This is a genomic window from Arthrobacter sp. SLBN-53 (assembly GCF_006715585.1).
GTDB classification, from domain to species: domain Bacteria; phylum Actinomycetota; class Actinomycetes; order Mycobacteriales; family Mycobacteriaceae; genus Mycobacterium; species Mycobacterium neoaurum_A.
Window position 1 is genome coordinate 511,177 of record NZ_VFNN01000001.1, and the last position, 56,623, is coordinate 567,799.

At 65.2% G+C, this 56,623-nt stretch carries 57 protein-coding genes (2 of these 57 running past the window's edge); 13 read left to right on the forward strand and 44 right to left on the reverse strand.

What is annotated here, in order from left to right; genetic code table 11:
- The 4 genes in view from FBY28_RS02510 to FBY28_RS02525 are tightly spaced (at most 18 nt apart) and all read right to left on the reverse strand, a layout consistent with a single transcriptional unit that may run on beyond the window.
- On the reverse strand, positions 1-124 hold the 5' portion of the coding sequence (locus FBY28_RS02510) for an acyl-CoA dehydrogenase family protein (RefSeq protein WP_141864049.1). 1,037 nt of this gene lie to the left of the window's left edge; the window shows 124 of its 1,161 coding nt (coding positions 1-124); the start codon lies at positions 122-124; the stop codon falls past the left edge of the window.
- Position 125: 1 nt separating this feature from the next.
- On the reverse strand, positions 126-1,337 hold the full coding sequence (locus tag FBY28_RS02515; RefSeq protein WP_141864051.1) for an enoyl-CoA hydratase-related protein: 1,212 nt from the start codon (positions 1,335-1,337) through the stop codon (positions 126-128).
- A complete protein-coding gene (locus FBY28_RS02520) occupies positions 1,327-1,779 on the reverse strand; it encodes a MaoC family dehydratase (protein WP_141864053.1) in 453 nt (150 codons plus the stop codon). Before FBY28_RS02520 ends, FBY28_RS02515 begins: the two co-directional genes overlap by 11 nt.
- Positions 1,780-1,797: 18 nt before the next feature.
- Positions 1,798-2,823, reverse strand: coding sequence for a DUF7064 domain-containing protein (locus FBY28_RS02525; RefSeq protein ID WP_286177668.1), 1,026 nt, complete (start codon positions 2,821-2,823; stop codon positions 1,798-1,800).
- 195 nt (positions 2,824-3,018) lie between these two features.
- Here FBY28_RS02525 and FBY28_RS02530 point away from each other — a divergent pair, with 195 nt between their 5' ends.
- The gene (locus FBY28_RS02530; protein ID WP_216847458.1) at positions 3,019-4,005 is read left to right on the forward strand and encodes an MBL fold metallo-hydrolase; all 987 of its coding nucleotides are present in this window, start codon (positions 3,019-3,021) and stop codon (positions 4,003-4,005) included.
- On the opposite strand, the gene FBY28_RS02535 is transcribed toward FBY28_RS02530, so the two are convergent.
- The 13 genes from FBY28_RS02535 to fabG form a co-directional block, all read right to left on the reverse strand.
- Entirely contained in the window at positions 3,972-5,726 is a 1,755-nt protein-coding gene (locus tag FBY28_RS02535; RefSeq protein WP_141864056.1) for a class I adenylate-forming enzyme family protein, read from the reverse strand. The genes FBY28_RS02530 and FBY28_RS02535 overlap by 34 nt on opposite strands.
- Complete coding sequence (locus FBY28_RS02540; RefSeq protein ID WP_141864058.1) at positions 5,723-7,363, reverse strand: class I adenylate-forming enzyme family protein; 1,641 nt, start codon at positions 7,361-7,363, stop codon at positions 5,723-5,725. The genes FBY28_RS02535 and FBY28_RS02540 overlap by 4 nt, the downstream gene beginning before the upstream one ends.
- Positions 7,364-7,370: 7 nt before the next feature.
- A complete protein-coding gene (locus tag FBY28_RS02545; RefSeq protein WP_141864060.1) occupies positions 7,371-8,231 on the reverse strand; it encodes an SDR family NAD(P)-dependent oxidoreductase in 861 nt (286 codons plus the stop codon).
- 89 nt (positions 8,232-8,320) lie between these two features.
- Positions 8,321-9,526, reverse strand: coding sequence for an acetyl-CoA acetyltransferase (locus FBY28_RS02550; RefSeq protein ID WP_141864062.1), 1,206 nt, complete (start codon positions 9,524-9,526; stop codon positions 8,321-8,323).
- Complete coding sequence (locus FBY28_RS02555; protein WP_141864065.1) at positions 9,516-10,871, reverse strand: OB-fold domain-containing protein; 1,356 nt, start codon at positions 10,869-10,871, stop codon at positions 9,516-9,518. The genes FBY28_RS02550 and FBY28_RS02555 overlap by 11 nt, the downstream gene beginning before the upstream one ends.
- Entirely contained in the window at positions 10,868-12,076 is a 1,209-nt protein-coding gene (locus tag FBY28_RS02560) for an acetyl-CoA C-acetyltransferase (protein WP_141864067.1), read from the reverse strand. The genes FBY28_RS02555 and FBY28_RS02560 overlap by 4 nt, the downstream gene beginning before the upstream one ends.
- On the reverse strand, positions 12,073-12,327 hold the full coding sequence (locus FBY28_RS02565; protein WP_019509844.1) for a hypothetical protein: 255 nt from the start codon (positions 12,325-12,327) through the stop codon (positions 12,073-12,075). The genes FBY28_RS02560 and FBY28_RS02565 overlap by 4 nt, the downstream gene beginning before the upstream one ends.
- Before the next feature lie 8 nt (positions 12,328-12,335).
- Positions 12,336-12,869 (reverse strand): aromatic-ring-hydroxylating dioxygenase subunit beta, encoded by a 534-nt coding sequence (locus tag FBY28_RS02570; RefSeq protein ID WP_216847459.1) that lies wholly within the window; start codon positions 12,867-12,869, stop codon positions 12,336-12,338.
- Between the two features lie 2 nt (positions 12,870-12,871).
- Complete coding sequence (locus FBY28_RS02575) at positions 12,872-14,152, reverse strand: aromatic ring-hydroxylating oxygenase subunit alpha (RefSeq protein ID WP_019509842.1); 1,281 nt, start codon at positions 14,150-14,152, stop codon at positions 12,872-12,874.
- Positions 14,149-14,934 carry an enoyl-CoA hydratase-related protein gene (locus FBY28_RS02580; RefSeq protein WP_141864069.1) on the reverse strand — a complete coding sequence of 262 codons (786 nt, stop codon included), beginning with the start codon at positions 14,932-14,934 and terminating at the stop codon, positions 14,149-14,151. The genes FBY28_RS02575 and FBY28_RS02580 overlap by 4 nt, the downstream gene beginning before the upstream one ends.
- A complete protein-coding gene (locus FBY28_RS02585; RefSeq protein WP_019509840.1) occupies positions 14,931-15,734 on the reverse strand; it encodes an enoyl-CoA hydratase/isomerase family protein in 804 nt (267 codons plus the stop codon). The genes FBY28_RS02580 and FBY28_RS02585 overlap by 4 nt, the downstream gene beginning before the upstream one ends.
- Positions 15,731-16,558 carry an enoyl-CoA hydratase/isomerase family protein gene (locus FBY28_RS02590; protein ID WP_216847460.1) on the reverse strand — a complete coding sequence of 276 codons (828 nt, stop codon included), beginning with the start codon at positions 16,556-16,558 and terminating at the stop codon, positions 15,731-15,733. Before FBY28_RS02590 ends, FBY28_RS02585 begins: the two co-directional genes overlap by 4 nt.
- A complete protein-coding gene (gene fabG / locus FBY28_RS02595; protein WP_141864071.1) occupies positions 16,555-17,301 on the reverse strand; it encodes a 3-oxoacyl-ACP reductase FabG in 747 nt (248 codons plus the stop codon). The genes FBY28_RS02590 and fabG overlap by 4 nt, the downstream gene beginning before the upstream one ends.
- 111 nt (positions 17,302-17,412) lie before the next feature.
- Between fabG and FBY28_RS02600 the strand changes: the two genes are divergently transcribed.
- The gene (locus FBY28_RS02600; protein ID WP_141864073.1) at positions 17,413-18,210 is read left to right on the forward strand and encodes an SDR family NAD(P)-dependent oxidoreductase; all 798 of its coding nucleotides are present in this window, start codon (positions 17,413-17,415) and stop codon (positions 18,208-18,210) included.
- 69 nt (positions 18,211-18,279) lie between these two features.
- Here FBY28_RS02600 and FBY28_RS02605 read toward each other — a convergent pair whose 3' ends face one another.
- From FBY28_RS02605 to FBY28_RS02640, 8 genes are read right to left on the reverse strand one after another with little or no spacing between them, the layout of a single operon-like run.
- Positions 18,280-19,740, reverse strand: coding sequence for an MCE family protein (locus FBY28_RS02605; protein WP_141864075.1), 1,461 nt, complete (start codon positions 19,738-19,740; stop codon positions 18,280-18,282).
- Positions 19,741-20,880: an MCE family protein gene (locus FBY28_RS02610; RefSeq protein WP_141864077.1), complete on the reverse strand. Its 1,140-nt coding sequence runs from the start codon at positions 20,878-20,880 to the stop codon at positions 19,741-19,743.
- Positions 20,877-22,196, reverse strand: a complete 1,320-nt coding sequence (locus FBY28_RS02615) for an MCE family protein (RefSeq protein ID WP_141864079.1) — start codon at positions 22,194-22,196, stop codon at positions 20,877-20,879. The genes FBY28_RS02610 and FBY28_RS02615 overlap by 4 nt, the downstream gene beginning before the upstream one ends.
- Complete coding sequence (locus tag FBY28_RS02620) at positions 22,193-23,560, reverse strand: MCE family protein (protein WP_141864081.1); 1,368 nt, start codon at positions 23,558-23,560, stop codon at positions 22,193-22,195. Before FBY28_RS02620 ends, FBY28_RS02615 begins: the two co-directional genes overlap by 4 nt.
- A complete protein-coding gene (locus FBY28_RS02625) occupies positions 23,557-24,585 on the reverse strand; it encodes an MCE family protein (protein WP_019509832.1) in 1,029 nt (342 codons plus the stop codon). The genes FBY28_RS02620 and FBY28_RS02625 overlap by 4 nt, the downstream gene beginning before the upstream one ends.
- A gap of 44 nt (positions 24,586-24,629) precedes the next feature.
- Positions 24,630-25,994 carry an MCE family protein gene (locus FBY28_RS02630; RefSeq protein ID WP_141864083.1) on the reverse strand — a complete coding sequence of 455 codons (1,365 nt, stop codon included), beginning with the start codon at positions 25,992-25,994 and terminating at the stop codon, positions 24,630-24,632.
- Positions 25,995-25,997: 3 nt separating this feature from the next.
- Positions 25,998-26,855 carry an ABC transporter permease gene (locus FBY28_RS02635; protein ID WP_019509830.1) on the reverse strand — a complete coding sequence of 286 codons (858 nt, stop codon included), beginning with the start codon at positions 26,853-26,855 and terminating at the stop codon, positions 25,998-26,000.
- Positions 26,852-27,556, reverse strand: coding sequence for an MlaE family ABC transporter permease (locus FBY28_RS02640; RefSeq protein ID WP_019509829.1), 705 nt, complete (start codon positions 27,554-27,556; stop codon positions 26,852-26,854). The genes FBY28_RS02635 and FBY28_RS02640 overlap by 4 nt, the downstream gene beginning before the upstream one ends.
- Before the next feature lie 956 nt (positions 27,557-28,512).
- On the opposite strand from FBY28_RS02640, the gene FBY28_RS02645 reads away from it, so the two are divergent.
- Entirely contained in the window at positions 28,513-28,971 is a 459-nt protein-coding gene (locus FBY28_RS02645; RefSeq protein WP_141864085.1) for a nuclear transport factor 2 family protein, read from the forward strand.
- A 7-nt stretch (positions 28,972-28,978) separates the two neighbouring features.
- Here the strand turns inward: FBY28_RS02645 and FBY28_RS02650 are convergent, their stop codons facing one another.
- The 6 genes from FBY28_RS02650 to FBY28_RS02675 form a co-directional block, all read right to left on the reverse strand.
- Complete coding sequence (locus FBY28_RS02650; protein WP_141864087.1) at positions 28,979-29,974, reverse strand: MaoC family dehydratase; 996 nt, start codon at positions 29,972-29,974, stop codon at positions 28,979-28,981.
- An 88-nt stretch (positions 29,975-30,062) separates the two neighbouring features.
- Positions 30,063-30,695 carry a TetR/AcrR family transcriptional regulator gene (locus tag FBY28_RS02655; protein ID WP_216847461.1) on the reverse strand — a complete coding sequence of 211 codons (633 nt, stop codon included), beginning with the start codon at positions 30,693-30,695 and terminating at the stop codon, positions 30,063-30,065.
- A 33-nt stretch (positions 30,696-30,728) separates the two neighbouring features.
- Entirely contained in the window at positions 30,729-31,205 is a 477-nt protein-coding gene (locus FBY28_RS02660) for a DUF5078 domain-containing protein (RefSeq protein WP_286177673.1), read from the reverse strand.
- A complete protein-coding gene (locus FBY28_RS02665; protein ID WP_174241522.1) occupies positions 31,202-31,546 on the reverse strand; it encodes a DUF732 domain-containing protein in 345 nt (114 codons plus the stop codon). The genes FBY28_RS02660 and FBY28_RS02665 overlap by 4 nt, the downstream gene beginning before the upstream one ends.
- Positions 31,547-31,554: 8 nt before the next feature.
- On the reverse strand, positions 31,555-34,434 hold the full coding sequence (locus FBY28_RS02670) for an MMPL/RND family transporter (protein WP_141864090.1): 2,880 nt from the start codon (positions 34,432-34,434) through the stop codon (positions 31,555-31,557).
- The gene (locus FBY28_RS02675; protein WP_141864092.1) at positions 34,431-34,862 is read right to left on the reverse strand and encodes an MmpS family transport accessory protein; all 432 of its coding nucleotides are present in this window, start codon (positions 34,860-34,862) and stop codon (positions 34,431-34,433) included. Before FBY28_RS02675 ends, FBY28_RS02670 begins: the two co-directional genes overlap by 4 nt.
- A 189-nt stretch (positions 34,863-35,051) precedes the next feature.
- Between FBY28_RS02675 and FBY28_RS02680 the strand changes: the two genes are divergently transcribed.
- Entirely contained in the window at positions 35,052-35,372 is a 321-nt protein-coding gene (locus FBY28_RS02680; RefSeq protein WP_141864094.1) for a hypothetical protein, read from the forward strand.
- A gap of 80 nt (positions 35,373-35,452) precedes the next feature.
- Here the strand turns inward: FBY28_RS02680 and FBY28_RS02685 are convergent, their stop codons facing one another.
- The gene (locus FBY28_RS02685) at positions 35,453-36,211 is read right to left on the reverse strand and encodes an SPW repeat domain-containing protein (protein WP_141864095.1); all 759 of its coding nucleotides are present in this window, start codon (positions 36,209-36,211) and stop codon (positions 35,453-35,455) included.
- Between the two features lie 115 nt (positions 36,212-36,326).
- On the opposite strand from FBY28_RS02685, the gene FBY28_RS02690 reads away from it, so the two are divergent.
- Positions 36,327-36,650, forward strand: coding sequence for a TIGR02391 family protein (locus FBY28_RS02690; RefSeq protein WP_160145456.1), 324 nt, complete (start codon positions 36,327-36,329; stop codon positions 36,648-36,650).
- An 83-nt stretch (positions 36,651-36,733) separates the two neighbouring features.
- Here the strand turns inward: FBY28_RS02690 and FBY28_RS02695 are convergent, their stop codons facing one another.
- The gene (locus FBY28_RS02695; protein ID WP_141864099.1) at positions 36,734-37,666 is read right to left on the reverse strand and encodes a DUF2971 domain-containing protein; all 933 of its coding nucleotides are present in this window, start codon (positions 37,664-37,666) and stop codon (positions 36,734-36,736) included.
- 1,396 nt (positions 37,667-39,062) lie between these two features.
- On the opposite strand from FBY28_RS02695, the gene FBY28_RS25705 reads away from it, so the two are divergent.
- The 4 genes from FBY28_RS25705 to FBY28_RS02710 all read left to right on the forward strand — a co-directional run bounded on the left by FBY28_RS25705 (position 39,063) and on the right by FBY28_RS02710 (position 43,528).
- A complete protein-coding gene (locus FBY28_RS25705) occupies positions 39,063-39,212 on the forward strand; it encodes a hypothetical protein (RefSeq protein ID WP_160145457.1) in 150 nt (49 codons plus the stop codon).
- A 523-nt stretch (positions 39,213-39,735) separates the two neighbouring features.
- Complete coding sequence (locus FBY28_RS02700; protein ID WP_110783354.1) at positions 39,736-40,194, forward strand: SHOCT domain-containing protein; 459 nt, start codon at positions 39,736-39,738, stop codon at positions 40,192-40,194.
- Positions 40,195-40,764: 570 nt separating this feature from the next.
- Positions 40,765-42,408 (forward strand): DUF6119 family protein, encoded by a 1,644-nt coding sequence (locus FBY28_RS02705; RefSeq protein ID WP_157837303.1) that lies wholly within the window; start codon positions 40,765-40,767, stop codon positions 42,406-42,408.
- A 313-nt stretch (positions 42,409-42,721) separates the two neighbouring features.
- Positions 42,722-43,528, forward strand: a complete 807-nt coding sequence (locus FBY28_RS02710) for a hypothetical protein (protein ID WP_216847462.1) — start codon at positions 42,722-42,724, stop codon at positions 43,526-43,528.
- A gap of 123 nt (positions 43,529-43,651) precedes the next feature.
- Here FBY28_RS02710 and FBY28_RS02715 read toward each other — a convergent pair whose 3' ends face one another.
- The 6 genes from FBY28_RS02715 to FBY28_RS02740 form a co-directional block, all read right to left on the reverse strand.
- On the reverse strand, positions 43,652-45,775 hold the full coding sequence (locus FBY28_RS02715) for a heavy metal translocating P-type ATPase (RefSeq protein ID WP_141864101.1): 2,124 nt from the start codon (positions 45,773-45,775) through the stop codon (positions 43,652-43,654).
- Positions 45,776-45,872: 97 nt separating this feature from the next.
- The gene (locus FBY28_RS02720; protein WP_141864103.1) at positions 45,873-46,202 is read right to left on the reverse strand and encodes a metal-sensitive transcriptional regulator; all 330 of its coding nucleotides are present in this window, start codon (positions 46,200-46,202) and stop codon (positions 45,873-45,875) included.
- Between the two features lie 71 nt (positions 46,203-46,273).
- Complete coding sequence (locus tag FBY28_RS02725; protein ID WP_141864105.1) at positions 46,274-46,549, reverse strand: YHS domain-containing protein; 276 nt, start codon at positions 46,547-46,549, stop codon at positions 46,274-46,276.
- A gap of 24 nt (positions 46,550-46,573) precedes the next feature.
- Positions 46,574-48,841, reverse strand: coding sequence for a heavy metal translocating P-type ATPase (locus FBY28_RS02730; RefSeq protein WP_141864106.1), 2,268 nt, complete (start codon positions 48,839-48,841; stop codon positions 46,574-46,576).
- A 41-nt stretch (positions 48,842-48,882) separates the two neighbouring features.
- On the reverse strand, positions 48,883-49,854 hold the full coding sequence (locus FBY28_RS02735) for a DUF8832 domain-containing protein (protein ID WP_141864108.1): 972 nt from the start codon (positions 49,852-49,854) through the stop codon (positions 48,883-48,885).
- A complete protein-coding gene (locus tag FBY28_RS02740) occupies positions 49,851-50,063 on the reverse strand; it encodes a heavy-metal-associated domain-containing protein (protein WP_030133932.1) in 213 nt (70 codons plus the stop codon). Before FBY28_RS02740 ends, FBY28_RS02735 begins: the two co-directional genes overlap by 4 nt.
- 155 nt (positions 50,064-50,218) lie before the next feature.
- On the opposite strand from FBY28_RS02740, the gene FBY28_RS02745 reads away from it, so the two are divergent.
- Together FBY28_RS02745 and FBY28_RS02750 are read left to right on the forward strand one after the other, a co-directional pair.
- On the forward strand, positions 50,219-51,025 hold the full coding sequence (locus FBY28_RS02745) for an alpha/beta fold hydrolase (protein ID WP_141864110.1): 807 nt from the start codon (positions 50,219-50,221) through the stop codon (positions 51,023-51,025).
- A 686-nt stretch (positions 51,026-51,711) separates the two neighbouring features.
- A complete protein-coding gene (locus FBY28_RS02750; RefSeq protein ID WP_030133930.1) occupies positions 51,712-52,023 on the forward strand; it encodes a hypothetical protein in 312 nt (103 codons plus the stop codon).
- 69 nt (positions 52,024-52,092) lie between these two features.
- Here the strand turns inward: FBY28_RS02750 and FBY28_RS02755 are convergent, their stop codons facing one another.
- Positions 52,093-52,779, reverse strand: coding sequence for a DsbA family protein (locus tag FBY28_RS02755; protein WP_042509751.1), 687 nt, complete (start codon positions 52,777-52,779; stop codon positions 52,093-52,095).
- Positions 52,780-52,803: 24 nt separating this feature from the next.
- Between FBY28_RS02755 and FBY28_RS02760 the strand changes: the two genes are divergently transcribed.
- Both FBY28_RS02760 and FBY28_RS02765 read left to right on the forward strand, forming a co-directional pair.
- Positions 52,804-53,187: an ArsR/SmtB family transcription factor gene (locus FBY28_RS02760; RefSeq protein WP_030133928.1), complete on the forward strand. Its 384-nt coding sequence runs from the start codon at positions 52,804-52,806 to the stop codon at positions 53,185-53,187.
- Positions 53,188-53,324: 137 nt separating this feature from the next.
- Positions 53,325-53,669: a DUF3703 domain-containing protein gene (locus FBY28_RS02765; RefSeq protein WP_030133927.1), complete on the forward strand. Its 345-nt coding sequence runs from the start codon at positions 53,325-53,327 to the stop codon at positions 53,667-53,669.
- A 47-nt stretch (positions 53,670-53,716) separates the two neighbouring features.
- Here the strand turns inward: FBY28_RS02765 and FBY28_RS02770 are convergent, their stop codons facing one another.
- The 4 genes in view from FBY28_RS02770 to FBY28_RS02785 are tightly spaced (at most 58 nt apart) and all read right to left on the reverse strand, a layout consistent with a single transcriptional unit that may run on beyond the window.
- Entirely contained in the window at positions 53,717-54,310 is a 594-nt protein-coding gene (locus FBY28_RS02770; RefSeq protein WP_141864112.1) for a TlpA family protein disulfide reductase, read from the reverse strand.
- A gap of 58 nt (positions 54,311-54,368) precedes the next feature.
- Entirely contained in the window at positions 54,369-54,968 is a 600-nt protein-coding gene (locus tag FBY28_RS02775; RefSeq protein WP_141864114.1) for a cadmium resistance transporter, read from the reverse strand.
- Complete coding sequence (lspA, locus tag FBY28_RS02780) at positions 54,965-55,471, reverse strand: signal peptidase II (protein WP_030133924.1); 507 nt, start codon at positions 55,469-55,471, stop codon at positions 54,965-54,967. Before lspA ends, FBY28_RS02775 begins: the two co-directional genes overlap by 4 nt.
- Positions 55,468-56,623, reverse strand: partial view of a heavy metal translocating P-type ATPase gene (locus FBY28_RS02785; protein ID WP_030133923.1) — the 3' portion only. Its footprint extends 812 nt past the window's final position; the window shows 1,156 of its 1,968 coding nt (coding positions 813-1,968); the start codon falls outside the window, past its right edge; the stop codon is at positions 55,468-55,470. Before FBY28_RS02785 ends, lspA begins: the two co-directional genes overlap by 4 nt.

The window sequence follows — 56,623 nt, forward strand, 5'->3', positions numbered from 1 at the left end:
CCCCGATGTCCTCGCCCTTGCGCCCGCGCTCCAAGAAGTATTGCGAGCCATAGCGTTCGGCGATGCCCGCGACGGTCTCCCGGATGGCGCGGTGCTCTTCGGTATCGGTGATCAAACCACTCATGTCATCGTCCTTGGAATGTCGGTGTCGTCTTGGCCGCGAACGCGGCGATGGCTGCCGCCGCGTCGTCACTGCGACCGGTGTCCTTGGTCCCCTGCAGCTCTGCGGTCAGCTGCGTCCGTAGGTCGTTGTGCCAGCTGTCGCGGAGCAACGCACGCATCGTCGCGAAGGCCACGGTCGGTCCCGCTGCCAGTTCCGTGGCGACCTGGGTTGCCCGCGAACGCAGTTCGGCGGCCGGGACGATCTCGTTGACCAGACCCCATTGCAACGCCTCCGCGGCACTGATGGGTGTGTTGCGCAGATAGGCCTGCGCGGCGCGACGCGGACCGATCAGCCGGGGCAGGTGATAGGTGCCCCCGCCGTCACCGGAGAGTCCGATCCCGGCGAAGGCGACCACGAACCTGCTGTCATCGGCGGCCAGCACGATATCGGCGGCGTAGACGAAGCCAAGACCGCCGCCCGCCACCGGACCGTGCGCGGCGGCCACGATCGGCGCCTCGATCCGGCTGAGGATGTCGAAGCCCTCGTGATAGGGCCGGATCATCTTCTCGAACAGCGTGTCGTACCCGGCACCGTTGCTCTCCAGGAAATACGAGATATCGCCACCGACCGTCAGCGCGGGCCCGTTGCCACAGATCAGGACCGCACGCACCGAGCGATCCGACTGGATGCGGCGCGCGACCTCGAGGGTTTCCTGCCCCATCCGCAAATTGATGGCGTTGCGCTGATCGGGCCGGTTCAGGCACACGGTGGCCAGCCCGTTCTCGACGCGGTAGTCGATGGTCTGCAGCGCGCCGTTGCCCTCGAGCGCGGCACGCCAGGCGGCCGTATCGGTGAGTTGGCGCAGCTCGGTGATCCGGCCGTCGTTGTCGAACGAGAGCACGTGGACGAAGGCTGCGTCAAGCTCGGCCCCGGAACGACGACCGCTGCCCCGGTAGGTACCGATGACCGTCAGCCCACCGTCCTTGTTCAGCCGGTGATCCTCGGCAACGGCCCGCGCCCGGAAGTGCGCACCGATGCGCCACCAGACCTGTGCACGCATGGCCTCGGCACCGTGATGGGTGCCACCCATCTCCAGCGGCATCCCTTCGGTGACGTGTCCGACGAACTCCGGCGACAGCAGCCGGTCGACGGTCTCGGCGTCGCCCCTGGCGAGCGCATCGTAGAGCGCCTCGGCAGCGGCGATACGGGAATCCTGTGCGGTATCAACCGACATAGCGCACGATCGATTCGATCACCGCGGCCGGCTTGCCCGCTCCGTCCACCTCGACAGTGGTGACCAGGGTGGCCTGCACGGCGCCGTCGAGCTTGTCCACACCCGTGATCACCGAAGAAGCCCGTACCTTGGCGCCGACCGGCACCGGGGTGATGAACCGCACCTTGTTGAACCCGTAGTTGATGGCCATCGCGACGTTGTCCACGCGGTAGAGCCCGTGCATGAACTTCGGCAGCAGCGACAGGGTCAGCAATCCGTGCGCGATGGTGCCGCCGAACGGACCGGTGGCCGCCCGCTCGGGGTCGACGTGGATCCACTGGTGGTCATCGGTGGCCTGGGCGAAGTTGTTCACCCGCTCCTGGTCGACGACCAGCCACTCGGTGGGACCCAATTCGGTGCCCGCCGCGTTTTCGAACTCCGCGAGATTGCCAAAAGTCTTCATCGTGAACCCATTCCTTCCCTAGACCCGGATTCCCACCGGTTGGCCCGCTTTGATCTGATCGAGGTACTCGGCCATCCCGTGGATGGGCGCGGCAGGCGCGTCGCCATCGGTGACCGACCAGCGGATGGCGGCCTCCACGATGCGGGTACTGACCTCGCCGTCGGCGCTGCGATGTCGCAGCGGCACGATGGACAGGGCGTCGCCCTCGAAACGCCAGCTCCGGCCACCCGCGGCAATGCTCAGCTGGATGTGTTCCTGAAAGCCGTTGTCATCGCGCTGCGTGGTGATCTCCACCTCCTCACAGGAGTGCACCTCGGCGCCGTCGAAGACGAAGCCGCCGACTCGTGACGAGCCGTCCGGATCACCGAAATATGCTGCCATGAAGCCGAATCGGTCTGCACTCCCGTGTAGCCAGCGATAGAACCATGGCGCCTGCCAAGACCGCGGTCCCCAGGAGTGATCCCGCAGGCCGTGCCCACGGACCGGCCAACGCTGGCTCCCGATCACCACCTCTCCGGTGACCACGGCAAGCTGTTCGTAGTGATGGGGAGCAAAAGACTGCCCCTGCGCCTCGAACGTCTGCTCGTGGGCCGGCGCCATCGCCTTGAACTGCAGGGTGATTCGGCAGTCGGCCCGCGGGCTGGAGTTCAATGCCGTCGACGGGTCGCTCATCGTTGCCGGATCCGTCACCAGCCGGATGTCACCGTCGAAGCGCACACGCACATCCTGCAGCGGTGTGACCACCTCGACGGCCAGCCCACCGGCGTTCATCGCCTCGTTCGAGATGACCTGCGGGCGCGCGTAACCGAACGCGAGCCGACCGTCGGGGAGGTACAGGCAGATCGTCCGTTCACCACGGCCCTCGTTGGGCCTGTTCGCCAACCGCAGGAATCCGGCGATGCCGGATTGGGGATCGTGAAACTCGAAGTACATCGATTCGTTGAAGTTCGGGTCGTCGGTGACCGCGTGGGTGTAGTCGTCGTCCAGAGTCAGCATGGCTTCGGCCGCGGCAGCCGAGTTGGCGCCGCTCGCCCCCCTTCGCATGGCGGGTGAAAACTTTTTCGAATCGTGCTCACGGCCCACAAATGGGTCACGAGCACGTCTGTTCACGACGCTAACATATTTTTCTAGTTTCTGTTAGATTTTTTCCGACGACGGGAGTTACCAGAGATGAGCAGCATGCCGATATCTGACAGCACACCAGCCGCCGCTGCAGCACCCCCGGTGATCGGAATACCGATGCACATCAGTCCGACCGTCGTGTGCATCGCGTTACCGCTGCCCCTGCCCGACCTCCAGGTGGTCAACAGCTACGTCGTTCTCGGTGGCGACGGACTCACCCTCGTCGACCCCGGCTGGGCCTACCCTCCGGCCGAGGCCGCGCTCACCGAGGCCCTGCACCAGCTCGGATACGCCGTGACCGATGTCCGCCGGATCGTCGTCACCCATCAGCACTGGGACCACTATTCGCTCGGGGTCCGCTGGCGTAACCGGTATGGCATGGAACTGCTGCTCGGCTCCGGTGAGCGGTACAGTCTGCAGGCCTTCGCACGGCAGCCCGACAGCGTGCATCCCGCCCAGGTCGGCATGCTTGCCCGGGCCGGGGCGCCGGACCTGGCCCGCCAGATCGCCGGCCTCACGTGGGAGCCCTATGAGCTCGGTGTCGCCTTCGACGCGCCGGATCGCTGGCTGCACGACAGCGAGGTCCTGACCGGCCGCGACGTCACGCTGGTGGTCCGGGAAACTCCCGGACACACGCGCGGACATGTGGTGTTCGAGGATGCCGAACAACAGCTGGTGTTCTCCGGTGATCACCTCCTGCCACGGATCACCCCCTCGATCGCTTTCGAGCGTGACCCCGAACCGTTGCCGCTGCGGTCCTACCTCGACTCGCTGACGTTGATGCTGGACCTGCCCGACGCGCGCATGCTGCCCGCCCACGGTCACACCGCCGGCCGGACCCGGGCGCGCGCCCAGGAGCTGATCGACCACCATCGGCAACGTCTGGACCAGGTATCCGAACTCGTCTGTGCGGGGTACTGCACGGGCCTGGAGGTCGCCGAGCAGATGCGGTGGACCCGGCACGAACGGCGGCTGGCGGAGTTGGACGTCGTGCACCGAATGACCGCCGTGCTGGAGGTCATGGCACACCTCGACCTGCTGGCCGTCCGGGACGAGCTGAACGCACGCGATCAGGACGGAGTTCGATCTTTCTCACTGCCGTGATCTTCGGCGCCGGTGCGCGCCAAGATCTCTTGGACCAGTCGGAACTTCTGAATCTTGCCCGTCGGCGTCGTCGGTAGCTCGTCGGCGGAACAGAACACGACGCGCTTGGGCACCTTGAAGCGCGCCAGCGAGCTCCGGCACAGCTGGAGGACGTCCTGCTCGGTGAGCTCGTGACCGGGTGCGGTGACGACGACGGCGCACCCGATCTCACCCCACCGATCATCGGTGAGACCGATGGCGAAGGCCTGGCTGATTCCGGGATGCGCCGCCAGCACGTCCTCGATCTCCCTGGGCATCACCAATTCGCCACCGCTCTTGTACAGCTCCTTGCTGCGACCGGTGACCCGCAGATAGCCGTCGGGGCGGATATGGCCGAGATCGCCGGAATGCAGCCACCCCGAACGCAGTGTCGCGGCGGTCTCCACCGGACGATTCCAGTACTCGAGCATCACCGTCGGTCCCGCCGAGAGCAGCTCTCCGTCGACGCCGGCCGGCATATCGCGCCCGGTATCCGGATCGACGACCCGATACATGACGAGTTCGGCGGACCCGGAAAGCCCAGCGGCTCCGGCCATCTTCGGCCTGCCGACGGTTTCCGAGGTCAACACCAGATCGTCCTCGGGCCGGGTGAGCGTCATGGCGCCGCCGCATTCGGTCATCCCGTAGCCGGTGACGATCTCGTCGATACCGAACAATTCGCGGACGCGGTGCCACAGCCAGATCGGCGCCGGGGCGGATCCGCACAGCAGTGCGCGCAGCGATGACAGGTCGAAGCTCTGGCGCACAGGACTTTCCACCATCGCCACCGCCATTGTGGGAACGCACAGCATGTCGGTGGCTCGATGCCGCTCGATCCCGGCGAAGTAGCCTTCGGCGGTGAACGACGGCAGCAGGATGACCGCCCCGCCGACGAACATGGCCGACAACAGGCCCTCGACGTAACCGAACATGTGATAGCAGGGCAGCGAGTAGAGAATCCGACGGCCGTCCTCATAGGCGCGGGTCAACGCCGACGCGTACGCGGTGCGCAGGACGGCGTCATGGGATACCACCACTCCCTTGGGTGACCCCGTGGTGCCCGACGTGTAGAGCATGTCACCGGGATCGCCAGGTGCCACCTCCGGAGTCGACGCCGACTGCGCCGCCCGGGCGCATGCGGCCAGATCCGCGACCGTCATCGCCGTGCGACGAACGAGACCACCGGTGTCGAGCACCACCACCTGGCGCAGCGCCGGCACCGTGTCGCGGCGATCGGCGCGCACGGCGAAGCCGGGCCCGTCCCATCCCGGGACGATGCCGTCGAGCATCTCCTGGTAGTCCAGTGCACCGAACTGCGTCATGGTGACCAGCACCCGACAGCCGGAATCGGCAAGGACGAAACCGAGTTCGGATTGCCGGTAGAGATAGTTGAACGGCACCGCGATGGCGCCGGCTCGGGCGATCGCGAATTTCACCGTGACGAATTCCGGGAAGTTGGCCATCACCATCCCGACCCGATCGCCGACGCCCACACCGAGGGCCATCAGCCCCGCCGCCAGCGCACGGGACTGTTCGGCGACATCGCGATAGGTCAGCGTGACCGAATCGGTGAGGACGAACGGCCGATCCGGATACCGGTCGGCGCAACGATCCAGCCATTGGGCCAGCGTGACGGGTTGCCACACCGGGAACCGCTCGGCCAGTGCGGTGCGACGCCGGCCTATCGCGACGGTAGCGCTCACAACTCGGCCAGTTCATCGGCGAGCATGGCCTCACGCAGCGCGAAGCGCTGCACCTTGCCCGTCGGCGTGATGGGAAACTCGCTGGTCACAAACCAGCGTGCGGGAATCTTGTAGGCGGGCATACGAGCCCGTGCGTGCGCAATCAGCGCCTCGCGCAGACCTTCCGGCTCGGCGGTGTCGATCCGGCAGGCCACCGCCACGACCTCACCGAGCCGTTCGTCGGGAAGCGCCACCGCCACGACATCGAGCACATCGTCGTGCTCGGCGATCACCGTTTCGACCTCAGCGGGTGAGATGTTCTCGCCACCGCGAATGATCAGTTCCTTGAGCCTGCCCGTGACCCGCAGGTAGCCGCGGTCGTCCATTGAGCCCAGATCTCCGGTGCGCACGAACCCATCCGGGTCCAGTGCGCGCGCCGTCGCCGCCGGGTCGTGCAGGTACTCGATGAACTGCTGGTAACCGCGCGCGCAGATCTCGCCGACCTCGCCGGTGTTCAGCGTGGCACCGGTGTCCGGATCGATCACCTTGCAGTCCACATGCGGAAGTTGCCGACCCACGGTGGTCAACTTGTCCTCGCGGGTGTCCCCCGGACGCGTCAGTGACAGCACCGGGGCGAGTTCGGTCTGACCGTAGAGGTTGTAGACCTCGGCACCGAACACCGCGGCGGCACCGTCGATCAGCTCGCCGGATACCACCGCCGCTCCCCCCATGATGACCCGAAGCGCCGGTGCCGGTGCGCTGCCCGCGCGCTGCGCGGCCAGCAGTGCCAACAGCACCGCCGGCACGTAGAAGAGCACCGTCACGTGCTCGCGGGCCAACGCTGCCAGCGCGTCGGCCGGGTCGAAGCGTTCGCACAGCACCGCGGTGCCGCCCAGCCAGGCCGGCCCCAGGGTGGCGATCACACACCCGGCCGTATGGAACAGCGGTAACGGGTTGAAACACACCGAACCCGCCTCGACACCGCAGGCCTGCATGGTCAACCGGGCGACGTTGACCAGTGCCCGGTGGGTCAGCAGCACCCCCTTCGGCCGACCGGTGGTGCCCGAGGTGTACTGCAGCATCACCGCGGAGTCCGCACGAGCTGTACTGTCCGCCAGTTCGCCGACCGGTGCCGACAACCACTGTCCCCATTGCGACAACGAGATACGGCGAATCCCCGGAATGTCGGCGCACACACGCTGCGCCACCGCGGCCAGATCGTAGTCCCGGCTGCGGTCGGCATGGATCAGCACCCGCGCGCGGCTGTGCCGCAGCACATAGTCCAGATCAGCGTCGCGCAGTACCGGGTTGACCGCAACCAGGATCACGTCGGCGAGCGCGGCACCGTACTGAACAATGGTCCATTCCACCGTGTTCGGCGCCCAGAGCGCGACATAGTCACCCGGGTCGACAAGCGCGCGTAGCGCCGCCGCCACCTGGCGCGCCTCTCGCAGCAGATCGCCATAGCTGAGCCGGACGGTGTCATCGCGGCCCTGCCGGGTGCCCACCAGCGCCTCGGCGTGGGGGTACTCACCGGCGCGCACGGTCAACAACTCGCCCACCGTCAGGTCGACCAACGGAGCGTCACGGTCACCGGCCCGAAAGGCCGGTGACCGACCGCTCAGGGCCTCGGGGGTGACACCGGATGGCTCGGCCATGTGTCGATCAGACGGGGTTGCTACCGAGCGTGGCCTCGGACATGTCGCTGATCTGCGACCACTGCGCGGCGATCTCGGCCAGGCTGGGCGGTGCGGAGAAGGTGACTCCGGGATTCTGGAACTGCGCCACCCGCTGAACCAGGCCGCCGCCGACCACGAACACCGAACCGGTATCGGTGTTCTCCTGCGAGACCAGGTAGCCGACCGCGGGAGCCACCAACTCGGGATTCAGCTTGTCCAGAAGCTCCTGTGGCGCAATGTCCTCGGTCATCCGGGTGGCGGCCAACGGCGCGATCGCATTGGCCGTGATCGAGTATTTGGCGCCCTCGATGGCCAGCGTGTTGATGAGTCCGACCAGGCCGGCCTTGGCGGCACCGTAGTTGGCCTGACCGAAGTTCCCGTACAGGCCACTGGTCGAGGTTGCCACCACGATGCGGCCGAACTGCTGCTCGCGGAAATGCGGCCAGGCGGCCCGGATGACGTTGAATCCACCGTAGAGATGCACCTTTTGGACCGCATCCCAGCTTTCACCGGACATCTTGTGGAACGCGCCGTCACGCAGGATGCCTGCGTTGCTGATTACGCCGTGCACGGCGCCGAACTCGTTCAACGCCGTCTCGATGATCGCCGCGGCGCCCTGCTCGTCGGCGACCGAGTCGTAGTTGGCCACCGCTCGACCACCGGCGGCGCGAATCTCGGAGACCACGGTGTCGGCGGCCGCGGTGCCGGCGCCTGAGCCGTCGCGGGCGCCGCCGAGGTCGTTGACCACCACCAGTGCGCCGTTGGCGGCCAGGAATCGGGCATAGGAACGCCCCAACCCGCCACCGGCGCCCGTGACGACGACAACCTTGTCTTCAACACCCGACACGTGAACTCCTCCAGTATGTTTGATTTTCTCGAATCTACGTTAAAAATTGACCGAGGGTCAAGGTGTCACAGGCACCGAGGTCGTCGCGCTCAGCTCCGGTGGCGCCCGGGCCGGTCCGACACGATGGACACGAACGACACACAACCGCCGGGTCGGCCCCCCAGATTATGGGTCAGGGCGGTGTGCGGATCGTCGAGTTGGCGCCGGCCCGCCTCACCGCGGAACTGCAGCCACGCCTCGTAGAGCATGCGTAGTCCACTGGCGCCCACCGGATGCCCGAACGACTTCAGTCCACCGTCGGGGTTGACCGGCAATCGGCCGTCGGCGTCGAAATCACCGCCGAGCGCGTCCTTCCACGCGTGACCGGTCTCGGAGAAGCCGAGATCCTCCATCAACACCAGCTCGGTCGGGGTGAAGCAGTCGTGCACCTCGGCCAGCGACAACTGTTGTGCAGGTCGGTCGATACCGGCTTGCGCATAGGCGTCCTTGGCCGCCTTCACCACCTCGGGAAATGTGGTGTAGTCATAGGCCGGATCCACATAGCCCCGCACCGATCCCGCCACCAGGGACAACCCCTCGATGTACATCGGCCGGTCGGTGAATTCGTGCGCGCGATCCGCAGGCACCAACAGCGCACACGCGGCACCGTCGGATACGCCCGAGCAATCGAACACGCCGAGCCGGCCCGCCACCTTCGGCGCATTCTCGATGGTCTCGCGCGCAACCGGGGACCGGAACTGTGCCTTGGGATTACGAGTACCGTTGTCGTGGTTCTTCCAGGCGACGTGGGTCATGGCGGCACGCATCTCGTCGGGATGCACACCGTAGCGATCGCAGTAGGCGGGGTCGAGCAGCGAAAAGGCCGCCGGCGCCGTCATCGAGATCTCCGGCGCCGTGCCGTCACCGGGCGGATCTTGGCGCAGGAGACCGGAATATCCCGAATCCTTGAGCTTTTCGACGCCCACCGCCATCACGATGTCGTAGGCACCCGCGGCGACGGCGTAGGCGGCGTTGCGAAAGGCCTCCGAGCCGGTGGCACAGAAGTTCTCCACCCTGGTCACGGGCTTGTCGTCACTGCCGATCGCCCGACTCAGCGTCAACCCGCCGAGGCCGGAACTCAACGTGCCGAGCCAGTAGGCGTCCACATCCTCGCGCGCCACGCCGGGCAGACCCGCCAGGCATTCCTGGTAGGCCTCCAGGATCAGGTCCTCGGTGGAACAGTCCCAGCGCTCACCGAAGCTGCTGCACCCCATGGCCACCACCGCAACCTTGCCGGAGATCCCGTTACTGGGCATCGACCTGCACCGCCTTCCAGAAGTAATCGTGTACTCCACCGGCGGTGAACAGCCTGCGGAAGGTGAACCGCACCCGCGTGCCGACGGCCAACTCATCGGGACGCGCATCGGCGACCTCCAGCGTGCAGCGGCCGCCGCCGTCGATGTCGATGACGGCCTGGACCATCGGAGGCGACGGCGAGAACGCCAGCCGGTCCGCCGTGTAGGTCACCACGGTCCCGGCCAGATCACGGACGGCGACCTCGGCCATCTCATCGGTGGCCTGACACTGCCGGCACACCCGCTGCGGCGGAAGGTGAACGAAACCGCATTCTTTGCAGCATGATCCGATGAGTCCGAACTTCCATTGCCGAGCCCGGCCGGCGGGCGGTGCCGCCGGGCGATCCGGTTCCGGCCGACGCGGGGCCTCCCGCTCGACCAGACCGCGCCACGACAGGTAGGTCAGGTACTCGACGGCCGAACCGGCTGCGCGCTGCACACTCAGCGGTCGCGACTGGCGGTGCCGGCCGAGTGCGGCGGTGGCCGCGAACACCACGACATCACACCCGTCGGCGGCGGAGACGACCATGATGGTGTCCCCCGCCTCGGCGATGTCGAGTACCCCGGCCAGGGCGATGAACGGGTCGGCGGCACCACTGTGTCCGATCGGCGAGCTCGACACCGACTTCTGGCCCTTGACCAACGTGGCGGCCCGCTTGAGGACCGCGGTGTTCGGGCAGGTGAGGACCACGTGGTCGACATCGGCACACCCCGCGGCCGCCAGGGCCGCACCCGCGGTGTCGCGGATCAACTCGGCGTAGAGCTCGGCGCCGAACCGCTCCTCCCAGAGCTGACCGGTGACCTCGTCGGGGCTGCGCCACCGATCCAGGAATTCCGCTGTGCTCGAACGGATCGCCAACACCTCGGCAATCGGGTCGTCCGCACCGAACCACAGGGCCGCGGCACCGTCTCCGCCGGACTTCTCGTCGGCCGAGCCCGGCTTGCCCACCCGGACGTCGGCGGCGACCACCAGGCCACCCGCACGGGCCGCCGCGCGCAGACCGGCCATCGCGCTGCGCGCGGTCCCACACATGTCGGCGGTGAACACCTCGGCGGGAAGGCCCAGTGCCGCATGGACGGCGGTGGCGTTGGTCTTGTCTGCGTAGGCGGGGGTGCTGGTGGCCAGGTACAGCGCGTCCGGCACGACGTCGGCGGGCAACGCCCGAGCGGCGGCGGCGACGGCCATGGTCGTCGAATCCTCGTCGTAGGACGCCACGACGCGGTCACCACGGCGCAGTCCGATGGACGAACCCGCCAGCCGATGGTGCGGAAGGTAGCTCGCGTACCCGCACAGCCCGATCGTCACGAGACACCCTCGAACACCGCCGCCAGGCCCTGGCCGCCACCGATACACATCGTCTCCAACCCGAGCCCTCCCCCGCGCCTGCCAAGTTCATGCAGCATCGTGGTCATGATCCGGACCCCGGTGGCTCCGATCGGATGACCGAGCGATATCCCGGAACCGTTGACGTTCAAGCGATCCTCGACATCGGCCGGGCTCACTCCCCAACCGGCCAGCACCGCGAGCACCTGCACGGCGAAGGCCTCGTTGATCTCGATCAAGGCCAGATCGTCGAAGGACAGACCAGTCCTGGCGAACAGCTTCTCGGTGGCGCCTACCGGCCCGATCCCCATCCGGGAGGGCTCACACCCCACGGCGGCCCAGCCACGCAGATATCCCAGCGGCTGCAGCCCGAGTTCGTCGAGCCGGTCCTCGGCGACGACCAGACAGGCCGCGGCGGCATCGTTCTGCTGACTGGAATTGCCTGCGGTGACGGTGCCACCAGGGGTGATTGTGCGCAGCCGGGCGAGGGTTTCGGCCGTGGTATCGGGTCGGATGCCCTCGTCCGCGGCGAAGAGCTGCGGCTCACCGCGGCGGGCAGGCACCTCGATCGCGACCGTCTCCGCGTCGAACAACCCGTCCTTGTGGGCCGCGGCGGCGCGCTGATGGCTGCGGGCGGCGAACGCGTCGGCCTGCTCGCGGGTGATCCGGTAATCCGTGGCGAGGTTCTCCGCGGTCTCGATCATCCCGCTGATGGCGCCGAATCGCCATTCCGGCTGCGAACGTTCACGACCGCGGTCGAGGCGGTCGTAGAGCATCTGGTTGCCTGCGCGCGATCCCCAGCGTGCCGACGTGGTGTAGTGCTCGATATTGCTCATCGATTCGACCCCACCGGCGAGCACCACGTCCGCGGCACCGGTCTGCACCGTCATCGCGGCGGTGATGACCGCCTGCAGCCCACCGCCACAGCGCCGGTCGATCTGCAGGCCGGACACCCCGATCGGAAGGCCGGCGTGCAACGCCGCCCACCGGCCGATACACGGTGCCTCGGAGTTGGCATAGGACTGCGCGAACACGACATCCTCGATGCGTTCGGGATCGACCGCACTGCGTTCCACGACGGCCTTGATCACCTGCGCGGCAAGGTCTTCGGCTCGCATCGGGCGCAGACTCCCCCCGAAGGTGCCGACCGGGGTCCGCACCGGGGCGACGATGGCGGCGCGCCTCACTGGTCACCGCGCCAACGGTCGGCGGACGGATCCAGCAGGCTGTTGAGCCGCTCGTCGGGCAACCAGACGATGGTCTCCAGTTCCAGGGCATCCAGGAAACGCACCCGGCCGGTGCGCAGGTCCTGCACCCGCAGCCGCGGCGAGTTGGCGGTGTCGTCGATACTGACCGCGACCTGTGCGAACTCGCTTCCGACCACCGCACCGGCACCCTCGACGTGCACGGGTGCCGTCGGATCGAACTCAATACTCATGCTGTTCCTCAGATCAGAAAGCTCAGGGTGGGGATCGGCTTGTCGGCGTCGACGAGCTGGACCAGCTTGTAGGACAACTTCAGTTCCGCGCCGTCACGGCGCAGCCGATAGGTGGTCCGGCCGCCCCAGATGTGATTACCGCGCGGCCGGGACTCCACGACCAGGAAGTTGGCACCGACCTCGAGATCGACACCGCCGTGCGCATTGGCCCGGCCACCGAGCAGTTCGATGTTGGAGATCAGGCGACGCAGATGCGACGGTGGCGCCTGGGCATAGCGGCGCCCGGTGCGAACCTGCTTGAGCCGGGTCGAGATCCGGCTGCGATTGTCGAAGATGATCGACATCTGCCGGGACGGGTCGCTGGCCACGGTATCGGCGGGCACCCAGTACAGCGCGTCGTCGGTCCACAGGGCTTCCCACGCGTCGTAGTCGTTCTCGTCGGCGTGCCGGGCCTCGCGGTAGATGAACTGCTCGACCGCGGCACGGTCGAAGCCGTCGGGCACCGCCAGCAAGTCCTTGCCCTGATTCACGGACGTCGTCACGGCTAGTTCCTCTCCATCAACGTCTTGTAATGCGACCAGAAACCGCGCATACCGGTTTCGTCGGTGTTGGTGCCGATGGTGAAGCCGTTCTCGTCGACCCGCTCCCGGTTCATTCCCCGCCGCACGTCGAGCCACTCCGGACTCAGCGCCGCGATGCCCTCCTGATTGCGTTCGTACATCTCGGTATCGTCGGCCAGCAGCATGCCTGCCGGTCCGACAGATCCGATGCACTGGGACACCATGCGCCGGTTCAGTTCCGGTGCGCCGGCCAACTGGACCGCGGTGGCGTACTGGACACATTCGTCGACGGAGACGGGCTGGATGTTGAACACCTGGATCTCAGCGATGAACAGGTTCGGGAAGATCATCACGTGCGGCGCGCCCTCGATCAGGATCCGTTCGGCATCCGCACCGTGGGTGGCCCGCATCGCCGCGACGTAGTCGGGCACCCGTGACTCGGTGGTGCCGAACCACCGCATGGGCTGGGCATACTTGCGGAACTCCGGGCGCAGGTCGTTCTCGCTGTGCCCGTTGCCGAGATCGCGTGTCACCGCGGTCGACGAATCGCTGTAGAGCGGACCGATGGTGCTGCCGGTCACCCCGAAGATGGACCCGTGCACGAACTGCGGGTGATAGCCGTCGGTTTCGTTCTCGGCGAGCAACTTCCAGTTGGCACGCGCCTTGTGCTGCAGCCAGCCGGCGGTCAGCTCGACGCGGCCCTGTGGAGACAACCGGGTCAGCCGGTCGATCTCACCGGCGGCGGCTCCGAGGTGTTCGATCAGGGACGGGCCGTCGGGCGCGAAGCTGCCGAAGACGAAGCCGCCGTAGGAGTCCACCCGGGGGACCCGGCCCATCGCCAGGTCGAGCTTGCGGCCACCGTAGCCCTTGAAGAACGGGAATCCGATCAGGTCGCCGTCATTGCGGAAGGTCCAGCCGTGGTACGGGCACCGGAAGGTGCTCGAGTTGCCCTTGGCGTCGTCACATACCTGGTTGCCGCGGTGCGCACACCGGTTGAGCAGCAGATGGATCTGGCCATCGCGGTCGCGGGTCATGATGACGTCCTGCGGACCGAGCTTCTTGCGCACATAGTCGTTGGGCTGTGCCACTTCGCTCTCGTGACCGACGAAAACCCATGTCCGATACCAGATCTTCTCCAACTCCTCGGCGAAGATCGACGGATCGGTGTAGAGGCTGCCGTGCACCTTCTCCGGCCGGATCAGGCGCTCGTACCGGCTGGCTGTCCCCGCGCCGGCGTCGACGACAGATGTCGTGGGAGGTGTCATTGGTGGGCTCCTTGCCGAGATCCGAACGATGGGCGTCGCTTCTGTGCGAACGCGGCGATACCTTCTGCGAAGTCCGCACTGCCGAAAAGCCTTGCCTGGTGCGCGGCCTCATGGTCGAGGACCTCGACAGGCGGCAGGGTGGGCGCAACGGCCAACAGTTCCTTGATCACACCGTAGGCCTGCGCGGGACCGGCGGCCAGCCGTTGCGCGTCTGCGCGCGCTGCGGCCAGCGCCGCGCCGGGATCGGCGAGGGCATCGACCAGGCCCCAATGCAGTGCGGTATCGGCGGTGAAAGGCTCGGGCATCAGCAGCATTTGCCGAGCCCGGGCGACACCGACCCGTCGCGGTAACGAGGCATAGGCGCCCATGTCACCGGCCAACCCGACATTGGTGAAGGTGGTGGCAAATCGCGCATCACGGGCGGCGATCACCCGGTCGCATGCGGCCGCCAGCGCCGCACCGGCACCGAAGGCGGCACCCTCCACCGCGGCGATGACGGGTTTCGGGGTGTTCCAGATCGCCCGGATGACACGCTGGGCCATCTGAGCCCGCTCCATGGCCTCGGTCTCGGACATGAGCTTCATCGTGGAGATGTCACCGCCGGAGCAGAACGTGCTGCCCGCACCGGTCAACACGATCACCCGCACCTGCGGGTCGGCATCGGCGGCCTCCAGCGCGTCGGCGAGCTCCAGTCGCAACGGGATGTCGATGGCATTGCGCACCTCGGGCCTGTTGAGGGTCAGGACGCGCACGGCGCCGTCGTCTTCGACGAGGACGTTCATCGTCCGACGAACTTCGGTGTGCGGCGCTCGATGACGGCGCGTAGCCCCTCGAGAGCGTCCGCGGTCCCTGACAACTCGGACACGGTGCGTGATTCCTCGGGAAGACGCTCCTCGATGGAGGCGCCCACCCCCGACCACACGAGGCGCTTGGTGGCAGAGAGCGCGAGGGTGGGCATCGCGGCCAGCTCGGCGGCGATCGCATCGGTGCGGGTGACCAACTCGTCGTCGGCAACCACCTCGGTGATCAGACCGATATCGGCGGCTTCCTGGGCGCTCAGCGTCGGATTGGTCAACAGGATGCGCAGGGCCTGGCGCAACCCGACCAGTTGGGCCAGCGTCACCGACGAACCGCCGTCGGGGGCCATACCGACCCGCACCGCACCGGAGAAGAACTTCGCCGAGCGAGCGGCGACAACGATATCGGATGCGCACACCAGCCCGAGGCCGCCACCTCCGGCGGCGAATCCCTGTACCGCGGTGACCACCGGTACCCGGAGTTGGAACAGGGCGGCGGTGGCCAGCTGCAACCAGGCCGTCGCCTCGCGCAGGTAATCCGGCAGCGCCTCCCCCTTGGACTCGAAGGTGTGCACGTCACCGCCGGCGCAGAAGTTGCGTCCCGCACCCGAGAGCAGCACCACCTTGACGGCCGGATCGGCGTGGCAGGCCAGCACCTCGGCGTGCAGCGCCTTGAGTGTGTCGACGTTCAGGCCGTTGGCGATGTGCGGGCTGTTGAGTTGTAGCCGGGCGATACCGTCGGCGCCCACCTCCCGCAACACCGGGGCAGTACTGGTCTCGCTCATGTGGTCTCCCTGTTCTTGAACGCCGACACACCGGCCTGTCCGGCCGATCCGCTCAGTCGTGCGACGACGGCATCGGTTTCGTGGCGATTGGCGGTGGCGAGATCGGTGTCCAACCCCGCCACGACGAGCTCCTTGATGGCGGTCAGGGCCGAGCGGTCCCGGCCCGCGAGCCGGGCGGCGAAGGCCTGCACCGAATCGTGGAACACCTCGGGTGCGAAGGCCCGGTAGGCGAGCCCGATCCGCACCGCATCGATCCCGCTGAACTTGTCACCGGAGAGCAGCAATCCCAGGGCCTGCTGGCGACCGAGAATGCGCGGCAGCCGTGCGGTGCTGCCCCCGCCGGGGATCATGCCGAAGTTGACGTGGTTGTCCGCAATCCGCGCCTGCTCGCAGACCAGCACGATATCGGCGGCCTGCATCAGTTCGAATCCGCCGGCCATCGCGACACCGTCCACCGCGGCCACCACCGGGACCGGCAGTCCGGCGATGACATCGCAGGCATCCTTGAACGTGGTGAACAGCGTGCGCAACGCATCGGGCCCGTCTGCCCGAAGCCGCTGCACCTCGTCGAAATCGCCTCCGGCGCAGAAATTTCCACCCGAACCACGAATGATCACGGCATGCACGTCCGTGCGCTGCCCCAGACCGGTCAATGCGGCGCCCAGCGCCCGCGCCAAGGCCACGTTGACGGCGTTCATCCGGTCGGGGCGGTTCAGCGTGATCCAGCCGATGTGCTCGCGGACCTCGACGAGCACCTCGGCATCGTTCACTTCGGAATCGTTGACTCCGGGATCGTCTACTTCGGCAGCACCGTATGCGTTCACATGTATCTCCCGCCGCCGACCTCGATCACCGTGCCGGTGATGTAGCTGGACAGGCTCGAGCCGAGGAAGACCACCGCCCCGGCCACCTCACCGGGTTCGCCGGCCCGTTTCATCGGGACGTCGGCCTCGCGCTGGGCGAACACCTCCGGCGGCATGGCCGCGGTCATGGGCGTACGGATGAGCCCGGGTTGGATGGCGTTGACCCGCACGTTGTGGTGGGCAACTTCCTTTGCCGCGGCTTTGGTCAGACCGACGATGCCCGCCTTCGCGGCGCTGTAGTTGGTCTGACCGGGATTTCCCGATTTCCCGGACAGCGAGGAGATGTTGACGATGCTGCCGGACTTCTGTTCCCGCATCACCGCCGAGGCTTCCCGGATACCGAGCCAGGTGCCGCGCAGGTGCACGGTGATGACGGCGTCGAAGTCGGACACCTGCATCTTCTTCAGCGAGGCGTCACGGGTTATCCCGGCGTTGTTGACGAAGATGTCGAGTCGGCCGTGGTGGTCGACCGTGCCGGACACCAGGTCGCGCACGGCATCCTCGGAGGTGACATCGCAGGCGACGCCGCGGCAGTCGCCGACAGGTCCGGCCACCGCGGTGGCCGCCCGCGCGGCCGCGGTCTCGTCGAGGTCGGCGAACACCACCCGGGCACCGTGCTCGTACAACGTTCGCCCGATCTCCAACCCGATACCCTGCGCGGCACCGGTCACCACGGCGACCTTGTCCTGGAGCAGTCTTTCCACCCGGAATCTCCCATCGCACGAGGCATAGACAAATCTAACCGAAATTTCTAATCTAGGTTAAATCAATTGGTCGGACGGTTTCAACCATGGGGCCACCGAGAAGGGATCGACATGGATCTGGGACTGTCGGGGGCTCGCGTCGTCATCACCGGAGGCGCGTCCAACATCGGGCGCGGCATCGTGCATGAATTCGCCGCCGAAGGTGCACGCATCGTGCTCAACGACATCGACGCGCCGCAGGCCGACAAGGTCCGGGCCGAAGCGCTGGAGCGCGGTGCCGCCGAAGTAGAGCTCGCCATCGAAGACCTGACAGTCGACGGTGCCGCCGAACGCACCGTCGAAGCGGCGGTCTCGCAGTGGGGCGGCGTCGACGTCCTGGTCAACAATGCCGGGTGGAGTGTGCCCGGCTTCGTCGCCAGCGATACCGACCGGCAAAAATGGCAGCGCACCATCGAGATCAACTTCTTCAGCGCCGTGGCCGCCACCCAGGCCGCCATCGCGGCCATGAAGGATGCCGGAGGCGGTTCGATCGTCTTCATCTCCAGCGACGCCGCCTTCGGCCAGATCCGCCAAGGCATCTACGGCGCGTCGAAAGCGGCCATGGTCGCCTTCGCGCGCACCACGGCGCGTGAACACGGCCGCCACGGAATCAGGTCGAACATCGTGTGTCCGGGCCTGGTGATGCCGGAGGGCCCCGAGGCGGTCGGGGCCGCCAGCCTCTGGGCGGTCGGCCAGGACGAGGTGTTCAACCCCAAGCAGATCGACTTCATGCTCAAGGACACCCCGATGCGTCGACTGACCACCGCCGAAGATGTCGCGCGCGCGGTGTTGTGGTTCGCCTCCCCTACTGCTGCCCGGCAGGTCACGGGCCAGATGATCTCCGTCAGCGGCGGATACACGATGCCGTGAGCACGCGTGTGGGCGATGCTAGGTGCCGCTGAACTCAGCGGCACCTAGCATCGCCCTCGCCGGTACGGATCACCGTGCCGGTGGCACCAACATCGACTGCCACGACTGCGGCTTCCCGCCGCCCGCCAGATTGGCCTGGGTGTAGCGCTTACCGTCCGGCCCGAGATAGCTGCCCGTCGCCGGGTCGTACTCGGCGACCGCGATGGGCGGCGCCACCGTCGGCGGCGCGGCCGCGGGAGCAGCCGGCGGCGCGCTCTCACCGGGCCGAATCTGCGGAATCGGCTGGCCGGACAACGTGGCGTTGGGATCGCCCTTCCAGTTGAACCCGTCGTTGAGAGGAACGTAGTTCTCGTCGCTCTCGCACATCTTGACCGTCGGCGCCCGCTTCCCCGGCCGTGTCGCACACGGCAGGTTGCGCGCACCGCGCACGTTGAACATGGAGTCCTGCGGGATGCGGCAGTACAGGTCCCCCGCGGGGCGGTCCGGGTAGTCGGTCAGGCTCGTCGGCCGTGCCTGATTCGGTGGTAGGTAACCGGTCAGGCATGGTGGTGGGAGGTTGAGGTTGAGGTTGAAGCTCAGAAACGCGCCCTTGTAATCGGGTTTGGTATCGCGATTGGTGACACCCGCGCCCTGCACCACTTCCACCGCCGACGGTGCCAGCACCAGCAGCTGCTCGAGATGCGGCTGATAGGTGACCGCCACATCGCCGAGGGTGACCAGGTTCGCCAACACCACCGGCAGGGTCGGCTGGACCCGGTCGAACAGCTGCCGGACCTCGTCGGCGGCGCGCGGACCCACGTCGAGGATGCCGGTGACCGACTTGTCCTCACGCTTGAGCTGTTCGGTCACCGAGGCCATGTTGGAGGCCCACGCCTCGATCGAATCGGCGGTGGCCGATTGGGAGTCCAGGATGGGTTTGGAGTTGTCGATCAGGTTCGTCAGTGCGTCGAGATTCTCACGCGCGTCGATGGCCAGCGTGGTCGAGCCCTTGACCAGGCGGGCCAGATCTGGACCCAAACCACCTACCGCCGTGGCTGATTCGTCGACCACCGTCTGAAGGTTGTCGCCGGGGATGACCTCCAACCCCTTGTTCGTCGCCGCAAGCAGATCACTGATGTCCGGTGGTACCGAGGTGCGGTCCAGCGGTATCACCGCCCCCTCGGCGAGGCGGCCGCTGTCACTGTCGGGGATCAGTGAGACGTATTGCTCGCCGATGGAGGAGGCACTGTGAACCTCTGCCGTGACGTCGGAAGGGATCTCGACGTCGGACTTGAGCGACAGCTCGGCCACCACACCGGACCGGGTGAGATCCACCCGCGCCACTCTGCCCACGTTCGTTCCGCGGTAGGTGACGTTGGCGTTCTCGTAGAGTCCCGCGGCAACCGGCAACTGGACGGTCACCTTGTAGTGGTTGTACCCGAACAACAGGTTCGGTAGGCCCATGTAGTTGAAGATCATCACGGCACCACCGACGAGGGTGATCACCGCGAAGAACGCGAGCTGGGTGATGACTCTTCTGCTGAGTACCATCTAGGGCCCCTGATTCAGGTGGTACGGGATGATCAACGGATTGACCGCGGTGTACGGGCTGGGCAGCTGACCGATCGTGCGACCCCACTGCATCTCCAGCTCGGTGAGTTCACCCTCGAATCGGGTGCCGGTGAAGAATGACGAGTCGATACGACTCAGCGTCAGATCGATGATCGCGGTCAGGTTCGCGTAATCGCCGCGGAACCATTTGTCCAGCGTCTCCTGGGCGAACGGATACACCGAGAAGAAGCTCAACGACCGAGTGAGCGCGGGCCCGGAATCGGCTAGTGATTTCACCACCGGGGCAAGATCTTTGAGCTCTGCCACCAGAGCCTCTTTGGTTTGGTTGCTCGAATCCGCGGCAAGGGCGCTGAACTTGCCGAGCTGATCGAGTGCCTCGGTGAGGGTCTCCCGCTCATCCCGCAGGACGCTGAGCGCCTCGGGGATGGTGTCCAGTGCCCGGTCGACGACCGGATCCTGTGCGGCGAAGTCGCCGACAAGGTTGTTCAGACTGTCGGTGGCGCTGATGATCTCGTCGGTTTGGCGGTCGGTATTGGCGATGAACCTGTCCACCTCGGTGATGAGACTGCGCAGGTCGTTCTCACGCCCGGCGAAGGCGGTGCTCAACGCCGTGGTGATGTCCTGGATCTGACCGACGCCGCCACCGTTGAGTAACAGCGACACCGCCGCCAGTGTCTGCTCGGTCGACGGATACGCGCCACCGGAGGCCAGTTGGATCACCGAGCCGTCGTGCAGTCGCCCCTCGGGGGCCTCGTTGACCGGTGGAGCGAGCTCGATGTGCAGTGACCCCAACAGGCTGGTCTGCCCGATGGTCGCCGTCGCATTGGCCGGTAGCACGACATTGCCGTCGAGTGCCATGGTCAGCACCGCATGCCAATCCTGGCGCTCGATCTTGGTCACCGTGCCGACGTTGACGTCACCGACGCGCACCCGCGAGTTCTGCTGGACGTTGTTCACATCCGGCAGCTCCGCACGGATGGTGAACGATCCGGGGCCGTCACCGGCGGTGCCGGGCATCGGCAATGAGTTCAGACCGCGCCAGTCGCTGCAACCGGTCAGCAATGCCATGGCGGTCACCGCGCAACCGACCAACACCAGGGCACCTCGGCGGCCGGTCATGAACCTGCTCCCGGTGGCAGCATCATCCCGGTGAGGCCCGCTGTGGGATCGGTCTGCTGGGCCTCGGCGGGCAGCGGCGGTGCCGCATTCGCAGCCGGTGCGGGCGCACCTGCGGCCGGCGCCGGAGCTGGCGCGGGAGCCGGTGGCACGTAATCGGGTCGCATCCAATCCTCGCTGTAGGTCACCTCATTGGGCCGTGCGACCGCTCCGACGAGCGGATTGCCGCCGATCGGGAAGAAGTTCATCTGGCGGTTCTTCACGATCGGTGCCAGGTACTGCACGCACAGCTTCGAGGACTGCTCGGCACCCAACCGGGAGGCCGCCTGGATGGCTCCGCACAGGAAGCTGATCGGATCGCTGAAGTTGTTGGTCGACAGGGCGCCGCTGAGCGTGCCCTGGGCCGGTTGGTAGATGTTGATGAAGTTCTGCAGCACCGTCGGCGACATGTGCAGCAGTTGTTTGATGTCGTCGACGCTGTCGGTCAGCGCCTGCGACACCGAGGCCAGCTTGTCCGAGGTGGTACCCAAGGTCTCCTTGTTGGCGGCCACGAATGTCGCCACCGTTTTGGATACCTCGCTGACACTGGCTGCCGCAGAGCTGATCTCGTCGGGATCATCGGCCAGGGCCCATGTCACCGAGGCGAGATTGCCGTTGAGCTGCGACATCACATCCGAGCTGTCCTGCAGAGCCGACACCAGCAGCGACAGATTGCGCAGGGTGCTGAACAGGTCGGTGCTGTGGTCACCCAGCGCCGAAGTCGCCTTGGACAGTTTGATCAACGTGTCACGGATGTTCTTGCCCTGTCCCCGCAGGTTGTCGGCGGCGGTGTTGACCAGCGAACCCAGCGTGCTCACTCCCCCGGGTTCGGTGGGCTGCAGCATCTCGGTGAATCGCTGCAGCTGGACCCGCACCTCGTCCCACTCGACCGGCACCGCGGTGCGCTCCATGGGGATCACGGCGTCCGCGGGCAGGGTGGGACCGCCGGTGTAGGCGGGTGTCAGCTGGATGGCGCGAGCGGTCACCAGCGACGGCGCCAGGATGACCGCCTTGACGTCGGCAGGCACCGCGTACGTGTCGTCGATCCAGAAGCTCACCTTGGCACGGTCGGGTTCGGCATCGATGCGCTCGATCTCGCCGACCGGCACGCCGAGGATACGGATCTCGTCACCGACGAACAGACCGTTGGTGTTGTCGAAATACGCGGTGAATGCGGTCCTGGCGATGTTGGTGGTCGTCCGCACGATCGCGACGACCCCGACGGTCAATACCGCGGCCAGCAGCAGCGCCAACCAGATTCGAATACGCGGCCGCGTCACTGTCCGTTACCTCCTGGCTCAGCCGGGGAACCGTCGGGTGCGACCTCGCCGGGTGCGCGCTCCAGAACGGGCGATGGGGTCGGTTCGGGAACAGACTGTTGGGCCGCCGGACCCGGCGCAGGCGGGCCGGGAGGCGGCCCACCGGGTGCCGGTTGCGGTCCGGGATCCCGGTAGGGATAGCAGCCCGGCCCGGGTAGCGGGATACCCGGTGGCCCGCATTGGCTGTCACCGGGATTGCCGGTGATGGCATCGGGAATCGTCAGGCGCGGCTCGCCACCCTGACCGGTGCGCGGGAACGGCACGGGCAATGCGGGCAGGCCGGGCTGGCCGACCTGTGGATCCGTGCGCTGCGACGGTGCGAGCACGTTCGGATCCAGGCCGAGGTCGGAGAAAGCGGCATTGATGAACGGTTGAAGATACTGACCGGGAAGAAGATTGGACAAGTAGGCCTTGAAGAAGGGCCCCGAGGACACCGACTCACCCAGCGAGAAGACGTAGGTGGTCAGACCCTTGATGGATTGCTGGACTTCCGATTTCCGGTTCTCCACGATCGCCAGCGCACCATTGAGCTTGTCCAGCGCCGGCTTGAGCGTGTCGGTGTTGTCGGCGACGAAGCCGTTGATCTGCGCCGACAGCGCCGTGATGTTGTTCGAGATCTGGTCGAGTGCGGCACTCTGTTCGCCGAGAGCAACCAGCAGCTCGTTCGAGTCGCGGACGAGCTGGACGATCTTGTCGCTGCGCTCGCCGAGGACGGTGGTGGCCTTGTTCGCGTTGGCCAGCAACCGGCGAAGTTGTTCGTCGCGGCGGTTGAGGGTGTCGGAGAACCGCGCGACACCGTCGACGGCGACCCGCAGATCATCCGGGGTGTCCCGGAAGGTCTCGGCCAGGGTGGACAACGAGGTCGAGAGCTGATCGGTGTTCAGCCCGCTGATCTGAGCGGTGATGTCCCCGATCGCGTCGGGCAGCTGATAGGCCGATGTGGTGCGCTCCAACGGGATGACACCGTCCTGGTCACCGTCCCCGCGCGGGGTGATGTCGAGAATCTTGGACCCCAACAGACTCTTGGTCTTGACCGCGGCTTCGGTGCGATCACCGAGCTGCACGTCGTCGTCCACGCTGAACCGCACGAGCACGCGCGGCCCGTCCAGCGAGATACTCTGCACCTTGCCGACCTGAAAGCCCGAAACCTGCACTGCAGCACCACTTGTCAAGCCACCGGCCTCGGCGAAGTATGCCCCGTAGGTCTTCTGTGCGGACACCAGCGGCAGCTTGTCGTAGTTGAGCACCCCGAGGCTGATCGCGCCCACCGTCACGACGCCGATCAACCCGATGACCGCGGGGTTGCGCTCTTGGAAGGGTTTCATTTCGGCGTGCACCTACCGGTGTCCTGGCCTGCCAGTTTCACATACACCGGTTGACCGCCCTTACCGTTGAGTTTCAGCACGAGATCGCAGATGTAGAAGGAGAAGTAGTCGCCGTTGAGCCCCTGCCGACCCAGGATCCGGTAGGACTGCGGCAGCGTGGCGAGCAGATTGTCCACGTAGTCGTGGTCGGCGACGACGATGCCTGCGGCGCGGTCGGTCTGCGCGACCGTCTCCTTCAGCGGCGGCCGGGCCTGTGCGAGTAGATCGGCGATACTGGCCGCGGACTCGTTGGTATAGGCCACCGCGGCACTCAGGTCGCCCTTGCGTTCTTTGAGGGTGTGCACGATCTCCGACAATGAGTCGACGGCGGTACCGAACTTGTCCTTCTGGTCGCCGAGCGAACCGAGCACGGTGTTGAGATTGGTGATGACCTGGCCGACGAGCTCATCGCGGTCGGCGAGGGTGTTGGTCAACGCGGCGGTGTTGGAGAGGAACGAGGCGACCGTCGCGCCTTGGCCCTGCAGCGCCGAGAGCAGTTGACCGCTCAGCGCGTTCACCTGGTCGGGATCCAACGCCCGGAACAGTGGCCGGAAGCCACCGATGAGTGCGTCCAAGTCCAGAGCGGGCGTGGTGCGCGAAACGGGAATGGTGGCACCGGGGGCCAGTCGCTGCACCGCGCCGGCTCCTTCCTCCAGCGCGAGATACCGGCCGCCGATGACATTGTCGTAGCGGATGGCCGCCCGGCTGCCTTCGGTCAGCACCACCGAGTCGTCGGCGCTGAACTCCACGGTGACGGTGCTGTCGCCGTTGAGCCGGATGTCACCAACCTTGCCCACTTCGACACCGGCGATCCGGACGAAGTTGCCGGTTTCCAGTCCCGTCACGTTGGTGAACACCGCACGGAATGAGCGGGCTTCGCCGAATCTGAATTGGGCGAAAACGGTGAGCAGCGCGAACATTCCGAACAGCGCGACCACGATGAACACGGCAAGCCGCCAGGCGGCGCCTGACAAGTTGTCCTTCATCTCGTCTGCCTCTCGATACTAGGTCGTGTCAAGGTCGGGCTGGTTCACGGCGCCGGCGGCTGGCCGGTGATCCCCGGCGGAATCGGCGCCGGCGGCACGCCGGGATACAGCGGGGTTCCGCCGGGTCCGTACTGCGGTGCCCCGTAGGGCGGAGCACCGGGATATGGAATCGGCCCCGGTGCCGGGCCGCCCGGGTAGCGGATGCTGGGTGGTTCCGGAACGGCGCGGGTCACCGGGAAGTAGTTGGCCCAGCCGGGGAATCCGATGCCGGGGTTTGGCCTGTTGTCCAGGCCGGTACCCCACCCGGTGTTGGCGATCAGGGTGCGCACAGGCCAGTTCTTGGCCACATCGGGTAGCGAGCCGCAGCCGGGCTTACCGCCAGGCCCACCCTTGGCGCCATTGATCGGCAGATTCTGCGGATACCGATAGGGATCGTCTCCCAACAACAGCGCCGCGTCCACGATCAGCGATTTGCCGTTCGCGCCGCCGGTGTAATCGGCCTGCCCGAGATCGATGGCCTTCTTGCCACCGACGAGAAGGCAGGTCAGCGACGGGTTGTACTTGTTGAACAGCGCCGCCGTCGGCCGCAGCGTGTTGATGGCCCGCACCAGACTGTCCTTGTTCGGCCCCAACACCGCCGTTCCGCTCTGGGACAGCCCGATCACGTTGAGCAGCAACGAATCCAGTTCACGAGCTCGGTCGACCACGGTATCGCTCGTCGTGCTCGCGGCATCGAGTACGCGCAGGATGTCCGGTGCCGCCGCGGCGTAGGCGTCGTTGAAGTTCTTGAACGCCCGCCAGTCCTCCCCGATGGTCTCGGTGCGCTGGTTGAGCGCGATCAGCACCTCGTTCGCCGCCGTCGTCGCCTCCCCCATGCGGGGCCCTTGGCCGCGCACACCCTCGGCGATCGCCGAGAAGACCGTGTTCAGCTTGGCGGGATCGATCTTGTGGATGACACCGACGAGGTTCTGGAAGACGGTGTTCACCTCGGTGCTGACGTTCTGTGACTGCAGGACGGCGCCCGCGGCGAGTACCTGTCCGGAGGGGTCCTTCGGGTAGATCAGGTCTACGTACTTGGCGCCGAACACCGTGGTCGAGGCGATCCTGGCCTGCACGTTGGAAGGCAAATAGGCAATCTTGTCGGGATCGAGCTCCAGTTTCAGGCTGACCGGATCGCTGCCGCCGGTGACCGCACCCACGTGGCCGACCTGCACCCCACGCAGCTTGACCTTGGCGCCGACCTCCATGACCAGACCGGCGCGATCGGAGCTCAGCGTCACCGGCACATAGCTTTTGAACGAACCGGTGAACAGGAAGCCGGTGAGGGCCACCGCTGCGATGACGAACACGATGAGAAACGCCGTCCACCAGTCAGGGTGGATGAGAGGTTCGCCCGCCTTACGCGCCATCGCTCAGCCCGCCAGGTTGAAGTTGCCGGACTGTCCGTAGATGGACAGCGTGACCAAGAGCGTGACGCACACGGCGACCACCAGGGATGTGCGCGTTGCGCGTCCGACCGCCTCACCCACTCCGGCGGGCCCACCGCCTGCGGTGAAGCCGTAGTAGGTGTGCACCAACATGATGACCACCGCGGTCACCACCGCTTGGACGAACGACCAGATGAGGTCGGTGGGGATGAGGAATGTCCGGAAGTAGTGGTCGTACACGCCGGTGGACTGGCCATAGATGACCGTCGTCCCGAACCGTGCTGCCAGGAAGGACATGATGACCGCGACGCAGTACAGCGGGATGACCACGATGACGCCGGCCAACACGCGGCTGGATGCCAGGTAGGCCAGCGAGCGGACACCCATGACCTCCAGGGCGTCGATCTCTTCGTTGATACGCATCGCGCCGAGCTGGGCGGTGGCGCCGGCACCGATGGTGGCCGCCATGGCGATCGCCGCGGTGAGCGGCGCGATCAGCCGCACATTGAAGTAGGCGGAGGCGAACCCGGTGAGTGCCTCGACTCCGACCTGGGCGAACTGGTTGTAGCCCTGCACGGCGACCAGCGCACCGGTGGAGATGGTCAGGAATCCGACGATGACGACCGTGCCGCCGATCACCGCGAGGGCTCCGGTGCCCAGACTCATCGCGGCAATCAACCGCACCAGCTCGGTCTTGTAATGCACGAGGACATCGACCGCGGAGGCCAGCGTCCGACCGTAGAACTGCGTCTGCTCACCGATGCGGGTCCACCCGGCATGCCAGTTCTTCGTTGACCGAGCGAGTCGGGGAAACTGCTGCCGCACGGACATTTTGATGCTCATAGATTCACCTTGATTCCCACTGCGGTCATGAAGATGTTGATGAGGAAGAGCGCCAGGAAGGAGAACACCACGGTCTCGTTGACGGCGTTGCCGACACCGGCTGGGCCGCCGCTGACCGTGGTGCCCATATAGCAGGCGATCAGTCCCGCCGTCATACCGAACAGGGTTGCCTTGATCAGCGACACCACCACGTCGCCCACGCCGGTGACCAGTGTCAGGCCGGCGACAAAGGCTCCCGGAGTGACGTTTTGGAAGAACACCGAGAAAACGAAGCCACCCGCCAGGCCCACCAGGATCACCAGCGAGGCCAGCAGCAGGGCGACCACCGTCGCGGCCAGAACTCGCGGAACCACGAGCGCCTGAATGGGGTTGATGCCCATGACGCGCTGTGCATCGAGTTCTTCTCTGATGGTGCGGGCTCCGAGGTCTGCACACATCGCGGTCGCCCCCGCGCCTGCCACAACCAGCACGGTGACGATCGGACCGATCTGGGTGACCGCTCCCAACGCGGCACCGGTCCCGGAGAAGTCCGCTGCACCGAACTCGGCAAGCAGAACGTTGAAGGTGAACACCGTCAACACCGTGAAGGGAATCGACAGCATCAGCGTGGGCAACAACGACACTCGCGCCACGAACCAGGTCTGCAGCACGAACTCACGCCAGGCGAACGGTGGGCTGAAGACGGCCAGAGCCGTGTCCATCGAGAAAGCGAAGAACCCTCCGATCCCGCGCAGGGGTCGAGACGATGCCAGCGTCTTGAGTATCAAGATCGCGCTCCGGTCCGCGCAACACGCAGCACGTCGCCTGCCGGTTGCACACCGGCTACCCACGCATGGCCGATCGCGGCTGCGCAATTCGAGTCAAGGTGTCGCCACATAGCTGTCGTCCTCTGTTGTGGCAGGCAGTACCGCCGGCACTCCGATATGAGCAGGGTCACAGAACGCGCTAGACACTACGTCTAAACGTTCCGCCTAGTCAATCTGTCGAATAGGGCCGCCGAAAATTTGCCAGCATCCCCAGACGCCGATGTCACGCACACATCGCCGAACACGCGCCCACACTCCGCGCCGTGACGCGGCCCACAAATTTAATCATGATTAAGCACAGCGATCAACACCCCTTGCGGATGCCGGGAAACAATGTGTCGCAAACCCGCAGTGCATCGGTGACGTGGGAATTTTGACGTTATCGTAAAACCGAGCCCACGCTGCAGATCTTCGAATCAACAGTAGATTCTGTCGCGGATCCGTCGTCACCGGGTCACGTCGATCAATCGACCACGAGACACGAGGCAAGGCCCGCAGTCCTTGCGCAGAGTTGCTGGGCGGCCTCAGCGCAGAAGAAGTCGACTCCCATGGTCGGTGCGATCGAGAGCTGGGCGAACCCCTCCCACCCGACACCCGATCTCGGAGAAGCTTGCGGCATCAACCACGGCAAGCCGGGACCGCCTGACCTGACCGCCGAATCCGCACCCATCCGCCGGCTTCACAACCATCTCAATTTTTGAATATGCGATAAATTTTAGATGCACTCGGGTACTGTCGGTTCCGCCGGTGCGGCCGGAGCTGATGACCGGATGAACCTGACCTCATCCGACGATGCCCACGGGCACACCGACCGCAGCACACCCCGCCGACCTTCGAATTGGTGATAAGAGATGACAGCAGCACTGCCACACCCCACCGACGCCGACTACGCCGAAGCGTATGGCCGCGCCTGGACCCAGGATCCCGAGCTGCTGTGCACCTTCTTCGCCGCCGACGGCACCTACACCGATGTCGCGATGCGCGGCACCTATCAGGGCCGCACCGGCATCCAACGTTTCCATCGCTGGATGCTGACATTCTCCCCCGATTCGTTGATCGTCTTCACCGAACCCGCCGTGGCCGACGGTCGCGCCTACTTCGAATGGACCTGGAGTGGATCCATCACCGGGCCTCTTCGCTTGCCGAGCGGCGGTTCGATCGATGCAGCAGGTAAGCAGTTTTCGGCGACCGGCATCGCCGCGTGCCGCTATGACGATCAGGGCCTGCTGACCAGCCACCGCGACTTCTGGGATGTCGGCCTGCTCGTCGACCAGCTCGGCGACACCCTGGTTCCCCGCGGCGCCCAGTAGGCGCCGGTCAGAACATCAAAGCGCTGAATCGCCAGTCCAACACCTGGCGGTCATCGGCGCCCTCGGCGCCCACCGCGAACACCAGCGACCGCAGATCCAGCACGCCACCGCCGGCCGGCAGCGGCGATACCCGTTCGATATGCAGATCGCTGTACACGGTGTCGCCCTCGTACACCGGGCCGGTGTGGTCGCAGGACTGCCAGCCCGTGACGGTTGCCAGGTTGGGCATGACCCGGGTGGCCTGGGCGAGGGCGAGCCCGATGGTATGCCCGCCGTACACCAGACGCCGTCCCCCGACTCGCCAATCATGATGCGTGGCAGCGATGTTGAGGCTCAGTCGGGCGAGCTCGGGGGCCGAGCTCACGACATCGGCCGAACTGCGGTAGCGGCCGCCGGCCAGCTCCGAGTCGAAGTGCGGGCCGGGCACGCGCGCACGGAAGGCCGCACCGTCCCATGATCCGGCAGGATCGGTGGCCACCTCGTCGGCGCCGATAGTCGTCAGGTCATCGTGATGTCCGGTGTCGACAACCCCGGGTGCCATCGGGAGCATCGCGCACCGATGGAAATCCAGGACCAGCCGGCCATGCTGGTCGGTCGTCGTCATCCGCAGTGCGGCAAGGCCGGTGGGCGGCCGGCCGTCACGGACGGCATTCTGACGAAGCCCCACCACCCGGGTCGTGGTGGACAACGTATCCCCCAGCTTGGGGTAGCTGTGGAACACCAATCCGCGGTAGAAGAGGTTGGCCTTGACGCGACCGGTCACCAGCGTGCTCTGTCCTATGGCGACATCGGTGACCAAGCCGGGGTGCGCCGGCAGCCCGGGTGTTCCGGTCACCGCTTCGGCCAGCTCGACGTCGAGGGCCAGCCGCAGCCGGTCCCCCAGGATCGCCTGGTGCAGCGCGGCCGCACCTTCGGTCAGGGTCATCCTGGGCGCACTGTCGAAGACCTGCCCGACGGTGAGCTCGTCGAAGTACGGCCCCACAACTGAATTCGGTGTCGGCATCGCATCCCTTTCAGATCCACGTCGATACTGGGCCGGCATTCGTGACCGTGGCCGCGCATTTTGAAGTTAGACTAAAATATTGCGGCTATCAATTCGCGACATTGTCGCCTTCGGTGCCATCGGGAGCGTCGCCACGGACCGCCGGCAGGACCAAGCTGTCGACGACCTGGCGCACGAAGCCGGAATCGACGCTCTGGCCGCCGACCACCCGCAGTAACCCCATCGCCACCAGCACGTCGGCCACCAGCGACCAGTCCCGATCCGCGATATCACCGCGTTCGACGGCATGCTGCAGAATCGCGGCCACCACGCGTCGTCCCCGGCGCAGCATCAGGTCGTCCAGTGCGGCCGCCAACTCTGGGTCACGGCTGGACTCCAGCGCCACTCGCAGCACCAGATCGTTGGAGATCAGCTCGTCGTCGTTGCGGGCAACCCGATCGACGATCACGTCGAAGTCACCTTCCAAGCTGCCGGTATCGGGGATATCGTCGGCCAGCAGATCGGGCCGCCAGTAGACAAGCGCATCGGTGATAAGCGCCGCTTTCGACGCCCACCGCCGATAGATCGCGGCCTTACCGACGCCCGCACGGGCGGCGATGTCGTTCATGTTGGTGTCGTTGTAGCCGTTCTCGGTCAGCGCGGCCAACGCGGCATTGAGGATCGCGGGGTCGCGGGACCGGTCGAGTCGACCGGTGGTGCGCTGGCGAAGCTTGGGCTCCATGCCTGCCATTGTCACCGATTCCCCGACCGGCACCTACCGCGGCACCGGCCAGTTCCACACCGACATGTCCGCGGCCGGGTAGCCCGCACACACGTCGGTGGCCTTGGCGACCACGCCCTTGTTGTTGAAGAAGATCTTGGCCCAGTTACCCCACCGGGTGGCGACCTGCTCGTAGTAGATGTTGGTGGCGGTGTCTTCGGAGTATTGCCGCCGCGCCGCCGCATCCAGGGAGTAGAACCAGTGGATCCGGTCCACGGCCATCTGCTGAATCTCCGGCGGACGGTTCGCCTTGTCGATCATGTAACGCTCGAAGTAGATCGGGGAGGTATCGCGCGCGGCCGCCAGATACTGCTCGGCGTCGCAGTGCGTTTCGATCTGCCGATGTGGGATCGGGTAGTCGTCCGTCGCGTCGGCGGACGCCTGCGGCGGCGCGAGCACGCCTGCGGTGCAGGCCGCCGCGGTGATCATCACACCGGCACGCACCATCAGTCGAAATGTGGGGATGTTCATCTGTGATCACCGCTCATCTCCGCCAGTGCGGCATTGTGCTGCGGACAATAGAGGGATAAGGCCGTGCCGAGGAACTGCCATACCTGGCCGGTGTTCACGGTGCGCGCGAGGTTGCGGGCCAGGAATACCGCCGACTCCGAGACACCTGCGTCCACGCCGGTGCTCAGGCGTCGACAGGCGATCTTCGCCAGCCAGGCGTTGTAGTCACGCTGTCCATAGATGCCGAACCCGTGCAGGGTGTTCGCGAAGTCGGTGTCGACATCGGCATGAGCCGGCGTTGCCCAGCCGATACTCATCACGGTGAGCACCGCTGAAACCGCTGCCCCACATCGATTCTTCATGGTCCGCTTCATGCGCCGACCTGCGGGATGGGTGCGGTGTGCGGCTCCTCGGGTTCGGGTCCGGCCGTGGGTTTGGGTGGGTGGGTGATCTTGTAGGTGTTCAACGGCCACCAGAACCAGCGCCCGAGCGCGGAGGCGATGGACGGCGTCATGAAGGCACGCACGATCAGGGTGTCGACGATGAGTCCGATCCCGATGGTCATTCCGAGTTGCCCGACCACCCGCAGATCACTGACGATCATCGAGGCCATCGTGAAGGCGAAGACCAGCCCGGCGGCGGTGACGACCCGACCGGTCGCCCCCATGCCGCGGATCATCCCGGTGTGCAGACCGGCGTGGATCTCCTCCTTGAGCCGCGACACCACCAGAAGGTTGTAGTCCGAACCCACCGCCAACAGGATGACCATGGACAGCGGGATCACGATCCATTGCACACCGAGGCCGAGAACCTCCTGCCACAGCAGCACGGACAGCCCGCACGCCGTTCCGAGCGAGGCGGCGACGGTCCCCACGATCACCAGGGCCGCGACCACGCTGCGCGTGATGATCAGCATGATCGCGAAGATCAGGATCATCGAGGCGATGATCGCGATCATCACGTCGGTCTTCACACCGCTCTGCATGTCGTTGTACAGCGATGCGGTGCCTGCCAATGACACCTTCGCGTTGGCAAGTGGGGTGCCCTTCACCGCGTCGGCCACCACGTCCTTCATATCCCGGACATGCTCGATGCCTTCGACGGAGGCCGGGTCACCCTGGTGGGTGATGATGAACCGCACCGCCTTGCCATCCGGGGAGACGAACATGTCCAGGCCGCGCTTGAAGTCCGGATTTTGGAAGACGTCCGGCGGCAGGTAGAAGAAGTCGTCGTTCTTCGCCTGGTCGAAGTAGAGGCCGATCTCGGTGGCACCACGGGCGAGTTCCTGTTGCTGGGCCTGGGTGCCTGCCATCACGCTGTGGGTGGCGAGCATGAAGTCCCGCATCGTGCGCATCGAGTCGATGGTGGGCAGCAGTGTTGCCTGCATCTGGGGCATCAGGGTGTCGAGCTTGTCCAGATCTGTGCTCAGACCACCGATCTGGTCGGCGAGCTTGTCGATACCGTCCAACGAATCGAAGATCGACCGCAACGCATGGCAGATCGGGATGTCATAGCAGTGCGGTTCCCAGTAGAAGTAGTTGCGCAACGGACGGAAGAAGTCGTCGAAATCGGCGATGTGGTCCCGTAATTCATTGGTGGTGGCCACCATGTCGTGGGTCTTCTGCACCATGCTGTGGGTGGTGTCGGTGAGATCGGTCATGATGGCGTACATGCGTTCCATGTTGGCGATCGTGGAGCTCAGCTCGTCCGCTTGCTCCAACATCTGAGCCGAGTTGTCGTTGTTGAACTTCGCGGCCTGCAGTGTCCCGGCGTTCTGGGCACCCAGCATGAACGGGATGGAACTGTGCTCGATCGGCGCGCCGAGCGGGCGGGTGATGGTCTGGACGCGCTCGATACCGCGCATGTGCACCACGTTCTTGGCGACCCTGTCGATCACCAGCATGTCCGCGGGATTCCGCAGGTCGTGATCGGCTTCCAGCATGAGCAGTTCGGGGTTCATCCGCGCCTGGGAGAAGTGCCGGTCGGCGACGGCCATGGCCAGGTTGGCCGGCATGTCTTCCGGGGTGAACTTCTGGTCGTTGTACTGCGGGACGTAGGTGGTCAGGCTGACGAAACCCAGGACAGCGATGAGCGTGGTGACCACGATGATCGGTCCGGGCCAGCGTACGACCGCGGTGCCGACCTTGCGCCAGCCCCTGGCGGACAGTTGCCGTTTGGGTTCCAGCAGGCCGAATCTGGAGGCGACGGTCAGTACCGCGGGGGCGAGCGTGAGAGCGGCGAAGATGATCACCAGGATCGACAACGCACACGGAATCGCCATCGTCCGGAAGTACGGCAGGGTGGTCATGGTGAGGCAGAGGCAGGCACCGGCGATGGTGAGCCCAGAACCCAGGATCACATGCGAGACACCGTGATAGGAGACGTAGTAGGCGTCCTCGGGACTGCGGCCTTTGGATCGTTCCTCGTGGTAGCGGCCCCACAGGAAGATCACATAGTCGGTACCGGCCGCCAGGGCCAGCATGGTCACCATACTGACCGCATACGGTGTCAGGCCGATCAGGTTCAGGTATCCGGCAGCCGCGGTAACCCCCTGTGCGGCAGAGAGTTCGAGTCCGATGATGACCATCGAGATCAGCATCGTGACGATCGAGCGGTAGATGACGAGCAGCATCGCGATGATCACGGCGACCGAGACCAGCTCCATCACCGCCATGCTCTGGTGACCGGCAATGCTGGTGTCGGCGTTGAGCACCGTGTTACCGGCAACGTGGGCCTTGATGCCCGGCGGAGCGGGGACCGAATCCACGATCTGACGCACCGCTGCAACAGATTCGTGACTGAGGCTGGTGCCTTGGGAGCCGTTGAGGAATATCTGAACATAGGCGGACTTTCCGTCCACACTCTGCGATCCGGCGGCGGTCAGCGGGTCGCTCCAGAAGTCCTGCACGTTCTGGACATGCTCGTGGTCGGCCTTGAGCTTGGCGATGATGTCGTTGTAGTACGTGTGGGCGCTGTCCCCCAGCTTGTCGTCGCCCTCCAAGACGACCATTGCCGTGGAATCGGAGTCGTACTGTTGGAACACCTTGCCGATGTTGAGCATCGCTTGATACGACGGTGCGTTGGTCGGGCTCAGCGGTACCGATCGGGTAGCCGACACGTCGTCGAGCGAGGGCACGAATATGCCGAGGAGCACCGCGATGGCCACCCAGCCCAGGATGATCGGTAGTGCCAGCACCCGAATGAGACGAGCGATGGCGGGACGGTGTGGTGCTGAATGCGTTGTGCTCATACGGATTTCACCAAGCAGTAGATGAACGGTTTGATGGAGTCCGAGCTGGCGCGGTCATCGCGTACGTCGCCGTCGACGGTGACGCGGCAGGCGAGATCGCTGGTTGCGGTGTCCCCTTGGGCCATGATGTTGGCCGACATCGAGGGCAGCGTCGTGATGATCGTGTGCGACCAGGGCAGCGGCGCATTCTCGACCAGGTTCGGTTGACCGTTCTCGTCGAGATAGTTCACGGTCACCGAACCCCCCGAACCGGTGACCTCGTAGGTGATGTGCTTCGGGTTGAAGTTCGCGGTGATACCCGAGCCTTCACCTGCCACCGGGGCGGGTGCGATGGCCGAATCACGGATCCGCCCGATGACGAAAACGCCCAATGCGACGACGACAACCAGCAGCAGAGGTATCCATGACCTCTTGAGCAACCGGACCACCGAATCTCCCTATGCCGAGCTCCATCTGACGGGCCGCGCTGCCCAGATCCTTCAGCGGAACTTGAGTTCCGCGCAAAGGACGAGGAGGACTCTAGCGCATGTTTAGTTACTTCGCCTAACAAGATTCGTGGAGGGCGGTCGAGTAGTTCTACCGATCCGTCGTCACGGCCGGCAGACCACGATGAGCCCATGACAATGGATCGAACTCACGGGCGCGACCTCGCCGTCCTGCTGTCACTCACGGCGGTCGTTGCCATGGGGCTCGCGTATCTGCTGATATTCATCGTGCTTCGGGACCCCGGCATGACCGACAAACTCATGAACGGCGCCACACCGGCCGGCACAGATGTCGGCGGTATTCGCGTGACGGCCGTAGGTGCGGTGCTCGCCGCACTCGGTGCATGGGTTGCCGCCGTCGCGAGCCGAAACCTCATTCCCGTGATACTGGTGATGCTGGCATCGATGCCACTGGCACCGTTGGGTGTGTTCGTGCTGGCGCTGGCGTTCTGAGTCGGTCGGGTCGAGATGACAGGATTTGAACCCGTCGCCACGTGAGTTTGCTCGCGTGGTCGTGTGTGCGCTCACGCGGCTCAGCGGAATTGTTCGCGGTACCGCTTGATCGAGTCGTCGCGGACGGCGGCTGCGAAGTCGAGGCGCTCATCTTGCAGGTAGCCCACCACGCCGAGCGCGGTGGCAAGGGCACCCGCCACGAAGGCTGTCCATGCGAGGTTGTCCCTGGCGAATCCAACCACCCAGGGCGACAGGAACAGTGCGAATCCCGCGATGGCAAGTGTGAGGAAGTTGTGCGTGGGCTCCGAAGCCAGCAGCGACCAGACGGCGACTATAGAGATCAATCCGCCCAGGCCGATAACGACTGCGGTTGCGGCCGGCGTCGAGTTGAAGGCAATACCCAGAACCACGCCGGCCAGGCCGGTGACCAGCGCCAGCCGCCCAATCCAGTAGCTCCAGCGGTGTCGCAGACGCTGACTGTCTCCCAACTCGGTCATGCCGTACTCGGTCGACGTCCGGTCACGGGTCCAGGCGAAGCCACCGAGAGTCATGGCGAGACCACCAGCCAACCAGCACGTCCAGGATGCTCCACGGTCATAGCTGTAGGCGTTACCGACGAACGGAACCGTGAACATCGCCAGGCCGACCATGACCAGGCCCCAGTGATCTGGGGCCTGGTCATGGGCGAAGATCGACAGCGCCCCGAAGAAGACGATGAACGCACCGAAGCCGAACGCGAATCCCTGCCCATACCTTGTGGAGCTGAGCGCCAACGCCGATACGACGGCGCACACACCGATGGCTACTGCGAGCCAACCGATCCAAAGTCTTGACCTCATACACAACAAGCAACTCCGTTGCCACCCCGACAGCTAGGGCATTTGGACCTCACTTTCACTTCATGTTCGCGCGCAAACGCATCCACCGCGTCGTCAGCCGACTTCGTACCGGCCGTTGACGGCCGATCTGCTCCAGTTCACTGATCGCCGGGACATCGACGACACATCGCAATGGCAACAAGCATTCTCGAAGGACGATCCCGAGCCGGGGAAACCGCGCCGCCGATGGCCAGGCGACCAAACCGACAAGACTGTGGTGTCGACGAACAACGGCCTCCGTCAGTTCGCGCCCGGCGCGCAAATGACGATCCGCAACCCAGCCACCCACGGGACGGGCGAGATGACACCGCAGGGGGCCATCGAACGCCTATCCGTTCTCAGCCTGCTCGCGCGGTGGGTCGACGAATGCAACCTCATCGAAGCGCCCGACTCTCCCTGACCACCGCCCCGTTTGCCCTCGGCATCGTCGGCACCGAGCTCGCCGCGCTAGCGCTTGGGCGGAATGTCGCTCAAAGTGCAGGGTCACCGTAGTGGGGTGTTCGAGGCACGCACAACGTCGGGGTCATGCCCCCTTTCCTCCAGAAGCTCGCGGGCGAGAATGACCTGATTCTCCTGATCTTTACCGGGGCCGACGACAAGATCCGCGATCGTGCGATGTGAGCAGATGTCATTGTCGCCTTGAAGGTTGATCACCATTTCAACGTAATGAGCTGGGCCAAAACGGGTTTCGCGAAGATCCGCAGGGTACTGGACTTCGCTTGGCGAGAACAGTCGCCATTCCCGCTCGGGCGCGAAACCGTCGTGCTTGATTGTCGCAACGACGCGGAACAGGCCAACTGCGAGGTGAAAGCGGTCTGGCCGTCCGTCACGGATAAGTACACCGCCGCCACGCCTCTCGACTAGCGCTGTGACTGCGCCGTCCACTCGCGCCTCTGCATCTTTGATCCCGTAGGCGACGGGCTGCAACGCTGTCTGAGACTCCCAAGGTGGCGCACCGGGAGCTGGGTGCGGATGAAAGGTCCACGTATGACCGGCGACGGCCTCCCAATCGAAACCGATGGCGAACCCGCCTGTTCCACCTGCATAGCCGTACCACTGATTGAGCGCATCGCCGTTGTCGCAAAAACATGCTGCAAAGCAACGCATCCCACCGCTCACGACTGCATCGGGACTGAACCACGGCACCAGGTCACCGAATGCTGCACGCATGTCTGCGGGGATTTCGGGGTCGTCGGCGGCGCGGGCTAAGCGGGCACCCATGATCTCGGCACCGAACCTCAACTCTTGCGTATCGTTCATGAATCGAACATCGTTCGCCAGCATTTTCGCCGCTATCCGAAATGCGTTGCCGCTCGTCTCAATCGGCCACGAAGGCGGGTTAAGAATCCCCCGCAGACCATCCACGCCGGTGTAGTGATACAGGACATCGGGTTCGATCCAACCCGCGTTAGTCACGCGGACGATCTAACTGCGGTCGGAGCAATTCTGCGAGTTGCAACAACACGTCATTTGGGAGAACAAGCGTCAGGTCTGTTTCCGTGCCACCCAATCGTCGAACCCTCAGTGGAAGCATCGTTCCTTCCGGGCAATCCGAGTCGTGAACTAATTCTGCAGGTGGTTCCAGCACGAGGTACTCGTTTAGGTCTAGTAGTTGCTTGCCCATCACGAGGGCGGGGGGCGCCATGCCAATAGCGGACGGCTCTGAGCCCTGCCGTCGAAAATCGGCACCGGCCTCCAGCTGGCCGTAGTGCCCGTCGCACACCCCCCCAGAACGCAAACAACCTCGTGGACTCGTTGCCGCACGTCAGAACGCAGCAGTGTGCCATCCACAGATGATCTCAGGCTGCGGGCACGTGTCGGTTGCCGACGCGCCGTGGGTTGGGCAGGGGCCGAGGGCCGGATTGTTGGGCCGCGCAACAAAAAGATCGACTACCGCGGGGCAAGTCACCACTCCCCTGCCCAACATTCTGGGGGCGGGGGTGCCCGCCCTGCTGACCTGCGGCTGCGGCCGGCGCATTGGTATGTGTGGCCCGGTGCGGGCTGGTCGGTGTCGACGGCGGGGTTGGCTGCGGTCTGTCCGGTTCGGTGCGGTTTGGGCGGCGCTGGGCGGGCGATCGGTGCGGCCGATGGGTTGGCGGGGTAGTCGGGGTCTCGGGTAGCCCGGCGGGTTGGTGCGGCCGATTGCGATATGGCGGTCAAGCCATTTTCGACGTCACCCGCGGCCCGTAGGAACGCCATCCGGGCGGCGAGACCGGCATAGCGGGTCCGGCGACGCCTGGGGGTGTGCGACCGCAACACACATGGATTCCCCTGGCGGGTCTATCGGGGGCTTAGTAAAAACAATTCGGCTGTTCTGTGTCGCTGCTCGCGTCGCTGGCGTGGCCGACCTCGGACAACGCGATTGCCGTTTCGTCGGCCACCACGATGCTGCTCATGTCAGGATCCTTTCTAGGGATACGGAGGTGGCGGCATACGGGTGAGGCCTAGGCGTTGTCGTGGGATGCCGTCGACCTCGACTCCGCCGTGCTGCGGGTGTCGGCGACAATCAACGGCGTCGGGCGTCGCCTACTCATCACCGAACCAAGACGGCCCCGACCCCGGTGCACGGTACCGCTCAACCCGGCGGTCGTGGGAATGCTGCGTCGACACCGGACCTCCGGCCTCGGAGCGGTTGCGGACGGGCGATCAATGGCAGAACTCTGGTTGGTATTCACCACGGAACTCGGCGCGCGGTGGACCCGCAGAACCTGCTGCGGGTGATCGAGGTGGCGTCGCGGGCTGCGTCGGTCGAGGGAGTCAGTGTCCACACCCTGCGGCACTCGGCGGCGGTGGCGTGTGGTTGGAGTCTGGCGTGCACATCAAAGCGGTAGCTGAACTTCCCGGGCATTCGTCGATCGCCATCACCGGTGACGTGTACGGCCACACATCCGAGGACACCGCGCGGGCCGCGATCGACTCACTCCTCGGACGCCTCGGTTTGGCGGACGCGAGCGGACAGTGACGAACCTGTGCGAGTTGGCGTACCGAACGGGGAAGGCACCTCCCGGAATTACCGGAGAGTGCCTTTCACCTGCGTAAATCTTGGTCGGGCTGACAGGATTTGAACCTGCGACCACTTGACCCCCAGGGAGCTCAATGCCGTCTCGTCGTGTCTCAGCGCGTCTCATCTGTGCAGTTCAGAGGCCATTTGGCGTCTCAAGCGTCTCGCCGCGTCCGGGCTGTTTGAACACGTCTTGGGACACTCTTGGGACACTCTTGGGACACTGTGCAGGTTTCCCTAGGACCAGACGCGGTGCCCGGAGCTGGACCGAAGTTACAAATCGGAGCGGAATCTCTGTTATCAGCCCGCCAGTTTCCGAATGTTTGCCGTAGCCGTCTGGGCCGCGCCTCCCGCGTTGATCGATGGCACAAAGCCACTGAGGCCGATCATCACGGGCGCGGCCCGCCAGAGGGTGAGCAATCTGCACTTCCCTGTCATGGGTCGTCGATATCATTGCCGGCTATTGACTTAGGATGGGGACAGCGTGGCGCGAGAAGTGGGCAACTCGATCGGGCTCGGGTTCGGCAATGGAAGCGTGATCGACTACGGCGATAGCGTCGAGTACCGCCAGACCGGAAAATTGATCCCGGCCTTCCGGGTGACAGTCGCAGACATCACCGGTTTCTCAGTCCGCAAAGTGACACGCGACGACAAGAAGCGACTCGACGCGTCAGCGCTGCAACAGGTGTTTGTCGTGCAGGGCTCAGGAACGACCCTCGCAGAGGTCGCGGTAAACCACGGGACCGCCGCCAAGATTGAACAGGTGCTGCGCGCCCACCCGAGATTTGGGACCAACGTCCATCAATCGACGCCCGGCGCCAGTTCCACCGCTACGCCCACCACATCGTGGGTGGACGAGCTCGCCAAACTCGCAGCTTTGCGAGACACAGGAGTGTTGACCTCCGAAGAGTTCGAAATCGCCAAGCGCAAACTCATTAGCTGAGCTGCAGTCGGGCACACGAGCGACAGAGCTCAATCTGCGCGTCAGCAGCACTCGACTAACGACTTCGGGTGTTCAGCGCTCGTCCGAACAGCGGCCCGGGCCGGCAGTCGCGATGCGCCATGGCCGCCCGCGACAGCTCGCCCGTTTATTAGGTCAACGTGGTGAAAAGCACAACTATTGTCGCTTCTTTTGGTGCCGACTAGAAATGCTGCGCCACTGACCCCTGCGTCGCCATTAGTTTCCATAAAGTTCCGGTCAATGGCATTTCCGTCCTGGATTGAAGTTGCGGTAAACGCACGAGTGTGCAGCTTCGAGTCCAGTTGCGGCTTCGGACTATGTGCACTGCCAGGCGATCAAGGATGGATCTTTGCTCGAGCGGTGTAGGGGCTGACCTGAACGACGAATTCACCAACGCGCTGTCGGCGATGCGCACTCAGTTGGACGAGCAGATCTGGTAGACCGCTGTTTAATTGGCAACTTTGCAAATTGCTCGATCTTCGAACATCAAGATCCGCGGCGCCGCCACCCTCGGTCAGGCTCGCCGTGCGTCTTAACCAGAAAGGAACCTCCGTGGCTGGCAAGGCATCAGCGACGTCAACTACCTTGTACCGGCTGACTGCGGTTCCCAAACTCAAGGACGCGATACGCGATAAATACCTCGACGATGATGCCAAGTTCACAGAAGTGGACTGCACGGTCGGCGATCGTGCAGCCCTGTTGGTTCATGGACATATGAAGACCGATCGCGCCCGTTGGGCAGATCGACTCGGATCCCTGATCAATGTTCCATTCGATGCCGCCAACCAGAACGCGGCCGCAGTGCTTGTCATTAGAGGCGAGGGCGCCACGGCGTGGGCAGTCACCTACGGGATGGGGTTCCATCTTCTCGAGCAAGCACGCGTTGATCCCGGTTTTGGCCAGCGGATTGCAATCCGGGTTGCCCACCCGGACAGCTTGAACTCACTTACTAGTAAGACTATGGACAGTCGCGCAAAAGTGGACCGATCGTCAATCCCGTCCGGATCGCAGCTGAGTGGCTTCGGACTTGGGGATTTCGGGGAGCTCGTGACACGGATAGTAGCTACCGCCGAAATCACAGGTCTCACCGTCGGCAAGACGTTCACCCTGCGCGGTGCCGACGCGCTAAACCTGCCGCTGGCCCATACGCCTGAGAGCTTTCTAGCCGATCTATCCGCGCTCGAGGAAACTCTTCGAAAACCTCCGCTTCAGGAACTTCAGATTCTCGAGCAACTCGTCGCTTTCAAGAAGGACAGCCCCGAAGCGATCAGACTCGACGGTCTGCTGGCGATAGCTTTGCTCGACAGTGCCGACACCAAGGTCAGCGTGGCGTGGCCACATGAAGCCATCAACGAAAATGGAACACCCGAAGCATACAAATTGAAAGGTCGCCGAGGCCCAAAGGCCCCGCAGGACGGCGTGCCCACAATTGAGACCATTCGTCAGGCGGTCGACCCGGCCGATCCCTTGGGATCGCTTACACGCCAACGGATCCAGCTATTCAGTGACCCCGCGGCCCAAAACCCGATCAGCTCTGACATTGCAGTCCGCAAGTGGGTAGCGTACGAGACCCTCTTGGATGGCCGTCGATACTTTCTACACGACGGTATGTGGTACCTCATGGACGACAAGTACGCTTCGCAACTGCAGGACCGGGTACGCGAAATATTCAGCACTACTTGGGGATTGACCCTTCCAGCTTGGCAGATTGAGAACGGCAAGAAGGTCGATGAGGAAGATTACAACAAGGAGGCGGCGCGACAAATTGGCGGAGTTGTCCTAGACCGTCGACTAATCAGGACCACCCAGAACCGGCGGGGATTCGAAACTTGCGACATCCTCGCCCCCGACGGTGCACTGGTGCACGTGAAGAAGTCCGATGCCTCGGCGCCGCTGAGCCACCTATTTGCGCAGGGCCATAACTCAGCCCACTCGCTCACTCATGACAACGAGGCGCGGGAGAAGTTTCGCGAGCTCATCCAAAAGCAGGGCGGCAACACGGATTTGCTTAGAGAAAAGCCCTCGGCGGTAGTGTTCGCCATCGCAAAGGCTGCGGGTGAGCAATTCGATCCCGAATCATTGTTCAGCTTCAGCCAGGTCACCCTGGTTAGGACGGTCGACGACCTTCGTGCCAGAGGTATTGAAGTGATCGTTTTCCCCATCGAGAGCGCCGACGGCTCAAACCTTGAGAAGTGACGGTGACTGGCGCAAGCGATGAACGTAGTCGACACGCCGCATGGGGCAGATACGAGACACTGGCTCGGCATGATGCACCGTGCACGACCCTGATATAGATCTTCGGGCTTTCGCCGATAACGCCTCGCTGGAAAACGCCCGATCGATAAACAACGATGAGCGAAAAGGGGACTGCCCCGGGGCAGTCCCCTCAGAAGCTGACATCGACCTCATCTACGTAGAAGGACCGTAGTTGATGACGAATGAATCTCGGTCGGGTTGAGATGTGATGTCATGCAACCGCTGTCGCGGATGGCGCTGTCATCCTAATTCGGTGGCGCCAAAGACAGCGAAGAAAACCGACAGCCGGTTGGCGGCTCGGCTAGCCGCGCTCGCTTCGCTGGGCGCTTCGGTTATCCACTTCGCCGTCGTACCCACCCACTGGCAGGAGTGGATGCCCGCTGGCGTGTTTTTCACATCGATCGCCCTCTCCCAACTGCTGTGGGCGCGGCTGGTTCTCACACGAACCACGACTCCTGTGCTTGCTGCCGGCACCATGCTCAACCTTGGAGCCATTGCGCTGTGGGCCATGTCCAGGACCGCGGGAGCCCCGTTCGGCCCCCACGCCGGGGAAGCGGAACTGATCCAAGCCGCGGACCTGTGCGCACTGTTGCTTCAAATTTACGTCGTGATGGGCGCCAGCTGGGTGTGGTACCGCGGCCTGCAAGGAGAGCCGGTACCGTTGTTCGGCAGCGCAGTAGTGCTCATGGGCGCAGTCGGTGTCGTGGCGCTGGCGTCCACGGTGGGTGTTGCTTCAGGTCTGCAGCACGGCCATCATGGGCCAGCGAGCGCAGACGGTGGTCACCACGGGGCGACCCCCGAGGATGCGCATAGCGATCACCACGGCGCTGACGTTAAGCCCGAGGAGCACGATGACCCTGGGACGACCGGCGAGCATGTCCATAGCCCTGACAGCAACCACGAACCGGCCACCCCGGCGCCGGTGAACGAGCCTGCCGGCGAATCGGCCACACCACCCGAAGTTCCGACGCCGACCGAAGTTCCCGCCTCACCCGATGTTCCAGCCCCAGCCGCGGTCCCGCTGCATGACGACCACAGCGATCACGATCACGGTGAGTAAACAGCTGATCTCGGCGCTGATGTGGCCCGGTAGGCAGATGTCCTCGTCGCTGCCGCCGCCGACCGATCCTCGAAAGTGCCGTGGACCGGATAGGCCGCGCGTGCCAACGCGCCGCCTGCCGTGTCAGCGATCCAGGACTGCGCGTGTGCTGGCCGCAGGGCTCAGGTCGAGGCGGCGCAACAGTTGCGCGTTAAGCGCCACGACGATCGTCGACAACGACATCAAGATCGCGCCGACTGACATCGGCAGCACAAACCCGATCGGTGCGAGCACACCGGCAGCCAAGGGCACTGCGATGAGGTTGTAGCCCGCCCCCCACCACAGGTTCTGCTTCATCTTTCGGTAGCTGGCACGCGACAGTTCGATCACCGACAACACCGAGCGCGGGTCCGAACTGGCCAGTATCACGCCGGCAGAGGCGATGGCCACGTCGGTGCCGGCGCCGATCGCGATGCCAACGTCGGCTTGCGCCAACGCGGGGGCATCGTTGACACCATCGCCCACCATGGCGACCTTCTTGCCCTCCTGTTGCAGCGCAGCAACTTTCGACGCCTTGTCTTCCGGGCGTACTCCGGCGAACACCCGATCTATGCCAAGTTCGTGACCTACCGCCTGCGCGACCGCTTCGGCGTCACCGGTAATCATGACCACCTCGACGCCGAGCTTGTGCAAGGCATCGACCGCTTCGCGGGACTCGGGGCGAATCTCATCGGCCAGGCGGAGGCCGCCGAGCACAGTGCCGTCGCGGACGACGTGCAGGATGATCGCGCCCTCGTCGCGCCACGAGGTCGCCGCGTGAACTTCCTGTCCGCCGATCTCGTCGAGCAGGCGCGGGCCGCCCACCCGGATCTCGTGGCCCTCCACCGTCGCGGTCACACCCACCGCCGGGGAAGATGAGAAGCCACTGGCGCGCGGCACAGTGAGTGCGCGCTCCTCGGCGGCTTTCACGATTGCCCGCGCGAGGGGGTGTTCACTGTCGGCCTCGGCGGCAGCGGCCAAGGCGAGCACGGTGTTGTCGTCGAGGTCGCCGCTGGCCTCGATCGCGGTCACGGTCGGTTCACCCTTGGTCAGGGTGCCCGTTTTGTCGAAGAGCACGGCGTTAACGGTGCGCATGCCTTCGAGGGCGAGGCGATCCTTGATCAGAACGCCGCCCCGCGCGGCGCGCTCGGTCGCGATCGACACCACCAGTGGTATCGCCAATCCCAACGCATGCGGGCAAGCGATGACGAGCACGGTGATCGCCCGGACAACGGAGGCATCAGGGTCTCCGACAATCGACCACGCCACGGCGGTGATGGCGGCCGTCCCCAAGGCGAACCAGAACAGCCAGCCCGCCGCTCGGTCGGCGAGGCGCTGGGCTCGCGAGGACGAGTTCTGCGCTTCGGTGACCAGGCGCTGGATTCCCGCCAGGGCGGTGTCATCGCCGGTGGCGGTAATTTCGACCCGCAACCCGGAATCGGTGGCCACGGTTCCGGCCGTCACCGCATCTCCGACGCCGCGGGCCACCGGCCGCGATTCACCGGTCACCATCGACTCGTCCATGTCCGCGCGTCCGTCGACGATCTTGCCGTCGGCGGGGACGCTGCCACCGGGTCGCACAACCACCAGATCCCCCACCCGCAGGTCGGCGGGTGAGACGGTGACGATGCGCTCGCCGTCGACCTTCTCGGCCTCGTCGGGAAGCAGGGCGGCCAGGGAATCCAGTGCGGAGGTGGTCTGCGCCAGGGAGCGCATCTCGACCCAGTGGCCGAGCAGCATGATGACGATCAGCAGCGCCAGTTCCCACCAGAACTCCAGTTCGTGGTGGAGCACACCCAGGCTCGCGCCCCAGGAGGCGAAGAATGCGACGGTGATGGCCAGACCGATGAGCAGCATCATTCCCGGTTTGCGGGAACGGATTTCGCTGACGGCGCCGGTGAGGAAGGGGCGACCGCCAACGACGTACATGACCGTGCCCAGCAGTGGTGCGATCCAGCGGCCGCCGGGGACGTCGGGCACTGCGTAGCCGAGCAGCATGGCGAACATGGTCGAGAACGCGATGACTGGGATGGCGATGATCAAGTTGATCCAGAACAGCTTCCGGAACACGGCAACATGATCGGCGCCGTGGCCGGCGTGACCCCCGTGGTCGCCATGGTGGTCGTGGCGGACGTTGGTGTCGTGAGCAGGGTGCTCGCCGTGATCGTCGTGGTTGGCGTGAACGCCGTTGTGCGATGCCGGTAACGCGTGCTCGTCGTGGCTGGTCATGTTGCGCTCTCCTTGAGGAGTCTCACGTGTCTGTTCGCGCCAGGGTGTGCAGCGGCGACGATCCCAGGCGGCCGCGTCGCTGCACCGCCGGTGCGGGTCATGACCGCACGAGTCGGGCGATGGCTTCGGATGCTTCGGTGAGTTTGGCGTCGGCGGCTGGCCCCCCGGCGGCAGCGGCGTCTCGAACGCAGTGTCGTAGATGGTCGTCGAGCAGGGCCAGCGCGACGCTCTGCAGGGCTTTGGTCAACGCGTCAGCCTGGGTGAGGATGTCGATGCAATAGCGTTCCTCCTCGATCATCCGGCTGATGCCGCGGGCTTGGCCCTCAATGCGTTTCAAGCGTTTGAGGTACTTGTCTTTGTCGGTGATGTAGCCGTGGTGCACCGAACCCGATGCCGGGCAGTCATCAGCGTCATCGACGTGCGTCATGGCAGATCCTTCGTTCCGGTGAGCGTGGGCACCGCCGCCGGGCTCTCGGCGGCCGGTGTGTGAGATGTCAGTCACGCCGCGCTGGCGTACTTGTCGGGGTCACGATCGAACCGCGGTCCACATCCTTTACAGCACAACCAGTACCGTCGGCCGCGGTAGTCGCGGAACAGGCCCGCGGCTTCGGCGGCCGTCTTGTCCACTGGCGTGCCGGGCATCACCGGGCATGTTGCCCGGTCCGTTGCGGGGTCGAGGAGGTTCGTGGCCGCAGGATTGATGATCGTCGTGTCGAGGTCTGGTGTTGAGCCGCTGCAGCAGCAGCTCGACGTCAGGTTCTTTTTGTCGGACATGGGTTCTCCTTGATGCGGTAAGGGTTAGTGAGTGGGGGCCGAGGATGTGGATGTGAAGCCGCGCAGTCGGAGGCTGTTGCCTACGACGAAGATGCTGGAGAATGCCATGGCCGCGCCGGCGAGCATGGGGTTGAGCATGCCCAGTGCTGCTACCGGTATGGCGGCGACGTTGTAGGCGAACGCCCAGAACAGGTTCGTCTTGATCGTCGATAATGTTTTGCGGGATAGCCGGATCGCGTCGACGGCGCTGCGCAGGTCGCCGCGTACCAGGGTGATGTCGGAGGCTTCGATCGCGACATCGGTTCCAGTACCCATGGCCAGGCCGAGGTCGGCTTGGGCGAGGGCGGGCGCATCGTTGACGCCATCGCCGACCATCGCCACCGTTTTGCCCTCGGCTTGCAGCCGGGCGATGACGTCGACTTTGTCTTTGGGCATGACCTCGGCGATCACGGTGTCGATGCCGACCTCGGCGGCGATCTGGCGGGCGACGGCTTCGTTGTCCCCGGTGAGCAGCACAGGCGTCAGACCGAGTTCCCGCATCTGTGAGATCGCCTGAGCGCTCGTCGGTTTCACGGTGTCTGCGACGACGAGTACTCCGCGAGCCTGACCGTCCCAGCCGACGGCGACCACCGTCTTGCCCTGCGCTTCGGCCGAGCTTTTTGCCTGCACCAACTCTGGGCTCAGGTGTTGGGACCAGTCGGCGAGCAGTGATTCGCGCCCCACGACGACGGCGTGGCCGTCGACGACGCCCTGCACACCCTTGCCTTCGACGTTGGCGAAATCCTCGGGGGTGGGTAGCGTCCCGAGTTCTTCGGCGGCGGCGGTGGCGATGGCTTGGGCGATCGGGTGCTCTGAGGCGTTCTCCAATGCGCCGGCCAGCCGGAGCAGGTCCACGCGTTCGGTTCCCTGGACGGTAACGACGTCGACCAGGGTCATCTTGCCGGTGGTGACGGTGCCGGTCTTGTCCAGCACCACGGTGTCGACCTTGCGGGTGGACTCCAGCACCTCCGGGCCCTTGATCAACACGCCCATTTGCGCGCCGCGACCGGTGCCCACCAGAAGTGCCGTCGGCGTAGCCAAACCGAGCGCGCAGGGGCAGGCGATTACCAGGACCGCCACCGCGGCCGTGAAGGCGGCCGCGACTGGGAAGCCCGCGCCCAGCCATGCGCCGAGTGTGATCACCGCGATCGCGAGGACGATCGGCACGAAGACGCCGGAGATGCGGTCGGCCAGACGCTGGACCTGGGCTTTGCCGGTTTGTGCGTTCTCCACCAGTTGGGCCATCTGCGCCAGCTGGGTGTCAGAACCGACGCGGGTGGCGCGCACCACCAGCCGCCCGCCGGCGTTGACGGTTGCACCGACCACGGTGTCCCCTGGGCCGACCTCCACGGGGACCGATTCGCCGGTCAGCATCGAGGCATCGACCGCTGATGTCCCCGTCGCCACCACCCCGTCGGTGGCGATCTTCTCTCCCGGGCGCACGACGAACTCGTCGCCCACCATCAGGTCCTCGACGGCGATCTTCGTTTCCGCGCCGTCGCGCAGAACGGACACCTTCTTAGCGCCCATCTCCAGGAGGGCGCGCAACGCCGCGCCGGCTTGCCGTTTGGACCGTTTCTCGAAGTAGCGCCCGGCAAGGATGAATGTTGTTACGCCAGCGGCGACTTCGAGGTAGATGTTGGCGGCGCCGTGAGACGGTGCGAGTGTCAGTTCGAAGGGATGCTTCATTCCTGGGGTGCCGGCGGTCCCGAAGAACAGCGCGTATAGCGACCATAGGAAGGCCGACAAGGTGCCCAGGGAGATGAGCGTGTCCATCGTTGCCGTGGCGTGGCGCAGGTTGGCCCAGGCTGCGCGGTGAAACGGCCACGCCGCCCAGACGATCACCGGCGCAGCCAGCACCAGCGAGGCCCACTGCCAGTAGGTGAACTGCAGCGTGGGGATCATCGCCATCGCGATGACCGGCACCGATAGCAGCACCGAACCGGTCAGCCGGTGGCGCAGGGACACCCTTTCGGGGTCGTCGGTCTCGCCTGTCTCTCCGGGCGGGGCGGGCTTCTCCGGTGTGGGTAGCGCGGCGCTGTAGCCGGCGTTTTCCACCTCGGCGAGCAGCTGCGCGGGATCGTATCCGTCGGGCACCGTGACGGTGGCCTTCTCGGTCGCGTAGTTGACCGTGGCCGCGACGCCGTCGATCTTGTTGAGCTTGCGTTCGATGCGGTTGGCGCATGAGGCGCAGGTCATTCCTCCGATGCGTAATTCAATGCTCGGGCCGGACACGGGTGTCGATGTCGTCATGTGTTGCCTCTGTCTTTCAGTTTCTAGGCGGACGGAGGTCGTCAGTGCCCGCCGGCATGGCCGGTGTCGCCAGGCGATTCTGGTGAGGGCTGATTGGTGTCGCCGCGTGCGGCGTCGACGACGAAGGTGGCGGTGTGCACGGTGTCGTCGACCTTGAAGTCGAGGTAGAGCAGGTAGCGACCGGCGGTGGGTGCGGTCGCGGCGAACGACACCGCAGGCCCACCGGTGCGGTCCCCCTGGGGCTCAGCGCCCTCAGGGTGCACGTGCAGGTACGCCAGGTCGCCCTCACGCAGCGCGACGAGGTGACCGTATGCCCCCAGGTAGGGCTGCAATGTGCTCACCGGCTCGCCGTCACGGGAGACCTTCGCTGTGACCTGTGTCGAGACGCCCGCGGTAAGCGCACCGTCGAGTTCCACGGTGTACCCGGCAATTTCGTCCACCATGCGTGCGGCCACCGGCATCGACGGGGAGAACTCGCCAGCCACGTCGACTGTGCGGGTGAGCGTGAGTTTGGTACTGCCAGCCTGGGCAGGTTGAAAGTCCGCGAACACCCGGTAGGTCCCGGCGGACTTCCAGACCCAGGGCGTCGACCATATGCCGGTTGCCTGATCTAGGACCGGGTGTACGTGCGCGAAATGCTCACCATCAGAACGGACGACGATGAGATGCAGCTGCTTGTCGTGCACCGTCGCGTAGTCCAGAAGCGGCGCACCGCTGGGATCAGCAATGGTGAAGCTCAAACTGCCACGATCGTTGGGTGCGCCGGGTGCCCGCACCGCGCTGAGCGCGTATCCGTCTTGGGCGAGCGACAACCCCGGCGGATCAGCGGACAAAGGAGATACCGGCAACGCCTGCTCGATCGGCGCGCTGTGATCAACCGCGGGCTCAGCGCCAACGTGCTGAGTGGCCGTCACCGCGGTGTCGGGGTCGACCGCCGCGGCGGTGACGTACGCAGCCGTGAACGCCACCGCCAGTCCCGCACCGAAAGCGGCCAACCGTCCCGCAGCGTTCATGCGACACGCACCGCCGAATAACCGGCCTCGTCGACCGCATGCAGGATCTGGGCGTCATCGACGGGACCGCTGGAAGTCACGATCAGAGTGCCCGTCGAAGCGCTCACCTCGACGTCTTGAACCCCGGCGACCTCGCTGACTTCTTCTCGCACCGACAGCTCACAGTGCCCGCAGGTCATTCCCGTGACGGCGTACGTGATCGTGCTCATGACCGAACTCCCATCTTCAACGCGTGATACCCCTACCCGGTATGCGTACACCAACCTATACCCCTAGAGGGTATGTTGCAAGGGCGGGTTCCTCGGACCCTTGGCGATGCCGCGTCGACGCCGGTCGAGGAATCCGCGACGAAGGGAGAGAACCGATGGGGGTGCGAACGTTGCACGCCGGGGATGACGGCTGGCCGCTCATGGGCGAGGTCGTCGGCCGCGGCGAGCTGATCGTCATGCTGCACGGCGGTGGGCCCGACCACTACAGCATGCGGCCGCTTGCCAATAGACTTGCTGGCCGGTATCGCGTTGCGCTGCCGGATATTCGAGGATATGGAGCATCGCGATGCCCCGACCCGACGTTGCACCGCTGGGATCAGTACGTCACCGACGCCATTGAGATCATGCACGCGCTCGACGCCACGTCCGCCCACTTTGTCGGCGCCGGCCTCGGCGGCACGATTGCCTTGCGGACATGTCTGGAACACCGCCATGTCGCCCGGTCCGCAGTCATCATCAGTGCTGAAGCTATCGAGGACGACGAGGACAAGGCTGCCGACACAGAGCTGATGGACCGTTTCGCCAACCGCGCCCGCTCCCGCGGTTTACAGGCCGCCTGGGAGCTGTTTGTCCCTCATCTTCAGCCGCTCATTGCCAACCTCGTCACCGAGGCCATTCCGCGCGCTGACGCTCAAAGTGCCGCTGTCGCAGCGACAATCGGTCATGACCGCGCTTTCGCGACTGTCGAGGAACTCCGGCGCATCAACACGCCGACGCTCATCATCGCCGGCGACTACTCACGCCACCCTACGCAACTCGCGCGCACCCTCGCCGACGCCCTTCCGCACGGAGAGCTTGCCGAGGTCGCGATGTCCGACCTGCTCGCCAACGCTGAAGACCTGGCGCGCGCCTTCGGCCCGGCAATCGAACAATTCCTCGCCACGTCGGACCGGGACATTTAAGGCCATCAAATAGCGGCGCAGCCCGTCAGGGACACCGAGGTGGCCGCGGTCCGCAGGCCCTTAGCTGCAGCAGGATTTCCCCGTATCGGCCTTGATAGGGCGGCGCCCGCCGGCGATTTGGCTAAACGTGCACAGGGCCACGCACTTGGCGATCGACCGTATGGTTGAACTCTGGGTGAGCCGCCGGAGTTTCTCTTGTGCCGTCATGAACGATAGGCCTCCCAGTCGACGAGGTACCCGCCGTGGATACAACCGCAAAGTACCCCTCGGGGGTATCCCCGCACAATGTGCGACATGTCAGACGTTTGTCGCCAACCTCTGCCATTCGGCGCCTACGCGCTTATTGCCAGCCCTATCTTCGCAGGCCCCGTCAGCGGTACAGATCAACGCCGGCAGTCGCGGCAACGTTACTTGCGCGTCGAGCACCTGGCCAGTGGCGCAAACTCGGACGTAGCCGAGGATCGCCGTCCTGCAATGACTTCTCACTGCTTACCGCCATCGAGGATCTGAGACACGCCGTGTGGGACAAGAAATGAGACATCGCGACTTGGCGCTATGCGGCCGGCAACGTGGGCAGCCCAGGGCGGTCTCATTTCTTTAAAAACGAGACAGCAGGGGAGATCGTGCGGAGACGTCCGTACTTGAAGGTGAAGCGCTTGCCGGCTCTTTACGCGCACAATCGGCATATGAGAGTGGAAATTGTCTATTTCGACGGGTGCCCGAATTGGCAGGAAGCCGGTGCTCGTGTGGGCGCGGCAGCAGCCGGATTGGCCGACGTCGAGATCACGTATCGGCGGGTCACTACGGACGAAGAGGCAGCCGCCTTGCCGTTCGCGGGCTCTCCCACCATCCTCATCGACGGCACAGACGCTTTTGACGATGCGGTACCGGTGACGGAGTTGGCGTGCCGGGTGTATCAGACCGATACCGGACTGATGGGGTTGCCAACGGTCACCCAGCTGAACGAAGCGTTGCGGCGCCGACAGTCGCGCAGCTAACCGATGCGTGGGCACTAATGTGAGACAGCAAACGGATCGCCGCGTTGGTTCTAACGAGACAAGGGCGCCTTATCCGCGCTCCAGAGCTTGGTCGAGTGCCGTAGTCAGGTCGTCGTAGCTGCGCGGCTGGATCCGCTCGTTGTTGATGAAGAAGGTGGGTGTTCCCTGTACACCGAGTGCGGTGCCGTCGGCGATGTCGAGTTGGATGCGTTGCAGGGTTGCGGGGTCGTTGTAGGTGGCGTCGAAGGCCTCCATCTCCAAGCCCAGCTGTTGGGCAAAGCCCCGGAAGACGTCGTCGGCGGGAACTTGTTGCTCGCCCCACTCTGCTTGTGTCTCATACATTTTGCGGTACATGGCTTCGAGTTGACCTTGTTGGGCGGCGGCTTCCACCGCGCGTGCGGCGCGTTCGGCGTTGAAGTGCGAGCGCAGCGGAAAGTAGCGCAGCACGAAGTTCACCCGGTCGCCGTACTCGGCGCGGAGCTGCTCGATGGCGGGATAGAGTGCCCGGCAGCCTTCGCATTCGAAGTCGAGAAACTCGACGAAGTAGACCTCGCTGTCGGGAACCGAGTTGAGCCGGTGGCTGTTTTCCCGGACCGTCTGCCCGGCTGACCCGTCGTCGACTGCGATGTCGGGAGCTGAGCCGGTATCGCGCACGGAGAGAAACACGACGGTCCCCACGGTCGCGACCGCGATGACCAAGAGCGTGAGGAGCACGCGGGTACTGGCCAGGATCGAGCCGGGGCCTTTCATCTTCATATCAACGTACTTTAGTATATCGATATGGCCGAGCCGGTGGACACCTGCGACCTGCTGTGTTTGGACCTCCCGCATGCAGAGTCCATCCGGGCCGCGGTGCCCGACAACGCCACCGTGCAGGCCGCAGCCGCAGCCGCGCGTGGCCTGGCGGACGGCACCCGGCTGTCCATAGCGGCCGCGTTGGCCACTGGCGAGGAATTGTGCGTCTGCGACATGGCCTGGGTGGTGGGGTTGTCTCAGGGTTTGGTGTCACACCATCTGCGTCAGCTCAAGAATGCGTCGTTGGTGTCCTCGCGGCGCCAGGGGAAGTTGGTGATGTATCGGCTGACCGAGCGTGGGCGCCAGTTGACGGCCGCGGTGTTGTCCGGTGTGGCCGCGGTTGCTGGAGAGAGTCCGAATCGTGGCTGATGCGTGCTGCAGCCCGTAATCCGATGCCGAGTTCAGGGCGGGTCCTGAAAGTGTTGACAAGTAACGAATGCCGCTGGTGGCGGTGGCCGTCTTGCGGTCGTGACCGCACTGCCGACCGTACGACAGGAGCGAGTGTGATGCCAAGGATCAGTGCGCAGGCCCGCCTGGTGTATCGCAGCGAAATGGACGCCGCCATGAAAGCCGAGGATTCGCTGGTGCGATGGCGACATCTGGAGAGGGCTCACATCGTGTCGCAGCCAGATCCATGGCTGCACACCTGCAACCACGCCGCCATGCTGGTGTTGGCCGTGCGCCAGCACGACCGCCGCGAAGCGCTCGGGCAGGTGCTGCGCCTCATGGTCGCTGCCCCTGGGTCGATGACCGGTCGGTATCCCGTCGGCAACACCGGCCGTGTCACGGCGGGGCTGATGACACCGATGCCCGTCCCCGACGACCTCGCCGCAGTCTTAACCAGCAGGTGAACACCGCCACGGCGATCTCGCACTCAAAGCTGCTGTCCAGTGAGGAGTCATCGCTCGGTGGTCAGCCGATCGAGTAGAGGCCGTAGGTCTTCGGCTAGTAGTGCCATGAGGTACACCGCGGCGACCCGTTGGCGGTCGAGGACCATCGTGGTGGGGACCACGCTGGTCGGATAGGTGCGTCCCAGGGTGATGAGGCTGCGCATTGCGGGGTCGAAAATGGAGGGATATTGCACGTTGCGGTCAGTGACGGAATCGCGTGCAGTATCTCTGTTGTCGCGTACGTCGATACCCAGGAACTGCACACCGCGGTCGCGGTATTCGGCGTAGACCGTCTCCAGTTCCGGAGTTTCGGTGCGGCAGGGCGCACACCACGAGCCCCACACGTTGATCAGGACCACCTTCCCGGTGAAATCCGACAGCCAGATCGTTTCGTCGGTGAACAAGTCGGGGCCGTTCAGGTCGCCGATCGTCACCCGACTCGAAGGTGGGTCGTAGAAGATCGCGGTCTGGCCGCCGGGGGAAACGAAGTCGAACGTACCGCCTTGGGCGACGGCATCCTCACCAGTGGTGCAGCCGGTGACCTGGGCTGCCGCGATGACAAGGGCTGCCGCAACGGCCACTATTTGCCTGATGCTACGCATGAAACCTCCTTCACCACAAGCGTTCTGGCGTTGATGTGGCGCGCGGGCGGGGCCTGCCTCACTCTGAGAAGACCAGGCCGCTGACCAGGATGAAGATGCCGAGGGCGATCAAGACGATCGGGAACAGCACGTGTTCCCAGCGTTCGAGGACCTCGGCGATCGGCCGGCGGGTGGCGACGAATTTGGCGGCGACGACGAGGACCGCGACGAGCACGAGGAAGACGACGCAGTAGGCCACCACGGCCGCGGGTCCCACGCTGAGGAAGACCGGGACGTAGACGCCGATGTTGTCCCCGCCATTGGCAAAGGTGACTGCCGCGACGGTCCAGATGCCGACGTTCTTACCCGCGACTCTTCCATCGTCGTCGTCATCGTCGTTTCCACGCCAGGCTTCCCATGCCGCCCACAGTCCCAGGGCCAGGGGTATGAGCCCGAAGTACGGAATGATCTCCGGGGGAAGGAACGCCCCGGCACCCAACGTCACCAGCACCGCCGCGCCCAGAATCCCCGCAAACCCTAGGTACTGGCCTGCGGTGATCCGGGCCGTTGTTCCGCGTTGCCCCGCGCCGCGGGCGAAGAACAGCGACAGCACGATGATGTCGTCGATGTTGGTGACGATGAACAGGCCGATCGCGGGCAGAACTGACGACAGGATCATGCGCCGGCCCCCGTGGCTGCGGTGTCGCTGGTGCGCCAGCTCGCCACAGCGAGGACGGCTCCGCCGCCGACGACGAAGACGTCAGCGAGGTTGAAGGTCGGAAACCAGCCCGTGTGCTGGTAGTCGGTGACCAGTCCGTCAGCGGCGCGATCGATCAGGTTGGCCACCGCGCCACCCAGCATCGCGGCCAGCGCCAGCACGACGGGCAGCGCGGCGGTGCGAGTGACGCGGACCGCGAACACCGCGAGTGCGACCACGATCACGCCGGTGACGCCGAGCAGGACCGCTGGGGGCAGGGTGTCGCCGAGACTGAATGCCACCCCGGGGTTGAACGCCAGCCGCAGGTGCAGCAGACCGAGATCTGTTGAGCTGCCATCGTTCAGCGCCCGGGCGGCCCACGTCTTCAGTCCCAGATCAAGTCCGGCGGCGATGACCGCCGTGGCGGCCAGGGTGATCCGGCCCCGAATTACCCTGGCCTCGGCGCCGGTGTGGCCAGCGGTCACGACGGCGCGCCCACCGGCGCCGCGCGGGTGTCGCTGGCGGCCGGATCGACCGGCGCAGCGGCCAGTGGCTTGGTGCGCCCAGCCCGCACACCGTTGGCGATGACCACGATCTCGGCGAGTTCGTGGACCAGCACCACGGCGGCCAGCCCGAGCACCCCGAACAGTGCCAGCGGCACCAACGCGATGATCAGGCCCAGGGATAGGCCGACGTTTTGCAGCATGATCCGCCGCGCCCGGCGCGCGTGGGTGAACGTCTGGGGCAGGTGGCGCAGGTCTTCGCCCATCAACGCCACGTCCGCGGTTTCGATGGCCACGTCGGTGCCCATCGCGCCCATCGCGATACCGACGTCGGCGGTGGCCAGCGCGGGAGCGTCGTTGACGCCGTCGCCGACCATCGCCGTGGGGCGCTGGGCCCGCAGCTCTTCGATCAGTCGCGCTTTGTCTTCGGGGCGCAGCTCGGCGTGCACGGCGTCGATCCCGACGTCGCGGGCCAAAGCCGCTGCGGTGGCCTGGTTGTCGCCGGTGAGCATGGCGACGTGGTAGCCGTCGCGGCGCAGCCGGGCGACCACCTCGGCGGCCTCGGGGCGCAGCTCGTCGCGCACGGCGATGGCACCGATGACCTGGCTGTCGTGTTCGACGAGGACGGCGGTGGCCCCCGCCTGCTGCATGCACGCGACCTCCTCGGCGAGCGGGCCAGGGTCGAGCCAGCCGGGGCGGCCCAGACGAAGCGTGTGCCCATCGCGGCGTCCGGTGAGCCCGGCGCCGGTGACGGCCTCCACGTCGGTGGCAGGGATGACGTCCTCGACGGCGGCGAGGATCGCCGCGGCCAGCGGGTGCTCGCTGCGCGCTTCCAGAGCCGCAGCCAGATCCAGCACCTGCTCGCGGGTGGCGCCGTGGGTGGTGGCCACGTCGATGACTGCGGGCCGGTTCGCGGTGAGCGTCCCGGTCTTGTCCAACGCGACACCGCGGATCTTGCCCAGCCCTTCCAGCGCGGCGCCGCCCTTGACCAGCGCACCGAGCTTGCTGGCGGCGCCGATGGCGGCCACCACGGTGACGGGCACCGAGATCGCCAGGGCGCACGGCGAGGCGGCGACCAGCACCACCAGGGCACGTTCGATCCAGGTGGCCGAGTCCCCGAGCAGGCTGCCGATC

What these genes read in the sequence shown, in the direction of transcription:
- FBY28_RS02610 (WP_141864077.1), bottom strand. Translation starts at nt 20,880, where the DNA reads ATGACCGGCCGCCGAGGTGCCCTGGTGTTGGTCGGTTGCGCGGTGACC.
- FBY28_RS02765 (WP_030133927.1), top strand. Translation starts at nt 53,325, where the DNA reads ATGCCAAGGATCAGTGCGCAGGCCCGCCTGGTGTATCGCAGCGAAATG.
- FBY28_RS02680 (WP_141864094.1), top strand. Translation starts at nt 35,052, where the DNA reads ATGACAATGGATCGAACTCACGGGCGCGACCTCGCCGTCCTGCTGTCA.
- FBY28_RS02770 (WP_141864112.1), bottom strand. Translation starts at nt 54,310, where the DNA reads ATGCGTAGCATCAGGCAAATAGTGGCCGTTGCGGCAGCCCTTGTCATC.
- FBY28_RS02575 (WP_019509842.1), bottom strand. Translation starts at nt 14,152, where the DNA reads ATGACACCTCCCACGACATCTGTCGTCGACGCCGGCGCGGGGACAGCC.
- FBY28_RS02715 (WP_141864101.1), bottom strand. Translation starts at nt 45,775, where the DNA reads ATGACCAGCCACGACGAGCACGCGTTACCGGCATCGCACAACGGCGTT.
- FBY28_RS02605 (WP_141864075.1), bottom strand. Translation starts at nt 19,740, where the DNA reads ATGGTACTCAGCAGAAGAGTCATCACCCAGCTCGCGTTCTTCGCGGTG.
- FBY28_RS02565 (WP_019509844.1), bottom strand. Translation starts at nt 12,327, where the DNA reads ATGAGTATTGAGTTCGATCCGACGGCACCCGTGCACGTCGAGGGTGCC.
- FBY28_RS02585 (WP_019509840.1), bottom strand. Translation starts at nt 15,734, where the DNA reads ATGAGCGAGACCAGTACTGCCCCGGTGTTGCGGGAGGTGGGCGCCGAC.
- FBY28_RS02670 (WP_141864090.1), bottom strand. Translation starts at nt 34,434, where the DNA reads ATGAGCACAACGCATTCAGCACCACACCGTCCCGCCATCGCTCGTCTC.
- FBY28_RS02725 (WP_141864105.1), bottom strand. Translation starts at nt 46,549, where the DNA reads ATGTCCGACAAAAAGAACCTGACGTCGAGCTGCTGCTGCAGCGGCTCA.
- FBY28_RS02525 (WP_286177668.1), bottom strand. Translation starts at nt 2,823, where the DNA reads ATGCGAAGGGGGGCGAGCGGCGCCAACTCGGCTGCCGCGGCCGAAGCC.
- FBY28_RS02730 (WP_141864106.1), bottom strand. Translation starts at nt 48,841, where the DNA reads ATGACGACATCGACACCCGTGTCCGGCCCGAGCATTGAATTACGCATC.
- FBY28_RS02640 (WP_019509829.1), bottom strand. Translation starts at nt 27,556, where the DNA reads ATGGACACGGCTCTGGCCGTCTTCAGCCCACCGTTCGCCTGGCGTGAG.
- FBY28_RS02620 (WP_141864081.1), bottom strand. Translation starts at nt 23,560, where the DNA reads ATGAAACCCTTCCAAGAGCGCAACCCCGCGGTCATCGGGTTGATCGGC.
- FBY28_RS02745 (WP_141864110.1), top strand. Translation starts at nt 50,219, where the DNA reads ATGGGGGTGCGAACGTTGCACGCCGGGGATGACGGCTGGCCGCTCATG.
- FBY28_RS02720 (WP_141864103.1), bottom strand. Translation starts at nt 46,202, where the DNA reads ATGACGCACGTCGATGACGCTGATGACTGCCCGGCATCGGGTTCGGTG.
- FBY28_RS02660 (WP_286177673.1), bottom strand. Translation starts at nt 31,205, where the DNA reads ATGAACATCCCCACATTTCGACTGATGGTGCGTGCCGGTGTGATGATC.
- FBY28_RS02630 (WP_141864083.1), bottom strand. Translation starts at nt 25,994, where the DNA reads ATGGCGCGTAAGGCGGGCGAACCTCTCATCCACCCTGACTGGTGGACG.
- FBY28_RS02530 (WP_216847458.1), top strand. Translation starts at nt 3,019, where the DNA reads ATGCACATCAGTCCGACCGTCGTGTGCATCGCGTTACCGCTGCCCCTG.
- FBY28_RS02750 (WP_030133930.1), top strand. Translation starts at nt 51,712, where the DNA reads ATGAGAGTGGAAATTGTCTATTTCGACGGGTGCCCGAATTGGCAGGAA.
- FBY28_RS02515 (WP_141864051.1), bottom strand. Translation starts at nt 1,337, where the DNA reads ATGTCGGTTGATACCGCACAGGATTCCCGTATCGCCGCTGCCGAGGCG.
- FBY28_RS02625 (WP_019509832.1), bottom strand. Translation starts at nt 24,585, where the DNA reads ATGAAGGACAACTTGTCAGGCGCCGCCTGGCGGCTTGCCGTGTTCATC.
- FBY28_RS02665 (WP_174241522.1), bottom strand. Translation starts at nt 31,546, where the DNA reads ATGAAGAATCGATGTGGGGCAGCGGTTTCAGCGGTGCTCACCGTGATG.
- FBY28_RS02540 (WP_141864058.1), bottom strand. Translation starts at nt 7,363, where the DNA reads ATGGCCGAGCCATCCGGTGTCACCCCCGAGGCCCTGAGCGGTCGGTCA.
- FBY28_RS02635 (WP_019509830.1), bottom strand. Translation starts at nt 26,855, where the DNA reads ATGAGCATCAAAATGTCCGTGCGGCAGCAGTTTCCCCGACTCGCTCGG.
- FBY28_RS02600 (WP_141864073.1), top strand. Translation starts at nt 17,413, where the DNA reads ATGGATCTGGGACTGTCGGGGGCTCGCGTCGTCATCACCGGAGGCGCG.
- FBY28_RS02685 (WP_141864095.1), bottom strand. Translation starts at nt 36,211, where the DNA reads ATGAGGTCAAGACTTTGGATCGGTTGGCTCGCAGTAGCCATCGGTGTG.
- FBY28_RS02775 (WP_141864114.1), bottom strand. Translation starts at nt 54,968, where the DNA reads ATGATCCTGTCGTCAGTTCTGCCCGCGATCGGCCTGTTCATCGTCACC.
- FBY28_RS02760 (WP_030133928.1), top strand. Translation starts at nt 52,804, where the DNA reads ATGGCCGAGCCGGTGGACACCTGCGACCTGCTGTGTTTGGACCTCCCG.
- FBY28_RS02645 (WP_141864085.1), top strand. Translation starts at nt 28,513, where the DNA reads ATGACAGCAGCACTGCCACACCCCACCGACGCCGACTACGCCGAAGCG.
- FBY28_RS02550 (WP_141864062.1), bottom strand. Translation starts at nt 9,526, where the DNA reads ATGCCCAGTAACGGGATCTCCGGCAAGGTTGCGGTGGTGGCCATGGGG.
- FBY28_RS02580 (WP_141864069.1), bottom strand. Translation starts at nt 14,934, where the DNA reads ATGAACGTCCTCGTCGAAGACGACGGCGCCGTGCGCGTCCTGACCCTC.
- FBY28_RS02655 (WP_216847461.1), bottom strand. Translation starts at nt 30,695, where the DNA reads ATGGAGCCCAAGCTTCGCCAGCGCACCACCGGTCGACTCGACCGGTCC.
- FBY28_RS02755 (WP_042509751.1), bottom strand. Translation starts at nt 52,779, where the DNA reads ATGAAGATGAAAGGCCCCGGCTCGATCCTGGCCAGTACCCGCGTGCTC.
- FBY28_RS02740 (WP_030133932.1), bottom strand. Translation starts at nt 50,063, where the DNA reads ATGAGCACGATCACGTACGCCGTCACGGGAATGACCTGCGGGCACTGT.
- FBY28_RS02520 (WP_141864053.1), bottom strand. Translation starts at nt 1,779, where the DNA reads ATGAAGACTTTTGGCAATCTCGCGGAGTTCGAAAACGCGGCGGGCACC.
- FBY28_RS02650 (WP_141864087.1), bottom strand. Translation starts at nt 29,974, where the DNA reads ATGCCGACACCGAATTCAGTTGTGGGGCCGTACTTCGACGAGCTCACC.
- FBY28_RS02735 (WP_141864108.1), bottom strand. Translation starts at nt 49,854, where the DNA reads ATGAACGCTGCGGGACGGTTGGCCGCTTTCGGTGCGGGACTGGCGGTG.